Origin of the sequence: Polycladidibacter stylochi (assembly GCF_001562055.1) — a bacterium.
Taxonomy (GTDB): Bacteria; Pseudomonadota; Alphaproteobacteria; order Rhizobiales; family Stappiaceae; genus Pseudovibrio; species Pseudovibrio stylochi.
The window spans coordinates 115,344-173,014 of the sequence record NZ_LLWE01000014.1; the positions used below are offsets into that span (position 1 = coordinate 115,344).

Consider the following 57,671-nt stretch of genomic DNA (forward strand, 5'->3'; position numbering starts at 1 on the left):
CCTATGATTTTTCCTAGAATTTTATCACTTTTATCCAATTCTTAGCTTCAAAATTTTGTTGTGAGCATGTAGAACCACGCCATGACAGACCGCATTCTTATCATCGATTTTGGATCACAGGTCACCCAGCTCATTGCACGGCGCGTGCGCGAGTCTGGTGTGTATTCTGAGATTGTGCCGTTCCAATCCGCAGAAGCTGCTTTCAAGGAAATGAATCCGAAGGCGGTTATCCTGTCGGGCGGTCCGGCCTCAACGACTGAACTGGGGAGCCCACGCGCACCCCAGAGTATCTTTGAAGCAGGCATTCCCGTTCTTGGCATTTGTTATGGTCAACAGACCATGTGTGCGCAATTGGGTGGGCGCGTTGCTACTTCTGACCACCGCGAATTTGGCCGTGCCTTTGTTTCTGCCCAAAAGTCCTCGCCGTTATTCGACGGGATCTGGGCTCAGGGCGAGCAACACCAGGTTTGGATGAGCCACGGCGACCGCGTGGAAGCGCTACCTGAAGGTTTTGAAGTAATTGCCACCTCGGAAGGTGCGCCTTTTGCTGCTATTGCCGATGAAACACGCCAGTTTTACGGCGTTCAGTTCCACCCAGAAGTGGTGCATACTCCCGATGGGGCCAAGCTCATTTCAAACTTCACCCACAAAATTGCCGGGTGTGGTGGCGATTGGACCATGGCTGAATACCGCCAGCAGGCGATTGAGGCTATTTGCAAGCAAGTGGGCGATGGCAAAGTTATTTGCGGCCTTTCCGGCGGTGTTGACAGCTCGGTTGCAGCAGTTCTTATTCATGAAGCCATTGGCGATCAGCTCACTTGTATTTACGTGGACCATGGCTTGATGCGCCAAGGTGAAACGGAACAAGTGGTGTCCATGTTTAAGGACCACTACAATATTCCGTTGGTGCATGTGGATGCCTCCGACTTGTTTATTGGCCAGCTGGAAGGCGAAGCCGACCCCGAGAAGAAGCGCAAGACCATTGGCCGCTTATTTATCGAAGTGTTCGAGCAAGAGGCCAAGAAGCTGGGCGGTGCTGATTTCCTTGCACAAGGCACACTGTATCCGGATGTGATCGAGAGTGTTTCGTTCACCGGCGGTCCTTCGGTCACCATTAAATCGCACCACAACGTGGGTGGTTTGCCAGAGCGCATGAATATGCAGCTGGTGGAACCACTTCGCGAGTTGTTCAAGGATGAGGTCCGCGAACTTGGTAAAGAGCTTGGCTTGCCCGAGAGCTTTATTGGACGCCACCCCTTCCCTGGCCCTGGCCTTGCCATTCGTTGTCCAGGCGGTATAACCCGCGAGAAACTGGATATTTTGCGTCAAGCCGATGCGATTTATTTGGATGAAATTCGCAATGCCGGCCTGTACGATGCTATTTGGCAGGCTTTTGCCGTATTGCTGCCAGTGCAAACTGTGGGCGTTATGGGCGATGGCCGTACCTATGAGTTCGTTTGCGCCTTGCGTGCGGTGACCTCGGTGGATGGCATGACCGCTGATTTCTACCACTATGATATGGAGTTCCTCTCCAAGGCGGCGACCCGCATTATCAATGAGGTGAAAGGTATTAACCGCGTTGTTTACGATGTGACCTCAAAGCCCCCTGGAACTATTGAGTGGGAATAATCAAACCATTTCAGGCCGCCCGAAAGGGTGGCCTTTTTTTGTCGCCAAGTTCAACGAGATTGACCCAAAAGGCACTCGCGCCCCGAGCTAAAAGTAAACAAGCCTCTTCATTACACGCTTATTGCTCACGCTAATGTTTAAAAGTTTATAGTATTCAAGCCTCATGCAATTTTCGTGGGCTATCTCCTCTATCGACCATAATAACTCTTGGATATTTCAAGTGCTTATGCGGATAAGTTAATCGAACAACCCATAGCTTATATGAAACGCTTCATAAATTTGAATGGAGCGCTTCGTGTAATCACCAGATAACGTCATGCCACTTTGTGTAGGGCCTACCTTTATATAGTTTTTTTATGCCACAATCAATTTTCCCAATACTGGAAACCCTCGGCTTAACGACAAAACAAACCAGAGTTCTGTTTAATGATCGTACAAGAGATATCGATGGCTTGAAGGTATGGAAAGACACGGTTAGTGGCGTTATTTACATTGATGATTTTTACACTGGCGATGAAACATATATTGATGGTTCCTATAGAGACGCCCTAGCTAAGAATTTAGGAACGGGAAAACCTGAGTACGAAAGAACCATTGATACACAAAGGCGGCTTAAAACCTACCTTAAATATATAACTGGGAAAAAAGTGCTCGATTTTGGGTGCGGAAACGGTGATTTCTTAAAACTCGCAAAGCCATTTTGTGTTGATGTTTTGGGCGTTGAGCTTCAAGAAAACTATGTTGCTACACTCAATGGTAATGGCATTGAGTGTGTAAATAATTTAGAGGTTATTGAAGATCATTCTTTGGATATTGCTGTTTCTTTTCATGTATTAGAGCACCTGCCAAATCCTGTAGAAATCTTGACGAAACTCAAAAGCAAGCTTGCGTGCGATGGGCACGTCTTGATTGAAGTACCGCACGCAAATGATTTTCTATTGTCAACAATAGACTGTGATGCGTTTAAGCAATTTACTATATGGAGCCAGCACTTGGTGCTGCATACACGTGAATCCTTACGTAAAATGCTCGAATACGCTGGTTTCCAAGATATTATTATTGAAGGTGTGCAGCGCTATCCACTTTCAAATCATTTGAATTGGCTCGCAAACAGTAAAGCAGGTGGACATAAATCACCTTTATCCATGCTGGATTCTGATGCACTATTTGAGGCCTATCAAAGTTCACTTGCGCGCATTGACGCCACTGACACATTAGTTGCCTATGCTAGGGTTTCATAGTTTTTTTGTTCGGTAAGTATTGCAGCTGGATGGTTTTAGCTTTGAAAGGCCGATTAAATTATAACCATCATTTAAAATTATAAATTGTTCAAGCCTCATGCAACTTTACTTTCGTAAGTTCACCGTAACATTATATTTTTTAGGTTAATCGTAGAAGGTAACCCTTATGGCGTGTACGAGAGAGATTCAAGGACTTGATAAAAACCGTTCTTGGGATTACGAGAATGGTTTTTATTGGTTTTCTTCAAAGTCTCGCCTCAATAAAGCCCTTGCCCACTATGAATTATATAAGACGATCATTAATAAGCCAGGTGATATTTTAGAGTTTGGAGTGTTCAAAGCTGCCTCCTTAATTCGGTTTGCTAATTACCGCGATGCTTTAGAAAATGATTACTCTAGAAGAATTGTCGGCTTTGACACATTTGCTGATTTTCCCAAAACCAATTTAGATCTGAAAAGTGATCTGGAGTTTATCAAGTTTTTCGAGGAAGTTGGCGGCGACGGGCTTACTGTAGATGAGATAAGTGGTATTTTAGCTAACAAAGGCTTTGAAAACATTGAACTTGTAAAAGGCAATGTATTCGATACACTCACTACTTATTTGAAGCAGAAACCCGAAACGCGTATTGCGCTTTTACATCTTGATATGGACGTTAAAGAACCGACTGAACTTGCCCTTGAGTTATTGTATGAAAGGGTCGTTCCTGGTGGGCTTATAGTTCTGGATGATTATGGAATTGTTGCCGGTGCAACAGAAGCTGTCGATGCTCTCATCAAACACTACAGACTGCAACTCGAAAAGCTACCCTTTTACATGACGCCAACTTTTATTCGAAAACCTCTTTAATGGTATTGGTGCGTTAATCCCATTTTCCTACTATATACTTTTTGTAGCCTACATTGTTAAAGAGTTAAAGCGTGAGCACTTATGAACATTGGCGTGCTCACTTCGCTCCATCGTCATTCGCCTCCGCCCCCATAATAAACAGCAAAAATGCTATTCAGCGGTTTCTTTCATTTGAAACTTGAAGTAATCATCTGGCAACAGATAACAACAAATATAACTTCGCTAAACCCTGTTGATGCAACGGGGATTAAAGGAATAGCATGCGTGATGGCGGGCGGCTGGCAGCTGCGATAGAAATACTTACTGAAATCGAGAATAAACGTCGACCGGTACAAGAAGCCCTTAAAGAATGGGGTGCATCACATCGTTTTGCCGGCTCAGGAGACCGGGTTGCCATTGGCAATCTTGTGTTTGATGCTTTGCGCCATAAGCTCTCGTTCGCTGCCCGTATGAATGCTACAAGCCCTCGTGCCCTGACCCTTGCCACCTATTGCTGGGGGTGGGGCTATTCCGTTGATCACTTGGATCAAACCCTCAAGAGTGATAATTACGCACCAGAACAGCTCAGTGAAGAAGAGTTTAGCGCTCTTGCTGCCACTGAGAAGCCCGAGATGGCCAAGTATGAAGCTGCCGATATTCCTGAATGGCTGTTCGACTATTTCGAACAAGCCTATGGTGATGAAGCCGTTGCTATTGGCCAAGCACTGAGCGCCCGTGCACCAATAGATCTACGCTGTAACAGCTTAAAAATGTCCCGCGACAAATTACTTGGCAAACTCTCTCATTTAAAAGCCTCGCAAACAAATGTTACGCCAACTGCTGTGCGGCTGGACCCTGTTGTCGGGCCACGTAAGGCGCCCCATGTTCAGGCGGAAGAAGGCTTTCGCAAGGGGTGGTTCGAACTGCAAGACGAAGCCTCGCAAATTGCTGCCATACTTGTTGGAGCAAAGGCGGGAGAACAAGTGCTGGACCTATGCGCCGGTGGCGGCGGTAAAAGTTTGGCATTATCAGCGCAAATGCAAAACAAAGGGCAGATATACGCATATGATGCCAGCAAGTTGCGTCTTGCCCCTTTGTATGAGCGCATGGCACGCGCCGGGGCGCGCAATATTCAAATTATCGATCCACAAACTGGCGATCTCGACAGCTTGAAAGGCAAAATGGACCGCGTTCTGGTGGATGCCCCCTGCTCTGGCACCGGTGTGTGGCGGCGACGCCCAGACACCAAGTGGCGTGTTACCCCAAATGCTTTACAAGGACGGTTGGACGAACAACGCAAGGTTTTGGAAAGCGCCAAGTACTTTGTACGCGATGGCGGTATTTTGATTTATGCCACTTGTTCATTGATTGCAGATGAAAACCAGCAGCAAATTGATTGGTTCTTGAACGAAAACCCGAATTTCAAACAGCTGGACCTACTAGAGGACTACAAGAGTTGCTTTAGTTGCCGTCGTGAAGAGCTGCCTATGCATGACAAAAAGGGTAGCTTGACACTTTCACCATTGCATACAAAAACTGACGGCTTTTTCATTGCCAAGTTGCAAAAAGTAGCCAGTTAAAGCTGTTTGCTATTACTTAGAAGCATACAAATAAAAAACTGCTCCGAAACGTTTTGGCGCAGTTTTATTTGGCTTTCCATCATCAATTGCAAGGGTCTTATCACTAACGCGGACTATGTTTTATGAAAATCCAAAACCTCAAACATATTATTTTATTATAAATTGCAAAAATTAATAGACAGCTTTGTGAAATAACTAAAACCAACCCCAATTTTGCTTGGAATTATATAGTTGTAAGATAAGTACGATTTGTATGACATCGAACAATATTTTTTTTGACAACTTGGCAGCGATTATCACCAAGTCCGTAAGGGACTACAACGAAAAACGATCAGGTCAAAAAATAATCTGCACCAACTCATTCGCATCGTTGCTGTTTTTTCACAAGCTGTTACAATGGTATCAACTTGAATGAAATAGCAGGGTTTGCTCATGAATTGGCAACTCTGCTTCGCATAAGGCATTCTATTGAAAAAAAAGGCAGATCGTTCCTCTTCATCTGGAACGAATGCGCCCGGTGGCAAGTCGCGTCGTAAATCGCGGCGCAACCGTCGCCCTAGAAAAAGTGAAGTGCAGGCCGCCAGTGCAAATGGTAAGCCGGCAAGTCATTCGCGCACCCAAGCCACGGAAGGTGGCGATGGTGGCTCTACGCTGCCCGAAGGGGTGAAGAGGCAAAAGCGAACGGGTCGCAATAAGCCCAACCGGGCTGAGCGTCGGGCGCTTGCAATGCAGGCAAGGCAACTTCCGATCGTTAAGGTTGAGGAAGATGCCGTACGAATAGAAACTCTAGCGGAAAACACTCCGACAGAGAACGATAAGTCGCGTCCTGAGAAAGCGTTTAAACCGGCGCGTCGTGGATCTGCTACCAACACCGCGAATGAATCGCATCAACGCGAGTTTAACGGCCGCTATAAGTGTGAGCCGCGTGCTGCTTCATGGCGTAGTCGCACTGCAGACGACCATAAGGGACGTTTTGCACAAAAAGGCTATGCTTCTAGGCCGCCATATATTCACGAAGACGAAGAAAACCAAAAATTATATGCGGCATTGGATCTGGGAACAAACAATTGCCGCCTTCTTATCGCAAGGCCAGAAAATCGTGGTTTTCGTGTTATTGATGCCTACTCTAAAATAGTACGGCTTGGTGAAGGCTTGGGCAATACTGGCCGCTTGTCTGAAGAGGCCATGGAACGTGCTGTTGAAGCGTTAAAAGTATGCCACCATAAACTCATGGAACGCGGCGTAGAACGTATGCGCTTAATTGCAACAGAAGCATGCCGTGCAGCTGAAAATGGTGTAGAGTTCACCGAACGCGCCCAAAGAGAGGCCCACCTGCCACTTGAAATAGTCAGTCAGGAAACAGAGGCCCGTTTGGCGGTTGCCGGTTGTGTTTCACTGGTTGACCCTAAGGCTGATGGTGTACTTCTGTTTGATATTGGCGGCGGTTCTTCAGAAATCGTCTGGCTGGATTTACGAAACCGTCAAGGCGCAAGGGGCTTTGCTCTGACGCGATTTATCCGTACCTGGACGTCACTTCCCTTGGGAGTTGTCAATCTGGCCGAACGCCATGGCGGTGTTCAGGTAACCCCCCAATCCTTTGAGGCGATGGTTGCTGATGTCACAGAAAAGCTTCACGCATTTCCTATGGCCGAAAACCTCTCACGCGCAATCGCCAATGGTAATGTTCATATGCTTGGCACATCGGGTACTGTTACCACACTAGCTGGTGTACACTTGGGGTTGCGCCGATACGATCGTCGCCGCGTTGATGGCGCTTGGCTGGAAAAAACAGAAGTATCGGCAATGATACAACAGCTTTTGGCTATGAGTTATCATGAGCGGGTCGATAACCCTTGCATTGGCCAAGATAGAGCCGATCTTGTACTTGCTGGCTGTGCCATTTTAGAGGCCATACGCCGCCGGTGGCCATGTGCGCGCTTGCGTGTTGCGGACCGCGGGCTGCGCGAAGGTATCCTCATGGAAATGATGGCCAAAGATAAGGTTTGGCGCCACACACGCCGCCATTTCTCGCCGCCAAAGCATAATAACCCGTCACAAATGACTATGAAGAAAAGCTAGCACGCAATTCACTTGATGTTTTGAGTAATTGTGTGCATCTGTTTTGCATTGAATAATGCAAAAACAAGATTAAATACGACTAAACTGCTTTAATTTTACGCTAAAGTGCTTTAGTGCAATCACCAGCAAGAACATTGAATGCGAACAGCTTTTGGGATTTAGTCCCAACAATAGAAAAGGAATAATCAGCGATGAGCCAATCAAATAGTGGCCGCGGCCGCGGCGATCGCGGTATGTTTGAAAAAGTAAAAACGGCCCGCAAGCGCTCCAATGCATCCACGCTATGGTTGCAACGTCAATTGAATGACCCGTATGTCAGGCGCTCGAAAATTGATGGCTATCGTTCTCGTGCGGCCTATAAACTACTAGAAATTAACGAAAAGCATGACCTAATAAAGCCAGGTATGCGCGTTGTCGATTTAGGGGCAGCTCCGGGGGGGTGGTGTCAGGTAACTGTACCCATCGTCGGCTCATCGGATGAAAAGCCGCTCGTCGTAGGAATTGACTATCTCGAGGTGGAGCCAATCCCTGGTGTCGTAATGCTGCAAAAAGACTTCTTGGATGACGATGCACCCGAAGCCCTTATGAGTGCTTTAGGAGGCCATAAACCGGATATGGTGATGTCGGATATGGCCGCTCCGACAACAGGACACCGGCAAACAGATCACTTACGAACCACTTTCCTCTTTGAGGTTGCTATCGATTTTGCAAGGCAAAATCTAGCACCCGGTGGTGTGTTCCTTTCGAAAGTATTTGCCGGAGGTGCTGAAAATTCGCTACTCCAGCAACTAAAAAAAGAGTTTAAGTCGGTCGCCCATATCAAGCCGCCAGCAAGCCGTAAGGAAAGTCCGGAAATGTATATTCTTGCTAAGGGCTTTCGCGGTTAAGAGCTGTCAAAACGAGAATTAACAGCAAACTTATATCCATTTGCGAGACTGCCGCTCGCAATCATTCACAATGGACAGCATTGTATCAAAGGGTGCTCTGCAACTTGGTAAAAGTGCCCTTTGACGGTGCGGCAGAGAGGCTTTACTCTTTGTATTCAAATATCTTACAATGATTCGATATTGTCATAACGCAATTACGAATGCCATAAGAAACAGGACTGTGTTTGACCGCATGGAGCAGACCGTAGAATTAAAAACCGACCTTGAAAGAGCGGCCGAGCTCGAAAAGGAAGGCCGCTATGATGAGGCCCTTGCAGGACTTAAGCTCTTGGCAAGTCAATATCCTGAGGATATCGACGTCCTGCACCAGTTGGCAACGGCACTTCTACGTGCTGGCGAATTGCGTGAATCTATTATTCATCTCAGAAAAGTACTATTCATGCGGCCCGAGCACCTGATTGCCCGTACGAATATGGGTAATGCATTGCTTTTATTGGGCTACCTCGATCAAGCCAACGAAGCCTTTTCTGCTGTTCTGGAAGTCGAGGAAAGCAATAAAAACGCGCTTTATGGCATGGCGAGCCTGCTTTTGCAGTGGGAGCGCTACGACGAGGCCATGTCATTCGCCCGTAAACTGGTGGAATTACTGCCCAAAAGTGCAGCCACCCATTGTTTGATCGCCGACATTGCAATTAAAAAAGCCAATATGGATGTGGCCGTATTGCACTATAGAACTGCGTTGCGACATGACCCCGGTTATGTGCCAGCCCTGCAAGGGGCCGCACACCTGTTACTGTTGCGCAAGCACCCTGAAAAAGCTAGGGAATACTTGGAACAGGGTCTTAGTTTGCAGCCACGTAATGTCTCGCTCATGCAGGAAATAGGCAAATGCTACTTGATGGAAAATCAGGTGGAACTGGCTGTGCAAATTTTGCAAGAGGCAAATTCGCTCGTACCCGATGATTTTTCGACACTGATACAATTAAGTATTGCAGAGCGCCGCTACGACCATAGCTATGTGTCGGTTGTTCATGCTGCGCAAGCCCTGCGTTTGCAACCCCGCAATAAAGAGGCGGGTAACACGTTAGGGGCTGCGTTGGTTGCAGCCAACGAACCGGACGCCGCAAGAGCATTGCTGACAGGCGTTGCCAGCGGTGCGTCTATCAGTAATTATGTGAAGGATGTTATTGCTCGCATAGAAGCAAGAGCGTTAGAGGGTTTTGTTAGTCCAAAACACAGTGAGATCCGATCACCCATTGCTATTGAGGATGCAGTGACGGACATGGAGGCTGACCAAAATTTATTAATAAATGAGGACGCAGAAAATGAAAATAACAAAGAGATAAAAAGTTAATTTCTTTTTGAAACAGTTCTCACACACAACGAATACGTTATTTCTTTGAGCTCTACTTAAACACTCATCAAACTTGAGATATCCAATTTCTTTTTTGCAAGAAATTGGTTCAATGTGCTTTGCGCCTATTAAAGCACACGAACGAAAACCACTAACTAGTTATGTCTTACAAGAACGATAGGCCCTAATTGCTAGCGGAGACATTACGCTGTCCACAATTTATTAGTATCGGTATAATAATATTACAAAACAACCCATTATTGGGTAAAAATACCCATATGCAGCAAGGTCATAAAACAGGCTAGCTTCTTCAACCTCAGCTATGAAGGATGTATTTGCTGCACACAAAAAGTACCAATCTAGGCAGTTCGAAAAAGAAGATTGAATGCGTGCGCTGTGGGAAAAAGACCAAAAAGCTAATTCAACATGACTTTTTTCATATTGCTATTGACGCTCAATTATAGGGGATATATAGAGTTTTTTAGGCGGTTAAATGTATAACCTTTTGGGTTTATTTGTAAAACTCTCGCCTAACCTATTGGTTCTACTGGGGATTAGTTTAATGGTAGAACAGCGGACTCTGACTCCGTCAGTCCTGGTTCGAGTCCAGGATCCCCAGCCAATTTCCTAGTAGAAATCCCTATAATATTCACATGTAGTTATTACAATAATCCACCCAACCCCTTACTTATCGTCATGATTTTTTGCCCAATTATTTGCTTAGTAAGCAACAATACTCATTGATAACCCATTTCATGCAATCAATATTTGATATGTTGTTGTGGTTTATCTGAGTATTATTCAAGTAATTTTTTAGATAACAACAACTACAAAATTAACCAGCACTAAGAAAACAACAATCATTCTCTTACCTAGTGGAACTTGAGTTGGTATTTTTCTTAGAAAATATTTTTAAATATGGAGACACAATTGACTTCACCTAAATCACTAGTAATAATAACAGGTGCCAGCTCTGGCATTGGTGCAGCACTTGCACGTAAATTCAGCCAAGCTGGACATGCACTACTACTTGTTGCAAGACGGGTTGAAAAACTGGAAGCATTGCAGCTACCAAACACAATCTGCGTTAAACTGGATATTAATAATAGCGCAGCATTTAAAGAAGCGGTTAAAAAGGCCGAGGCCGTATACGGTCCTACCCAGTGCTTAATTAATAACGCCGGCGTGATGCTACTCGGTTCGATAGAAACACAAGCCCCTGAAGAGTGGGAGCAAATGTTTAACACCAATGTGCTGGCGGTACTAAATTGTACACAAGCCGTTGTTGGAGGCATGAAGCAACGCCAATCTGGCACAATTATTAATATTAGCTCTGTTGCTGGCCGTAAAGCACTGCCTAATCACGGCGCTTATTGCGGCAGTAAATTTGCTGTTTCGGCAATGAGTGAAAACCTGCGCGAAGAAATGGCACCACATAATGTGCGTGTTGTTAGCATTTGCCCAGGCGCTACCGAAAGCGAGCTAATCTCTCATACAACGAACCAACAGATCGTTGATGGTTATCAAAGCTGGAAAGATGATATTGGCGGCGCAATGAATGCAGAAGATATTGCCAATACCGCGCATTTTATATTCTCCCAACCCGAGAATGTGTGTATTCGTGAAGTTGTGATTGCACCAACAAAACAAGAACCTTAATTGAAAAAGCAGCTCGACTTTGTATTGATTTAGTCGAGCTGCGCTTATTCGCTGTATCCACCATAACGCCCTATTTGGCATTAAACGTTCTATTTTAGCTATATTTTTTAATCGTTTGAATTATGCAGTTTCGAGTTGCTGTTGCTTAGAGTTGCTCATGACTTGCGCTAAAATCCATCCATATGTTTCAATCAGCCCATCATACAGAGGCATTGCGGGTGACCAGCCGAGTTTTTGTTGAATAAGCCGGTTATCGGAATTTCGCCCACGAACCCCTAGTGGTCCATCAATATGATTAACCGAGAATTGCTTGTTAGAGATTTTTGCGACCATTGCAACCAGCTGATTGATCGAGACCATTTCATCTGAGCCTATATTAACCGGCCCTGCAAAGCTTGAAGAGCGCATCAGACGAATAGTCCCTTCCAAGCATTCATTGATATATAAAAATGAACGGGTTTGCGAGCCATCCCCCCAAATTTCGATGGCATCTCCTTCATTGACCATAGCAACTTTGCGGCAAATTGCAGCCGGCGCTTTTTCTTTCCCACCTGCCCACGTCCCTTCTGGGCCGAAAATATTGTGGTAACGGGCTACGCGGCAATGCATGTTATAGTTGCGGTTGAATGCTAAATAGAGCCGTTCTGAAAACAGCTTTTCCCAGCCATACTCGCTATCTGGTGCTGCGGGGTAAGCGCTATCTTCTGCACAGTTGGGGTTTTGCGGGTCTAACTGGTTGTGCTCGGGATACATGCATGCTGAGGATGAGTAGAAAACATGCTTTATGTTACGTTTCAGGCAGGCCTCTAACATATTGAGGTTTATCAATGCCGAGTTGTGCATAATATCGGCATCATGCTCACCGGTGAAAATATAGCCTGCACCGCCCATATCGGCTGCGAGCTGGTACACCTCGTCGAAATGACAGTCGACTATTGAGCGACAAAAGTCCTGGTCACGCAAGTCGCCCAGCGCGAAATCATCGGCATGAGTTTGGGCATGCTCGTGAAACTTCAAATCCACGCCACGCACCCAAAAGCCCTCACGCTTTAAGCGCTTCACCAAGTGGCCACCAATAAACCCGCCTGCCCCGCAAACCAATGCCCTTTTCATGATCTCAACCCCAATTATTGCATTCTCGTTTGTCGTCTTGGGTAACTCAGCGGTGCTGGAGCGACAATTCTGCAATTATGGATATGCGTTTTTAATCAGGTAGAATAGATAGGGTTCTTTTTGATGGGTCGTTCGCGGTTATGATTAGCTTTACGTCGGATTTTACTATTTACCAATCGCCCATTTGGAACCCAGTGCATCGATGGCAACGCAACTGGCAGCGTCTGCAGAGCCAAACAGGAAGCATTTAACCATAACGGCCGTATGCAATTGTTGGCGGAGTTTCATTTTTGTGTTAGCCGGATGCATAAGTGCTATTTGCGTTATTCCCGTGTTGCTATGTATGTTGAGCGTAGATTTGCTGACCACTTCCGCACGCCCTGAAATTTGCTCTAACTTCGGCATGGCCAATTCACTGGCTTTTAAACTCGTAAACGGGATTAGCAGACAAGTTACTAGAGCTAATTTTGATAATATTTGCATTGTCCTTCCTCATGTGTAAGAGGACAGCATAACACATTTTAGCGCAATTATTGCGCTTTATTACATTTTGATGACACTCACAATTATTTTGGCTAATAAATACCAGTGAATTACCATTGTATTCTAAATATATACTAGATAAAAAATGGCTTAACTTGATCTACTCTAGGTAAAACAAGTTAAGCCAAACGATAAAATAGTAGGAAACTTTCGCGACCTCAATTCGTTAGTCCCTCGGCTTCCTCATGATTATGTAATTACTTCGGCGCGGATAAGGGGGCCAACAACATATAAATAACCGGTGTTACAAACATGGTTGCCAATGTTGCAAAACCCAAACCACCCACAATAACCCAACCCAGCTGCTCGCGCGCTTCTGCTCCGGCACCAAAAGCCAAAACCAGCGGCACAGCACCAAGCACCGTTGAAATTACGGTCATAGCAACAGGGCGCAGCCGTATTAAACTGGCATTTAATATGGCCTCTTTTACTTCCATGCCCTGTGCCTTTAAAGCATTGGCAAACTCGACGATCAATATGCCATTTTTCGCCATAAGGCCGACAAGTAGTATGATGCCGATCTGACTATAAACATTCATGGAACCTGCGGTCAGGTGCATGGCAATAAACGCCGATGCAATTCCAAAGGGCACGGTTAGCAAGATAACAATTGCGCTCATAAAGCTTTCGAATTGCGCTGCAAGCACCAAAAACACAACAAGAATTGCGAAGGCAAATGTAAGTAAGACACTTGAATTGGTTTCTTGCAGAACTGCAGCATCACTTAAAAGAGTAACGTTCAAATCATGGGGCAGAACTTCTTTAGCAATTTGTTGAAGATCGGTAATTGCCTGTGCCAAGTGATAGTTATCTGACAAACTTACGGTCACCGGAACAGCCCTGGACTGCCCTTCGCGGGGCAATGAAGGGGCAACCGCTTCTTCTTCGATACTCATGAGCGTTGAGAGCGGTAGCATTTGGCCTTGGGGGGATTTAATAAACAAATTCTCCAAGTCACGCGTGGAGCGAAGGGGGGCACCACCCGCCTCAATGACAATTGGCAGGCCGTCATCGTTTACAAAGAGCTCAGCCACATCCGAGCCGTCCAATAGCATTCGCAGGCTAGAGGTTACCATATCTGCCGATAGGCCCAAATCGCTCGCGCGTTCGCGGTCCACATGCAGTAATAATTGCGGCTGTGTGGTTTCGAACGATATGCGAGCCGCACCGATTTTATCTCCCAAACGGTTTTTCATAGCAGCAACCAACTGCTCAGCACCATCTGCAATGTGCTTATAATTGCTGCCCGTCACCGCAAAGCTCAGCCCCTGCCCCGCTCCACGTATGCCCAGTGTATTGGTTTGGAAAATAAACACTTTCGTACCGACCAAGCCTTTGAGCTTGGCTCTAATATCGTTGGCTATTTCCTGCTGCGAACGTTCACGCTCTCCCCATGGGGATAATGGCATAATCATAAAGCCCGAGTTGAGAGAACCGCCCGTTCCGATGATTGTCAGCAGGCTTTGCGCTTCGCCGCTTTCAATTACGGGTGCTATGATGCTTTCTATTTGTGTGATTTTATCGCGCGTATAATCAAGTGATACCCCTTGCGGGGCTATTATGCGCATTAACAAGAGCGCCCTGTCTTCTTTCGGCGTTAACTCGCTCGGCAAGCGGTTGTATTCAAAGCCGCCCCACATGCAAAACAATAGTGAAACCAACAGGACCGTTTTGGGCCGCCCCAAACTGGTGCGCAACACTTTATGATATGCAGCTGCGAGAGCTTCCCCTAAACGCACCAAAAATGGCGTCGTTGATTGCGCCGCATTCTCAGCGGTGGTTTCATCCTCCGTTTTTGAAGCTTTTTCATTGCACAAAAAACGGGCGGCAAGCATGGGGGCCAATGTCAAGGCGACGAATGAAGAGAGAACCATACATATGGCCAGGACAAAGCCAAACTCTGAAAACAGCTTTCCCACACTACCCGGTAGAAATGAAATGGGCAGAAATACTGCAACCAGTGTGGCCGTTGTGGTTATGACCGCAAAAAACACCTCGCGCGTACCAACGATTGCAGCATGAAAGCCTTTATCTCCTCTTTGTACCCTCTTGCTAATGTTTTCCAAAACCACAATTGAATCATCCACCACCATGCCGGTGGCCAATAGCAAAGCCAGTAGTGTGAGAACGTTAATTGAAAAACCCATGAGCCAAAGGCCGGTAATGGAGCCAACAAGGGCCAACGGGACGGTTAAGGCCGGAATAAGTGTGAGCTTTAAGGACCTTAAGAAAAGCAGTATGATGGCAACAACAATTATTGTTGAAAGTATGATGCTTTTCACAACCTCGCTTAGCGCACCAGAAATAAACAATGCATCATCACTGGTAATTTGTAATTTCAAGTGCGCCGGCATTTGCCGGTTTAGCTGATCTATTGCCTTGCGAACGCCCTTTGATATATCGAGTGTGTTTGAGCCAGCACTGCGAATAACCCCTAAAGATATGGCCGTATTGCCATTTATAAACGCACCTGATGTTGCTCTTCTAGGTTCTTTGGTCACCAATGCAATATCTGCAATTTTGGTGTTTCTATCGAGTTGTACTGCCGCTATTTCGGTTGCTGTTTGCACGTCCGAGCGCGCACGAACATACAAATCCTGCGTTGATGTGGTGAGTGAACCGGCCGAAGTATCGGCTGTTAACTGAACGAGCGCCGCACGCAATTGTGGTAAAGTAATGCCGCGCGATGCCATAGCCTGCAAATCGACCGCAACTTTAAAAACCGGCTCGCGCTTACCGTATTCGGAAATCGAGGCCACACCGTCAACAGCTGTCAGGCGGTCTATGACCACATCGTCAACATAGTGAGATAGTTGCTCGATGGACCACTTGCTTGAGGTTATTACCGCCCGCAGCACCGGGTCGGCGTCAGCATCGGCTTTTACAACGGTTGGTGCCTCGACATCATCGGGCAATCGGCGCTCAACCGAGCTGACGGCATCGCGTACATCATTTGCGGCATCTGAAAGCAGTATATCTTCGCTAAATTCAACAGTTATGCGCGAGCGGCCATAGCGAGAAGAGGAAGAAATATTGCGAATACCGGAGATTCTGGCAATCGCCTTTTCTATTGTGCTGGTTACTTCTGCATCAATAACTTCTGGAGGTGCGCCCTTGTAAACCGTCGTTATCGAAATAACGGGTTTATCGACATTGGGCATTTCCCTCACCTCAACGCCCATTAAAGCAGCGATACCGGCCGTTAATACCAATAGGTTCAGCACAATTGTCAGGACCGGGCGGCGAATGCATATTTCCGAGAGGGAATGATTTTGATGATGGGAAGGCATCAGGTATTGCCTCCCCGCGCTTTAGAAGGCATTTCAGGGTTTAACTGAGCACTGTTTTGCACCTTAACCGCAATGCCTTTACGCAGTGTTCTTGAGGTTTCCGCAATCACTGTGTCGCCAACGGACAAGTCGCCTTTTACCAAGATGGCCTCGGGGCTGCGCTCAATTATCACAAGATCAACCCGCTTCACGCGATTATTATCTAAAACCCAAACGTAGGATCCCTTGCGGTCCCATTTTAAGGATACTGGCGGAATTGACGGATAGTCTTGGCCTTGCAGCTGCACCTTCACTTCAAACGCCATGCCGGATTTTAGTTTATCTTGAACATTTTCGGTTGTGGCCCGCATGGTGAGTGTACGCGTAAGCGGGTCCACCCGGTTTTCAATTGCGCTTACAACACCTATAAAATTCTCACCGGGCAAAACACGGGTTTGCAGGTGAACCTCATCGCCCAGTTTTACTTTACCGGCAAACCTTTCGGGAACAACAAACTCAACGCTGATTTGCGAGCGATCATCAAGGCCGACAATGCGCCGCTGCGTGGTAATGTAATCACCAATATCAACTTGATATATCCCCAAAATACCGGCAAATGGAGCCCGTATTTGACGCCGGTCCAACAGTAACTTTGCGTCTTTTAAATCAATACTTGAGGTTTTGAGCTGGTTTTGAGCTGTTTCCAGCTGAACTTCTGAAATGGTTTTGCTGGTTCGCAGTTTTTCAAAACGAGCCAGTTGGTTTTGGGCTTGCTCAAGATTTACTTGTGCCCGCTCAACAGCCAGTTGTTCGTCATCGGCATCCAGCGCTATTAAAACATCACCCGCCTTTACCCTGTCGCCCGCTTTAAAGGGCAGTTTGGTAATACGCCCTGTCGCTTCCGCATAGATATCAATGGTTTTTATCGCACGCCCTGTACCAATTGCACGTACAAACTTGTCCGTTACACCTTGCTTGACAAGCGCCGCCTTAACAAGAACAGCGGGCGCAGCCCTCTTTTGCGCTGAGCGCGCGCCAGCCATTTGATTTTTGGCGGTACTTGCCGTTGTTTCTACGGTGCTATTTCCTAGCCAGCCCCTGTTACTTCCATAAAGCACACCAAGTGCCAATACTATTGCGATGCCGAATGCCAGCCAGTACTTGCTGTTCTTCATTTGCATGCTCCCCCCATTTTCTTTGCTTATTATATTAGGAAGCCTAAGTTTGTTTTGTCGCCTTAACGATTACACGTGTGCCCGCAGGAACACGGTTGTAAAGATCGATGATATCCTGATTAAGCAACCTTATACAGCCGCTGGAAACGTTGCGACCGATCGACCACACTTCTTCGGTGCCATGTAAACGGTAGAGGGTGTCTTTGCCATTTGCAAATAAATAGAGCGCACGGGCCCCAAGCGGGTTCTCAAGACTTGGTGGCATACCATAGCGATATTGTTCCAACTCAGGCTGCCTTAATATCATCTCAGCAGGTGGCGTCCATGTGGGCCATGCGCGTTTATATTGCACAACAGCATCCCCGGACCAACCAAAGCCTGCACGGCCAACACCCACACCGTAACGTAACGCTGTGGCGTTTTCTCTCACGAGATAAAGAAAGCGTTGTGCCGGATCAACAACAACAGTTCCAGGCGCTTCACTGCCTTTATAGGGAACTACTTGCCTCAAGTACTTGGGGGACTGTATGTCGCGTAGATTGACCGCAGGTATGGGAAAGCGTTCATCCGGCAAACTGGCATAGAGCCCTTTGTAATAATCGGATGCTCTTTGATCTTGCGGCTCAGCGACAAAACTGGGGGTGATTGTTTTACAACCCGCCAACATCGCCGGAATGGTAAGGGCAAGGAACTTACGACGGTTTAAGCAATTTGTTTTTCTTTTTTTCAGCTCTTGATGCATCGTTTATCGTTTCTCTTTTATTTCTACTGCGCACAATATCTCTATGTCATCTCTTGAGATAAATTACAGTTTCAACGTTAAAATTAACTATAGGTTCTATTAGGTAAGGAATATGGTGTTAATTGGACGCATTTATCCCCATTAAATAAATGTATTCACCTTTTAACACTTACTTGTGAGCAATAGCTTATGTAAAGTGCTCATTCGTCTCAAATATTGCAACTCGGTCAATTTACAGGTTAACAATTTTCATCTATTAATATTTTTATTGTCAACCGCAATCAAATGAAATAAAATTGAGAAATATTAGTTTTTTTCAAAGTAAAGTAATTAATGCAGGCTTCAATATACATTTAAAATATTGTTTGCTTGCAAAATTTTATATTTTGCGCTTGAAATTTATTATTAACATCACATGTTGTGAAAGGTGAGTGTTGTTATGCCACACCTTACATAAACCAGTTGCGACTGACGGTGACTATATCTAATAGTAATAGCTTAACGCCCTACTCCGTTGTGAGGTTTAAGTTTATCAGCATTAGGTTTCATTCGTTATGTCAACGCGGAATTTTTGCCTTGCAATTTTATCAATTAAGGATGCAACGGGCTACGAAATACGAAGATTTGCCAAAGGTGACACTTTTAACAGCTTTGTTGGGGCCAATTTTGGTTCCATATATCCTTGTTTAAAAACGTTACATGCTGAGGAAAAAATAACAATGCGCGTAGAGATGCAAACCAATGCACCTCCTCGCAAGATTTACTCTCTCACCCCAAGCGGACGAGAAGAGTTTATCGAGATACTGAATAACAAAGACAAGGAGGACATATATCGTTCTCCTTTTATGCTCATGGCGATGTTTGCCCCCCTACTGGATCAACAAAGCCTCAAGCAACACCTTATAGAGCGTGAGCAATATATACTTGATAAATTGGCACGCCTAGAGAAGAAGCAAACTAGTTTTGATAGACCAGCGACACTTTGGACGCTCGGTTACGGGGTGGCAGTATGTAAAGCTGAACTTGCGTTCTTGAAAGAAAACGGCGCTACTCTTGTCGGTATGGGCCAAAAAAGCAAATAAAGCTGTATACTTGCCACTAGGTTGTCGGAGATTACTATGGGAATTCGTTTTTCACATTTATTGGCGATCGGGATCGCAGGTAGCATAGGCCTATGGATGGCGTCTGGCACTATTGTGCGTAGTGGTGAGGGCGATAACGAAAATTCCACGCCCCCGCCCGCTCAACGGCTGGAAAAAGCCAGCACTAAACTCTTTACCGTTCGCGTGAAAGAAGTGAGTGCACAACTGCGTCATCCCACACTGGAGATACGCGGCCGCACCGAGGCTGATGCCAAGGTTGAAGTTAAAGCCGAAACAAATGGACGCGTTGTTAAGCGTATTGTGCAAGAGGGCAGTAAAGTAAAGACAGGTGATTTACTTTGTGTTCTTGATCGTGGCGCACGAGAAGCAAGGGTATTGCAAGCTAACGCCAGACTTGCTCAGGCTGAAATAAATTACAAAGCGACCACACAGCTTCAGGGCAAAGGTTTCATCGCGGACAATAAAATTGCCGAGATGAAAGCAACGCTTGATGGCGCTAAAGCAAGTCTGCGCGAAGCCGAAGTGGAGCTGTCTAGGACAGAAATTCGTTCACCTATTGACGGTGTTATTGAAGCCCCGATTACTGAAGTCGGCTCGATGCTGGCAATGGGTGGCACCTGTGCAAAAGTTGTTAACCCAAACCCAATGCTAATGATTGGCGCTGTCTCTGAAAACAACGTGCAGAAAATTCACGTAGGTCAAGTTGCCAAGGTAAAACTCATAGGTGGTAAGGTTGTAACGGGTGCCGTACGTTATATCGCCCAGTCGTCGGACATGAATACACGAACTTTCAGAGTTGAAATCGAAATTCCCAATTCTGACCACAGTTTGCGTGATGGCCTCACCGCGACAGCATTTCTTGCGCTTGATACGCAAAATGTTCACTTCATTTCACCTGGAGTTTTGACATTAAGTGATGAGGGCAGCATTGGTGTTCGCGCGGTGGATGAAAACGATACTGTTGTATTTTATCCTGTTGAGATTGTAGGCGGTGATACCGATGGCGTCTGGCTTGACGGATTACCTGCAAAGTTCCGTCTTATTACTGTTGGCCAAGATTTTGTTAAGGCCGGCGAGGTGGTTGAACCAGTCTTAGAGCGCGTGGAGGCGAACTAATGACGAACGCTCTTGAGGGCATTCTAAATCGCCCGAAAACCATTTTTTCATTAATGATCGCAATATTGATTGCCGGTATTATTGCTTTTTTGACTATTCCCAAAGAAGCCGCGCCCAATATTGATATTCCGTTCTATTACATTTCAATTTCACAACAAGGTATATCCCCTGAAGACGGGGAGCGCTTAATTGCGCGGCCTATGGAAACAGAACTGCGTGGCCTTGAGGGGCTGAAAGAAATTACCACCATGTCAACCGAGGGGCATGTGGGTATATTACTTGAGTTCCACATTGATGTTTCCAAGGATAAAGCGCTTGCTGATGTGCGTGAGAAAGTGGACCTTGCCAAAAGCAAGATACCAGCTGATGCGGACGAGCCATCCGTGAACTCCTTTAATATGGCTTTGAACCCCACCATGTTCATTGCTGTATACGGTGATGTGAGTGAGCGCACACTCTATCATGAAGCACGAAAACTCAAGGATGTCATTGAGGCGGTCCCGACCGTTAAGTCTGCAGATTTATCTGGCCATCGTGAAGAACTGCTGGAAGTCACGATCGATACCATGAAAATGGAAAGTTACTCCATTACACAGGCAGAGCTTTTGCGCACTGTAACGCAAAACAACCAGTTGATTGCCGCGGGCTTTATCGATGGTGCCGGCGGGCGGTTCTCGATTAAAGTACCTGGGCTCGTTGAAACGGCTCGGGACGTCTATTCTATTCCCCTAAAACAAGCAGGGGAAGCGGTGGTCACACTGGGCGACATTGCAACTATTCGCCGGACATTCAAGGACCATTCCAGCTATTCTTTGGTGAACGGCAAAAAAGCGATCACTCTAGAAGTCGTTAAGCGACTTGGTCAAAATGTGATTGAAAATAACCAAGCGGTTATGGAGGCCGTTAATAAAGCAACAGCCAATACGCCGAGTACGATCAAGACGAGCTTTATGCTTGATGATTCTAAAAAAGTCGACGTTATGCTAGGTTCGTTGCAAACATCTATCATGACAGCAATTATGCTGGTTATGATTGTTGTGGTGGCATCGCTTGGCTTGAAATCCGCCTTGTTGGTCGGTTTGGCAATTCCCACCTCCTTTATGACCGGCTTCTTTATACTGTCAATGTCGGGTATGACCGTGAATAATATGGTTATGTTTGGCTTGGTTTTGACGGTAGGTATGCTTGTTGATGGTGCCATTGTTATGGTGGAGTATGCCGACCGCAAAGTAGCTGAAGGAATGAATGCAACCCAGGCATATATCCGCGCCTCGCGTTTAATGTTCTGGCCTATTGTTTCTTCAACAGCAACCACTATCGCCGCCTTCCTGCCAATGTTGATGTGGCCTGGAATCATGGGCAAGTTTATGAGTTACTTGCCATTAATGGTTATCATTGTGTTGATTTCGGCCCTAGCGACTGCATTGGTATTCCTACCGGTAACCGGTGGTATCATGTCTTCGGTATTCCGGTTTATCAGCCGTCATGGTGAGGCGTTTTTAGGGCTGCTTATAGGCACATGCGTTGGTATTGTACTGGTTGATCTGCCCTATCTAGCGATACCCGAGGAAGGCAAGGCACTTGTTATTATTGCACTGGCACTAATTTGCGGCTGGTTTTTACGCCCATTGTTTAAACCAGTCATGAATTACTCGCGGCGCAAAGCGGCCGAACGCCATGCGCAAGAGCTGGAAGATGGTAAAATTTTCCTTGGCAAGCGCTTTGATCCGAAGAAAGTAAAAGGTGCAACCGGCGTTTACGTGCGTGCCCTTGCCAAAATGGCAAGTACGCCAATTGGTAATATTGCCACTCTGGTCGGTATGGTATTACTTTGTTTTGGCATCATAAGCTACTTCATGCAAAACAGTAAGGGTGTTGAGAACTTTGTAGAAAGTGAACCATTACTTGCGCAGGCTTATGTGTCAGCTCGCGGTAATATGTCCGTTGAGGAGGCCTTTAAACTGGTGCAAGAGGTTGACAACATCATCATCAATGTTGATGGGATTAAAGATGTTGTAACAACAGCTTTTCCAAGTGGCTCCAAGACCAGTATGCAAGACATTCCTGCTGACTTGATTGGTCAGGTTTATTTCGAGTTTACCGATTTTTGCTGTCGGCGTAACAGTGAAGCGATTTTTAATGAAATTCGAGAGAAGACCAGTAAAATTGCAGGTATTAAAGTTGAGGTCCGCGCTGAAGAAGGTGGCCCCCCTCAAGGTAAGGACGTTCAAGTAGAAGTTAAATCAACGGATTATGCTTTACTTGATGGTGTTGTTGATCGTGTTCGCACGAAACTGGAAAGTATGGAGGGTCTTCGCGACTTTGAAGACGGGCGTCCCCTGCCCGGTATTGAATGGTTGCTCAGTATTGACCGGGCACAGGCCGCCAGGTATCAAGCGCAAATTGTGCCTGTCGGTGCCATGGTTCAGCTTGTCACGAACGGCATCAAGATTGGCAGTTATCGCCCCACGGATTCTGAGGATGAAGTCGATATCCGTGTGCGTTTGCCCGAACAGCAACGTACGCTTGAGCGCATTGACCAGTTACGCTTGCAAACGCAGCTTGGCCAAGTCCCGCTTTCCAACTTTATCAAGCAAAGCCCACAGCAAAAGGTTTCGACCATTATTCGCCGTGATGGCTATTACGTGATGGATGTGAAAGCGAACGTGGATAAAGCTGCCGGTTACTTGCCTGATAACAAGGTTCAAGAGCTCAAAACCTGGATTGATAGCGAGCAGTGGCCCGAAGGTGTTACTCTTGGCTTTAGAGGGAATGAAGAGAGCCAGCAAGAGTCTGCTGCATTCTTGCAAAAAGCAATGCTGGCCTCGTTATTCTTGATGTTTGCGATTTTGCTGACACAGTATAACAGCTTCTACCAAACGTTCCTGACACTCTCGACCGTAGTCATGAGTATGGTCGGCGTGATGTTGGGGATGGCTATCACCGGCCAGAAGTTCTCTGTGGTTATGACAGGTACGGGGGTTTTAGCCCTGGCAGGTATTGTGGTTAACAACTCGATTGTTTTGATCGATACCTATAACCGCTTCCGCCATGACGGCATGGTTCCCGTGGATGCAATTTTAAAAACATGTACCCAGCGGATTCGGCCTATCCTATTGACTACCATTACGACAATTGCCGGTTTGATACCGATGGCGACGCAAATCAGTTTTGATTTTGCCGGACGTGTCATCTCCATCAACCAGTTTGGTTCCGAGTGGTGGGTGTCATTGGCGACGGCTGTCATTTCCGGCCTCGCTTTTTCCACGCTGCTCACCTTGATCGTGATACCCACGCTGATTGCAATGCCTTCTGTGTGGTATCAGGCTTGGCGAAACCGGAAGAGAAAGAGCCAAAAGAAACTAAATGAACTCTTTTCAACCGATGGCTTTAGTCCCGCTGGAAATGACATGGGGGATATCAAAGAGGTTGAAACACCAGAGTTTATTGGGGTTAAGCCGCGAAAATCTACCGAGGCAGCCGAATAAGCAACGGTCTTTACCTATCTTACTATGACAAAAAACAAGGCCCTGCTGAATTGCAGGGCCTTGTTTTGTTTAGTTTTGGCTGAGTGCTATCTATTTATTGATATCACTTCATATTTCCAGAGCGCTTTTTGCTTTGTAGCTAGCTTAATCATTCTTATTTTTCTTTTCATGGCTCACAATAACTGTGTCGTCTTCATCATCAAATGAGATGCTGACGCTATCATCATCACACCACTGCGACGTACCATCCTTTTTGCAAAGTTTTTTATAGGAGCGCCAAGAAAATGGGATCGAGATAAGGTAGGCGATTGTGATGACAGTCAAAAACTGGAACGGGTAACTGATCAGTAAGCCGACAAGTGCAACCAAAACAACGATTATTGGCATTACAAGCTGGCGCTTTATTCGAGTTCCCATTTGCTTACCAGAATAGGTTGGCAATTGACTAACCATCAAAAGACCGGAAAACACCGTATAAATGGCAACCAGCGGGGCCGCATCATTGTAATGGGGCAAGCCAAGTTGTTCCATATATAATGGAAGCAGAACAATAATCGCGCCGGCTGGAGCGGGCACACCGGTAAAAAACCTATTCGCCCATGCCGGTTTGTTGGGATCATCTAACGCGACATTAAATCGTGCCAATCGCAATGCACCTGAAATTGCGTAGAGCATTGCAGCGAGCCAACCAAGAGATTCAAAGCCCTCTAAAATCCAAGCATAAATCAGGATCGCCGGTGCAACCCCAAAATTGACGAAGTCAGCCAGTGAATCCAGCTCTGCACCAAACTTGGATGTCCCGTTTAATAATCGTGCCACACGGCCGTCCAGACCATCAAGAATTGCGGCTAGGAAGATTGCGAGTAATGCAATACTCCAACGCTCTTCGATTGCCATGCGAATGGATGTTAGGCCAGCACAAAGGGCAAGTAACGTGACCATATTCGGTATTATCAGGCGTAGAGGAACCCGCTTAAAACGGGCTCCCCTTTTTTCAGTTACACTTTGATAACTCTCGGTTTGGTTATCTGGTGCAGGGCTTGATGTATTCACAGCCTATTCCTTGTGCATTCCAAATCATGAAACCCGTGAAATGGCATCGCTTTGGTTGGTCGCTTTGAGATCTGCCAGTATAGATTCACCTGAAACCATCGTTTGTCCTAGTGAAACAGATGGTTTGGTTCCCAGTGGCATGTATACATCCAGACGTGAGCCAAAACGGATCAAGCCAAAACGCTCGCCAGCACTGATGGTTTCGTCTTCCTTGACAAAACAAACAATTCGGCGTGCCACCAAGCCTGCAATTTGAACCACACCAATGCGGGTGTCATCGTTTTCAATCACAATACCATTGCGTTCGTTATGCTCGCTCGCTTTGTCCAGCTCTGCGTTCAAGAACTTGCCAGCCTTGTAGGCCACACGTTTGATGCGACCTTGCATCGGCGCTCGGTTCACATGACAGTTAAAAACATTCATGAAAATACAGACGCGCATCATGGGCTCTTCGCCCATATCCAGCTCTTTTGGTGGTACTGCAGGCCCCATAAGGCAAACGGTGCCATCTGCCGGGGAGACGATCAAACCATCGCGAACCGGGGTTACACGCGGTGGGTCGCGGAAGAAGTAACAAACCCAAACCGTTAGGATTAAACCAATCCAAAATAGCGGCGCGAAAAACCACCCCAAAATAATGGTGGAAATTGCTGCGATGGCAATAAAAGGATAGCCCTCGCGGTGAATAGGAACAAATGTCTTGCTAATTGTGTCAGCTAAGGACATACAAGCCGCCTTCTTTTAACTCAGGTCAAACAAGAATACACCCAATCTCTTTCAGCAATGGTAACATTTGTTAGCAAGCTTTTGTCAAAAAGAAAGGTGTATTCTCTTTGCTCCTGTATTACCCTTGTGGCGGCAAGGTTTCAATCTCGCTTTCTTCGGCTGTTTCTTTTCATGTGGTCAATCCTTCACCCTGTTTGCGGATTTCTTCCAATTTGGCGACAGCTTCATCTACTTCCCGTTGTCGATTCCACATGGAGGCATATAGTCCTCCTTGTGCCAAAAGCTGTGCATGTGTGCCTTGTTCCACGGCTTGACCATGATCGAGCACCAAAATGAGATCTGCGTTGACAACCGTAGAAAGCCGATGGGCAATCACCAAAGTTGTTCTGTCTTTGGAAACAATATCCAACGCTGATTGGATTTCTCTTTCCGTGTGCGTGTCCAACGCTGAAGTCGCTTCATCAAGGATGAGGATTGGTGGGCCTTTCAGCAGAGTTCTGGCGATTGCGACCCTTTGCTTCTCACCACCTGAGAGTTTGAGACCCCGTTCACCAACCTGGCTCTCATAGGCGTCCGGGAGATTTTGAATGAAAGTATCTATCTGGGCTAGATGTGCAGCCTCTTTAAGCTGTGCGTCTGTGGCTTCAGGGCGGCCATATCTCAAATTATAGGCAATCGTATCGTTAAAAAGCACAGTGTCTTGCGGTACCATACCTATGTTTTGGCGCAGTGATTTTTGTGGCACGTCTCTTACGTCAACACCGTCAATTGTAATTGCGCCTTCTGTGACATCGTAGAAACGAAACAACAAACGAGATATTGTGGATTTTCCTGCCCCTGAAGGACCGACAATAGCAATTGTGCTACCTGCAGGAACTTCGAAGCTGATTCCCTTCAAGATGGGCCGTGCGGCCTCATAGTGAAAATGAACATTATCAAAACGAATGGTGCCCTGCTCTACTGTCAATTCTTTCGCATTCGGCTTGTCAACAATCTCCGGCTTCACGGCAAGAACTGCGAACATTGCTTCCATGTCAGCGATGCCCTGACGGATTTCCCTATAGATGTAACCTATGAAGTTTAAAGGCATTGAGAGTTGAAGTAATAGTGCATTGATCATTACGAAATCACCAATGGACTGGGTGCCTTCTTGTATGGCTATTGCAGACATGACCATGCAAATAGCAGTACCAGTACCAAGAATCGCTGCCTGACCAATATTTAGCCATGCTAGGGAAGTCCAGGTTTTAATTGCCGCTCCTTCATAGCCTTCCATTGCGTGATCGAACCGGCTGTGCTCCAGCTTTTCGTTGCCAAAATATTTCACCGTTTCGAAGTTCAATAAACTATCGACCGATTTTGTATTGGCATCATTATCAGCTTCGTTCATAGCACGACGAATTTGTATGCGCTTATTGGATGCGCTGACAGTATAGTAAAAATAAGCCACCACGGTTGTTGCCACAACGACAACATACCAAAAGCCAAATTGGTACCATATAACTGCCGCCATTAAAGCAAATTCAATGATGGTTGGAATTCCATTAAGAATTGTAAAGCGCACAATCCCTTCGATACCCTTGATGGCCCTATCAATAACTCTTGTTAGGCCACCGGTACGCCGCGAAAGATGATAGCTTAGGGATAGCTGGTGCAGATGCTCAAAGGTTAAGCTGGCCAATTGGCGAACGGCATTCAGACCAACCCTTGCAAAGATGGCATCGCGCACTTGGTTCATGACGACGACGAGAAGCCTCGTCACATTATAGGCAATCACCAACATAACCGGAGCTACAAGTATGGGCGGTAACCCAGCTGGTAAAACATCTGCCCCTGTGAGCGCATCAGTTGCCCAAGCATACAAGTAGGGCGAGAGAACCGTTACAATTTTTGCCAGCATGAGCGCAGCTAGCGCCCAAACAACCCGGCGTTTTAAGTCTGGCCTGGCTGTGGGCCACATATAAATCCAGAGTATTTTAAGGGATCTAAAAATACTCGCATCATCAGCATTAAGCATTTCCCTCGTTTTTTGCGAGGGATCGCTGTGTTGTATATTCATTTAAGTTCTCTATCTGGCTTTAATAGCTTATATGCCTATTGTTGAGGCTATTGTTTTTTCTTCGTTCAGATTATCGTTCTAGTGTTAGCGGAACACATGGTGCTTCAGTGCGCTCGTCAAATAAATCACCAAAGAATACACGAAGGCTTTTTAGCGTATCTTCAGCTGCTAATGGACATAGGCTAATGCACGTCATACGGCCTTTGCTTTCCATGGTAATGAAACCAGCCTCACATAATACTTTCAGGTGCTGCGATATTGTTGACTGGGCAAGCGGAACATTTGACACAAGGTCAGCACAACATGCCGTGTCACAAGCAGCCAATATGCGCAGAATTTCCAACCTTACAGGGTGGCTCAGCGCTTTGGCTTTAGTTGCCAATGCAAGGTTTGCCTGTCGGTCTGCATCAAAACTGTATTGCTGCTTTGCTTGCTGTGCGGGCTGCTCCGACTTTGTCACCATGAACACTTCTCTTTTATCATCGTCAAATATCTATATAATCGTATAATAACGATAAATAAAGATACGATAGGAATTATTTATTCGAGCCTGAGATTCAGAACACGCTTTTGCGAGATCAGGCATTGTTTCATAAAAAATGCCCGCTTAAAGCGAGCATTTTATTATCTGAACCAAGAAGCTACGCCCTTAATCGCTATTGCCCTACTCGCTTTCAGGCCCTTTATTGTCTTTCCAGTTTTCGTCCCTACTCGGTATTAAAAATACCTGGCCTGGATAGATAAGGTCTGGGTCCCTGATTTGATTATCGTTGGCTTGGTAGATGGTCGTATACCTAAAACCCGAACCATAAAGGCGCTGCGAGATCGTCCATAGATTATCGCCACGGCGTATGATGACGGAAGGTAGAGCGCCGATATTCTCTGTTGCTGTATTACCTTTAGAACCGGATGCGCTGGCATTCGCCTCGACCGAAACAGGTTTCAATATCACTTGATCGTTTGATTTTTTGAAACTCACTTGTGCTCTTGCCACAACCTTTGCTTGGTCGTCTTTTGCCATTTGGTCGGCACGCACTTCAATAGAGCCGTTCCCCAGCTCTTTCGGTGCTTCGAGTAGCCAGCTGCCATCTTTTTTTGTTGTTGTTTGTCCAAGGTATTTGTCGCCAACATAAAGCCGCAGGTCGGTTCCCGGCTCGCCAACACCTGCAACATAAATTTTGCCATTTTCAGACTCAACAGCGCTCACTCTGAGTTCAGCGGTTTCCTTTTGCTGTTCAGGTTCCGTCGTTTGCTCTGTCTTTTTCTCAACTGATGCCAATGTTTCTTGTGGCTGCTGAGCAGGCGTTGACTGGTTTGAATTCTCAACCGGTTCTTGTTTAACGGGTGGTTGAACTTCAGGTTGCTTTTTATCTTCTTTTTGAGCGATCTGCTGTTTTGGCTCACTCTGTTGCCCCGGCAATTGCAGAACTTTGGAGGGAGCATCGGGTGCATTCATGACAACAAGAGCTTCGCTGCTCTCATCTTCTGGAATTGAGACAGCAATATGTTGCTTCGATGCAATCGGTTTGCTGTTTTTATCCCTTTGAGATTCTAGGGTAATGTCATAGTCGCCCGCGTCCAAAGGCTTTTCAAGCACGATGGTAAATTCACCGTTTGAGTTGGCTACCGTTTTTCCCAGTACTTCGCCATTCGCAACCAATGCAACAATAGCGCCGGCCTCTGTGCGACCGGCAACAACCGCATCACCCGAACGCTCGACACGCATGACATCGAAACTCGGTGGCTGAGGTGTTTTGACTGCCTGTTTTACTGGCTTAGCTGGTTGTTCCGTTTTTTGTTCTGGTTGCTTTGCCGCTTGTTTTATCTGTTTTTCAGGAGCACGACCGACACTTTGAGGCTTCGACTCTGTTTGATTTGGTTCTAGCGATGTTGGCATTTTGGCAACATCTGAATAATAATAGATACCAGCACCAGATGCAGACAGTACAACCAAAGTTGCAGCTGCTATTGCCAGTTTTTTCCCAGAGTTCGACATCTTTTACCTAAAGCTCCTCATGCTGCAATGTTTTACCAGCCTGCTGAAGTTATGAGGCCACCCCTGTTAAACATTGCAGATTGCCGGTCTTGATAGTTATAGCACGATACTTGGCCATCACATAAATACATCGGACCGAAATTCTTGTCGTAGTTTATGGCCTGCAACACAAATGGCAATGGTTGAATGCATTATTTGCCATTTGCTCCACATAGAGCCTTTAGAAAAACCCTTTAACGGTTTTGTTGAGATAGTTTCTAAGCTTTTGGGCTATAGCTGTGTTATCTCGCTGCTATTAGTATTTAGCGATGCAGCAAATATGTTTTACGTTATGAGAGTATCAAAATGGGATCACTTGGTAGTGTCTGTGTTTATTGTGGGTCGGCGAGTGGTTTCGATGGTATTTATGAAGAGGCAGCAAAGCGTTTGGGCCAAAACTTGGCAGCAAATGGCATAACCCTTGTTTACGGCGGTGGCTCTATTGGCATGATGGGCACAATTGCAAAATCATGCCTTGATAATGGTGGGCATGTTGTGGGGATCATACCCGAGTTTTTGCGGGAAAAAGAAGTGATGCTGCAAGATGTGCAGGAGCTCATTGTCACAAAAAACATGCACGAACGCAAAAAACTAATGTTCGAAAGAGCTGATGGGTTTATTGCCCTTCCCGGTGGCATTGGCACCCTGGAAGAGCTGGTGGAGCTGTTAACTTGGGCACAATTGGGCCGTCACAACAAACCTGTTATCTTGGCAAATATCGACGGGTTTTGGCAACCGCTAAAACAAATGCTCAGCCACATGCTGGAGCGCGGGTTTATTCGCCCCGGGTTTGAAGTGAACTTAAACATGTACGCCGATATTGATGCGCTTATACCAGCACTACAAAAGCATATTTCCCAGAACCAACAAGCCTAATCAGGCATTTTGTTGTGCTCTCATTTTCTTGCTTTGGCACTTCGATAGCTATCGATGCTGAAAATAATCAGTGATAGCCAAATCAGCGCGAAGCTCCAAAGCAATTGCTGGGATAATGGCTCCCTAAACAAGAATATGGCCACAAGGAATTGAATTGAGGGAGCCAAATACTGCATGAAACCAATATAGGAAAGCGGCATGCGGCGTGCTCCAAAAGCAAACAGCGCCAACGGTACGGCTGTCACAAGACCTGTTCCCAATAGTGCCAAAAGCATCCAAGGTTCTTGAAGGGGAATAGCGTTGGTCCCTACTTGATAAAAATAGGCAATTCCGAATAACGCAATTGGGCTTACCAGCAACACTTCAACCAACTGGCCATGAATGGCATTAACCGGCGTTTGTTTGCGTATCAATCCATAAATAGCAAAGCTAAAGGCGAGTACCAGCGAAACCCAAGGTAGCTTACCAAGCTCATAGGTTTGATAGGCAACCGCTACGATTGATATTGAGATTGCCAGTATTTGACCATAACGAAGGCGCTCTTTTAGCACAAGAACGCCAAGGGCAACTGTAACGAGTGGATTAATAAAATAGCCGAGGCTGGCATCCAATACGCGGTCGACCTCCACAGCCCAGATAAATACAGTCCAATTAAGTGTGACAATGGCGGATGAAAGGGAGAGCTGCAACATCAAGCGTTTATTTTTAAAAATGTCTATCAGTGCATTCAGTTGGCCTTTATAGGCCATATAAAAAGTTACAAATAGTACAGAGCCCAAAATGCGATAGCAAATAACCAGCATTGCCGGAAAATCTGCGGTTAACTTGTAGTAGATAGCGGCAAAACCCCAGATGATATAGGCAAGAAGCGCGGCTAAAACACCTGCCTTAAAATCCGCTTTTTCTTGCTGTTGGGCAGCAATCGTTTGCAATTGGGCAGCAGTGGTGTCGCTTCCGGATTTGGGCATTTCTATACTCAGCAATATGGGGGTCTGTATACGCTTGTGTGACGTATAATTGATAGCCAAACAGCACTAACTGTATTGGATGGCTTTGTCATGCGTGTTGATACACAGGCGAAGGGCCATATTTGCCCCTTCACCTAATTTTGCGCTTTGGATGATATCACAGCCGATTACTGATCGTAATCAATATTTAATGTGCTGTTTGCAGTCCTTTATCGTGCGCTGCACTTGCCTTCAAAATCATATAGCGTACAGAATCAACGAGTGCTTGAAAGGAAGCATCAACGATGTTTTCTGAAACACCTACTGTAAACCAGCGCTTACCAGTTGATTTTTGCTGACTTTCGATCAGTACCCGGGTAACCGCACTGGTACCCCCGTTTAGAATTCTTACCTTGTAGTCGATAAGCTCCAGATCGTTAATAATGGACTGGTATGTGCCGAGGTCTTTGCGCAATGCCAAATCGAGTGCGTTCACCGGCCCGTTACCCTCTGCCACGGACATGTGCATTTTGCCATCGACCACCACTTTCACGACCGCTTCTGACATGGTGACTTTATCGCCCAGCGCATTAAAGCGTTGCTCGACAATTGTGCGGTAGGATTGAACGTCAAAATAGTCGGGCACGGTATAGAGGCGGCGGCGGGCCAAAAGCTCAAAAGAGGCGTCCGCGGCTTCATAGGAAAAGCCTTTTGCTTCCAATTCTTTCACTTCTGTCAGTAGTGAATCCACGCGCGGATCATCTTTGCGCGCCTCTACCCCCAAACGTTTCAACTCACCCAAGAGGTTCGATTTTCCCGCCTGATCAGAGACCAACACACGGCGCTGATTGCCCACGGTTTCCGGTGGTATGTGCTCGTAGGTTTGCGGTTCTTTAAGCAAGGCGGAAGCGTGAATACCCGCCTTCGTGGCAAATGCACTTTGCCCCACGTATGGGGCATGAATATTTGAAGTGCGGTTAAGGATTTCATCGAACCCGCGGGAGATGGCGGTAAGGTCTTTAAGGGTCTCAACACCAATAGCCAGCTCAAGTTGTGATTTGAACGGCTCTTTTAAAAGCAATGTGGGGATCAATGTCATCATGTTGGCATTACCGCAGCGCTCGCCAATGCCGTTCAGCGTGCCTTGAATTTGACGCACCCCCGCTTGAACGGCCGCCAGTGTGTTGGCGACAGCATGGCCTGTATCATCATGCGCATGAATTCCCAGGTTTTGTGTGGGAACATGTGCACTCAGCTGCGTGATGATGTCCTTCACTTCCTCCGGCAAAGTGCCGCCATTGGTGTCGCACAAGACAACCCAACGCGCACCGGCATCATAGGCCGCTTTTGCGCAGGCGATGGCATAGTCTTTATTGGCTTTGAAACCATCAAAGAAATGCTCGCAATCGACCATGGGTTCTTTACCAGCTGCCACGGCCGCCTTGACAGTTTCCGATATGGATTCAAGGTTTTCGTCATTGGCACAGCCAAGGGCTACCTTGACATGGTAATCCCAGCTTTTGGCCACAAAACACAAGGCATCGGCGGTCGAGTTCAATAGCTGTTGCAGACCGGGGTCATTACTGACCGAACGCCCTGCCCTTTTGGTCATGCCGAATGCGGTGAATATGGCATTTTGCGTTCTTTTCTTTTCAAAGAACTGGGTATCCGTTGGGTTGGCACCGGGGTACCCCCCTTCCACATAATCTACACCTAACCGCTCTAGCAGGGCTGCAACCGCGATTTTCTCATCGACGGAAAAGTCCACGCCTGATGTTTGTGCGCCATCGCGTAATGTGGTGTCGAAAAGGTATAGCCTTTCCTTTGTCATTGCTCTTTGTCCTATAGGCCCTTGTTTTATTTTTGTTGGGCCCCTCTGAATGGCTTTTAATAAATATGTTCGCTTAGAGCTTACGCTTTGAGCTCCCAAGTGGTTTCAATTTCGCCGCTTTCGCTGTTTTTAAGGTCTTTTAAAAGAACCCCTTTTTGCAGCAATTCATCGCGAATGCGGTCAGAGGTGGCGAAATCTTTAGCTGCGCGGGCCTCCAACCGCTTGCTAATCATCTCTTCCACATAAGCCTGTAACTGGGTATCCGCCACTTGCTTTTTAGGGGCAAGCGCTTGTTTTTGCTGTGCGTAGATATCCAGATCGAAACCGAGGAACAGCAGAGAGTCGGCCAGTTCCTGCGCGGCTTGTTTATCTCCCTGACGTGCGGCACGGCTCAGCTTATGCAAGGCTGCAAATGCGCGCGGCGTGTTGAGATCATCCAACAGTCCTTGCAGAACATCCGCATCTGGCGCGGCGTTCTCCTTAGCATGCACACCGGCTTTGGAGATAATATCCTGCCAGCGCCCCAATTGCTTTTCAGCTTCCGCCAGATTTTTACTGGTGAAGTCGATCGGTTGACGGTACTGGGTTTGCAACAATGCATAGCGAATGCTCAGACCGGTCCACTTGCGCCCGGCCAGATTTTCGGTTTCCAACAATTCGTGTACGGTGAAGAAGTTGCCCAGCGATTTGGACATCTTTTCACCTTCGACCTGTAAAAAGCCGTTGTGCATCCAGTAATTCGCCATGTTTTTTGTGCCGTGGGCACAGCGGGACTGGGCAATTTCGTTTTCGTGGTGCGGGAATGTCAAATCAACCCCGCCGCCGTGAATATCGAAGGTCTCGCCCAAATGCTGCGCGGACATGGCAGAACATTCGATATGCCAACCCGGACGGCCCGGTGTGGAGATACCGCATGGGCTGTCCCACCCCGGTTCGCCTTGTTTGGAAGGCTTCCAGAGCACAAAATCCATCGGGCTTTTTTTATAGGTGGCCACTTCCACGCGGGCTCCGGCGATCATTTCATCGACGCTGCGGCGTGAGAGCTGGCCATAGTCTTCCATCGCCGGAACATGAAACAATACATGATCCTCTGCCGCATAAGCAAAGCCTTTGGCAACGAGCTTCTCGATGATGTCTTTCATCTGCTCGATATGCTCGGTGGCACGCGGTTCAATATCCGGCGGCATTGCGCCTAGCGCTGCCATATCCTCATGGTATTGCTGCGCTGTTTTATTGGTCAGCTCGCGTATAGAAATGCCTTCTTGTGCCGCACGTGCATTAATCTTATCGTCCACGTCGGTTATGTTGCGCACATAAGTAACGTTTTGTTTGCCATATAATTGTCGTAATACTCGGGCAAGCACATCAAAAACAACAACAGGACGTGCGTTACCAATGTGCGCATAATCGTATACTGTGGGACCACAGACATATAGTCGCACATTACTTGCATCTATTGGTACAAACTCATCCTTGGAGCGAGTTAGTGTATTGGTAAGCTTCAAGCCCTTTGAAATGCTCATAAACGCCTCTTCTTGGCCGGCTGGCCGAGGCGTTCTTCTCTCATGAGTTAAGGCAGGAGGGAACGGCCACAGCCAGCGGTGTCGCTAGCTGCAAATAATGATAATAGCGGATGCTGTTTCTATTGCCGTTTTCATGGGTTATGTTTTGCCGCATCATGCGTACGCCGTCAAGCTAGAAGCTGAGTGTATTTGCATTTGTTTTTAATTTATTTGCGATAGACTCAGTTGCTGTTGTGCCCAACATGAAGAGTAGGTGGAGTTGAGAATTGCTGAAGTATTTGCGTTTTATACTGTTTTTATCCACCTGCACACTGGCTGTAACAAGTGCACGCAGCTTTGCCGAACAGGTAACAAACCCACCATTATTTGACCCTTTTGACGTTGGTGCGAGCCAAGCAACAACGCCTGCCGCTGATCTAAACAGTAATTCACAAGAAAAAGTAAGTGATCAACGGGATCCCTCCGCAACAAGCGAGAATAGCAGTGCGATAGAATTGCTCAAATCAAATCGTCGCCAAGGTCTTCAACCACTAGAGAACCCAGCTGTCCGCCAGAAAAGCAATGATAGCCACAATGAAGTTATTGGACTTGAACCGGCAAGCGGGACGTTAACGCCTTTGGGGACAGCCCAACAACAGCGGATAAAAAACACTGAAAGCACGTTGACTAAAAAGCAGGGGTTACAAGAGGTCCATGCCCCTATAACCCCAAAGGAACAAGCGGTAATTTTTGAAGGAAGCGAGGCACAGAGCGGGCAGAATTTTCTTGATGCGCTCAAAGCTCAAAAAGAAAAACAAGCATTTCCCGTTAAGGCTTCCTCCAATGTGCCTGTGGAAGAAAAGCTTGATTATCCGGGAATGCGCAGTTCACTTTCGCAATCCGGTGCTTTGAAGACAAAAAAGGCACCTTCCCAAACCGAAGAGCAAGAAGTCATTGCGCACACTGACGCTGAGCGTTTTCGCCTTGCTCTTGCCAAAGCTTTGGCGGGGCAATACCGCGTTGCTGGCTCACGTAATCAACTGGCTGCAGAAGACGAGCTTCCCCAGCCTACAATTACCAGCGACATGCTATCCGGTTTGAGTTATATCGACCGAAAACTCCGTATTGATTTAGCCCGTTTTTATCGTGCATCAAATTATCAACCCATCTGGAAACTCGGTCATTCGCAAACGGCACTTCAGCATAATCCAAAGCAGCTCTTTAACGCTCTTGAAGCTGCTTACATGCACGGTCTTCCCGTGAATTATGGTGCTATCGCGCGGCTCAAACAGATAATTGCTGATGCTCAAAGCCCTGACAAACAGGTACGTGCCGAATTGCAGCTTACACAAGCCTATTTACAATACGCTCATGTTTTGAGCGCTGGCGCTGTTTCACCACAGCAATCGCAAATTGAGAACTATTTAAAACCCAAAGCCAGAGCAAATAATCAGCTTCTTTTGCTCCTATCGAGCGATACCAGTGTAGCTGCGTCCCTAAACTCGCTAACAGATCAGATATACGGCTATAGGGCGTTACAAGAGGCGCTTGCACATTATCAAAAACTTGAGAACGATGGCGGGTTCACCCCTGTAAAAGCCGGGGAAGCCTTAAAACCGGGTGAAAACAACCCCAGAGTAGCTCAACTGCGCCAACGGTTATCTGAGGAAGGTTATATTACTATTGCAGCTAAGCTCAAAACTGCTGGCGAGCGCTATCTAAACCATTTTGACCTTGAGCTTAAAAAGGCACTTATTAACTACCAGCGCCAGCATGGCCTCAATGCTGACGGGGTGGCTGGCACAGTAACACTTGAAAGCTTAAACACAACGGCTCATGAGCGCGTTGTTTCACTTAAGGCAAGCCTTGAACGGCTGCGCTGGGAAAACGGGGGCTTTGGCGAAAAATATGTGTATGTGAACATTGCAGCCCAGACCGCACAAATTTATGAGCAAGAGCAAATTATTTATGAAACCAGAGTTGTTGTGGGGCAACCCAAACACCCAACGCCCGTTTTTTCCGACAGAATCACTTATGCTGAAGTGAACCCTTATTGGAACGTCCCCTATTCTATCGCTGTAAATGAGTACCTGCCCAAACTCCAGCAGGATCCATTCGCCCTTGATGGTAGTGGGATTAGAATGTTTCAAGGTGAAATGGAAATCGAGCCTGCCTTTATTATTTGGGCAAGCGTAAACAAGAATGTATTTAACTACACCTTGAAACAAGACCCCGGTCCGCGCAATGCACTTGGTGCTGTTAAATTCATGTTCCCCAATAAGCACCACATCTACTTGCATGACACCCCAAGTAAACGCCTGTTCCACAAAGATATTCGTGCGTTTAGTCATGGGTGTATTCGCCTACAGGATCCTTTTGTTTTTGGCGAAGTCTTGTTTTCTGACGGGGTTATGACCGAAAGCCGCTTCAAAACACTACGGCATTTCGGTAAAAACGAGCGTATTGACCTCACAAAGCCTGTTAAAGTGCACTTACGCTATCAAACGGCATTCATTGACCCGTATGGTCAACTCGTATTTCGCAAGGATATTTATAAACTAGATAAAATGCTTGTTAAATATATTGAAGAGCACAACATAATGAATATTTAATAACTATTAAAAGGTGCGTTAATTAACCAAAAATAAACTTAAATTTAGTAGCAATATATAATTAAGGGATAATTTTTTTCATGCTTAGTCTGCTTGAGACAAGCCTGATGTGCATAACTAATACTTGGGTGCTACATCAAGTCTCATTGTAGGACTTGTTCTTTTCTGGTAATATATTTACGGAGATTGGGGAATTATCATGAAACGGCAAGTTGCAGACACACACACTGTATGTGCTATTGTATTGCTTGGCCTGTTTATTTCTAGTCCAGTTGTTGCACTTGGGCTGTTTAAACTGGCGCTTTTAACGCAATAGTTTACACGATTAATTTTATTGAATGTTAGCCCACAGACGTGGGCCAACATACTTATTGTGTCATTAGTCTTCTACATATTTTGCACAACTAGGCGCATCATCTTTACCCCAAGGCATAATTGGCACGGTTGAGGTTGAATTTTTGGGGCTGCCTTCGATCAGCTTATCAGAATAAACAATATAAACCAATACGTTACGCTTCTTATCACACCCACGAATAATACGCATTTTCTTAAAAAACACCGAACGGCTTTTGCGATACATTTCATCGCCCTGCTCAAATGTGTCCTTAAACTTAACCGGACCTACCTGACGGCATGCCAACGATATGTCGGAAACCTCTTCAGCAAGGCCAAGCATCCCAGAAAATCCGCCCTTTTCCGGTACCGTAAAGTGGCAGGAAACCCCCTCTACAATAGGGTCATCAATAGCGTAAGTTACCAGTTTGTGGTCAGGCCCCAGCATTTTCCAGACGGTTGATTTTTTGAAAATCATATCTGGCTTTTGCGCTTGTGCTACTTGTGTCGAGACCAACATAAGCACACTGGCAAAAATTGCATAAAAAAGTTTTTTCATCGGAATACCTCTACGAACACTTCTTTTGATATGGTATCGAACCATAAATATTCTAGCTGAGTTTGAAAATATTTATCGCTCTTTGCATCAATGTTATTCAAAGGCTACCTGTTTGCGCTTATTGAGCTGCTCGCGCTTTATTACTGGATGTACCGCATTTGATGCTAAGGCGATGAATAGAGCCATGGCACCTAACAGCATGAAAGAATAGATAAGCGATGATAACTGTGCGATCCATCCTATAATCACGGGTCCAATCAGCGTTCCGCCGTAACCGAATGTTGCGATGCTGGCAATACCGGCACCAGGCGAAATGGAAGGATCATTAGCAGCCCTTGCAAAGGCTTGCGGGATAACGATGGCATAGCCTGCCCCCATGAATGCAAAACCCAATAGTTGTAGTGGCAATGAGCTACCAACAATGACAAAAAACACGCCAATGGCCGAGGTTAAGCCCGATAGCTGTACCGTTTTTGCCGATCCCAAACGGGCGACTATATAATCCCCTAGAAGCCGCAGGGTGACCATTGCTATGGAGAAGTACACGTAGCCTAATGCTGCTGTAGATTTTGATAATTGTGATATTTCGACTAAAAAAACAGCTGACCAGTCGGCAACGGCTCCCTCTCCCATGGCCGAGCACAACGCAACCAAACCTGTGAGGATCAGGGCTTTATGCGGTAGTCCATACGCTTTCGCTTTTTGTGCGTCATGCGTAACGCGTGGTTTAACCGTTTCACTTCTGAATTTATAGGCCAAACTAATGGCCGGTGCAGCAAACAATATAGACACTGCAAGAAAGTGCATGGAAAGTGATAGTGAGAATTGCATTGCAAGATAGCTGGAGGCAGCTCCAAGGCCTGCTCCCATGCTAAACATAGCATGAAACGACGACATTATTGGCTTTGCCATTTGCTTTTCGAGCTCAGCACCCCATGCATTCATAGCAACATCCATAGCACCATGAGCGGCGCCAAAAACAAAAAGAGCAACAGCCAGGCATGGAAGGTTCGGCATTATCGCCAAAATAAAAAGCGTTGGCGCATAAATAAGGCTTATCCAGTAGGAAACATTTGCGGCCCCCTTGCTATCGAGCCATTTACCGGCGAAGGGAAATGATAGAATTGCGCCGACTGCGACCACTAAAAGTAACAGCCCAAGTGTGCCTTCATCAACTGCAAAGGTGCTTTTTATCTCCGGAATGCGCGTGGCCCATGCTCCCATAAGCGCGCCGTTAAAAAGGAAAATACTTGAGATGGTCATTCTTGCTTGGGCGTAACTAGACATTGGTTATTAGTAATCCTGCATTAGAAAAAATTTCGGTTTCAATTTGTGCTGCATCTGTGATGAGTAGGTGAGTTTCACTTAAAGGGTGTACTTGGTGGCGTGCACGCCTGTTCAATTTGCTTTTATCGGCAATAACAATTGTTTTTGTACTTGAATGAGCCATTTGCTGACGCAAGCTGGCCTCTTCCAAATCATCGGCGCTAAAGCCAAAATTCACGTCGATAGCGCAAGTGCCTTGTATGCATAAATCTGCAGCGCAAGATGCCAATTGCCTTTCAGCCAAAGCACCAACACTTACCGCCCCCAGAGGGCTTAGTTGTCCTCCGATGAGTAGTGTTTTTATATTGCGCTCCATTGCAACAAGGGCGACAGCAGGTGCCGGCGTAATAATGAGCAAGTTTTTTAGTACCGGTAGGGCGCGGGCGAGCTGCAATAGCGAGTGGCCGCCATCTAAAAGAAGTACCATATCATCATGTAGGTATGGGGCGAGCGCCGCTGTGGCGTTATGAATAAAGTCGGGCTTTTGAGGCTGGCGCTCCTTGTAAGGTAAAGCCGGTGCACTCAGGGGTACTGCGCCACCACGAACTCGCTTCACCAATCCTTGCGCTTCCAATGAGAGAAGGTCACGGCGTAATGTCGCCAAGGATACCCCCAGTTCCTTGCATAACTGGCTGGTGACCAAAGTTTGCCCACCTTGTAAACGGTCAGCCAACAAGCGTTGTCTGACTTCTGGATTGTTCAGGTCTAATAACTGATTGGAATACAAATTTCATAAACCTTCAATATGAATCATAATTGTTCAATTTCAATCATAATCACTCAGTCGTTATTTGGTCAAACTTTCAGTGCATTGAATAGAAAATGTCGCAGGTGATTCAAAATTGAGTTAAAGTCAAGAGCACGTATTCTTTGTTGCTGCGTACCTTTAACTCAAGAACCAACTTGGAAAGTTAATGCTACAGCTGTTTGAAAAATCTATAAAAACCGCAGGGTATAGCGACTATATCCCTGACACCCGAAAGGTTTTTTGTTTGCTCGCCCCGTCCCGTTTGAGTGCTGCTCTTATCCTATTCATTGCCTTCAATACTCAAGCAGAGGCACGTCCCAGGATGTGTGAGCGCCTACAGGTGGAAATAAACCAGCTACAACAAAAGCTTGGAAATTTTAATTTTAATGACCCATACCAAGCAGCAATAGAAGACCAAACCATAGCCATTAACCAAGTGGAATCGCAGCGGGCGCAACAAGGGTGTGGTTCTTTTAATGCCAATATGGGAGTTTGCGAAAATTACGGCACAACTCTTGCGCATATGCGTGAAAATCTAGCGTTGCTGAAGCTAGAACAAAAAAACATGTTTTCCGGAAATCCAACCACAAAACGCTACATTGAAGCCAAGCAAAAATATAATGCTTTAAACTGTGCCAACGAGTTTTTAGAACCAACTGCAGGCGTGCAAGCACCACTCCCCGGAGGACAGCCAGTTAACATACAAGGCACCGCCCATGGAAATACCTATGGATTGCCGCCTGGAGGGGTACCGGTTGATATTAATGCACCTTTACAGCAGGGAAGTGGTGGTGACCAATTTGGCGAACCAATTGCCAGTAAACCTCTAGCTCCGCTGCCCTCGACCAGTATACAGTCTTCGCAACCACAGAATACGAATTGGCAAAGCCCGAAAACACAAACCACAGGGCCAACTTCTGGCTATAAAACTATGTGTGTGCGTAGCTGTGATGGCTACTATTTCCCCATCAACAATAATGCGCAGCCAACCGAGTTTGCCGAGGATGAAGCCATTTGCCAATCCATGTGCCCAAGTGCACGCTCTGAATTATATGTGTATCGCACTCCGGGTGAACGCCTTGAGGATATGCGCAGCCTGACCGGTGTGCCCTATCGCAATCACCCAAATGCCTTTCGTTTTCAAAACGGTGCCGTAGCCGCATGTGGCTGTGAGGCAAACCCTGCGCAACAAGAAGGTATCGGCCAGGCTCATAAAAATCCTCAGCCCAGTTTTGTTGCGGGGCAACCAGGTACGACGTTGAGTAACGAAAACCCACTCGCAAACTCTACAGGCCCCTCAGAAGCGACCGGCTCAATTACCACAGCACAGCAAGATGGCTTTGGCAGCCTATCTGGTAGTGTTACCAAGAAAAACCCGACGACGGATTACCGTCGCTGGGTTGAGCCGAAAACAGGACCAATTAGGAGAGTCGGTCCAAAGTATTTTGATGACCAATAAGCGGTAGGAGCTTTTTCAGGTCTGGGCCATGATCCAGACCTGTTACCGCCTTGCGCAGTGGCATAAACAAGCCCTTGCCTTTACGGCCGGTAGCTTCTTTTACTGCCTTGGTCCAAGTACCCCATGAGGTTTCATCGAATGGTGCGGCAGGCAGTAGGCCTTTTGCTGTTTCAATGAACTCTTTGTCGTCTTCGCCGACGAGCGGTGTCACATTACCGCGCACCACCTGCTCCCAAACGGCAATATCGGCAAGGGTATTACAGTTTTCCTGAACAGCGGCCCACAACAGTGGCTCAATTGGCAAGCCCAGTGCATCTGCACGTTCTTTGGCTTCTTCAAAGCTTAAACCATGAACGATTTTAGCAGTGAGCTGGCCCACTTCTGCCGGGTCAAACTTGGCAGCTGATTTGGAAATACCGCCAAAATCGAGCATCTCGGCCAATGCCTGCATGTCTTTTGCCGGTTCAACAGCATGGCTTGTTCCGGTGAGCACAGCCAGCGAATTCACCGCCATTGGCTCGTAGCCTGCTTCACGCAATGACGCGATAGACAAAGCGCCTGAGCGCTTGGAGAGCCCTTCGCCATCGATGGTGGTTAGCAAGTTGTGGTGGCCGAATTCCGGCACTTTAGAACCCAATGCTTCAAAGATGGCAATCTGCACGCCAGTATTGGCCACATGGTCTTCACCGCGAATAACATGGGTGATGCCCATATCGGCATCATCAACAATCGATGGCAAGGTGTACAGGTAGCTACCATCGCCGCGAATAAGTACCGGATCGGACATAGAAGCCAGATCAACAGTCTGCTTGCCGCGAATGACATCGTCCCAATGCACTTCGGTACGCTGGAAAGTGAAAGGATCGCCTTCCGGGTGGTTCGGCAGCTTAAAGCGCCAGTGGGCAGTGCGGCCCTCTTCCTTGAACTTGGCGATCTGCTCTTCGGTGTATTTCAAACCGGCGCGATCATAAACCGGTGGCTTACCCAGCGCACGGGCGCGATTACGGCGGCGCTCCAACTCGTCAGCTGTTTCATAACAGGCATAAAGTAGCCCTTCGGCCTTCAGCTTATCGGCAGCGGCATCATAGAGCGCAAAGCGCTCGGACTGGCGCTCAATACGGTTGGGCTTGATGCCCAGCCAAGCCAGATCCTGCTCGATGCTATCGGCAAATTCTTTCGTAGAGCGGGCTTTGTCGGTATCATCAAAGCGCAGCACGTAGTTGCCGCCCTGCTTTTGCGCAAACAGGTAGTTAAACAGTGCCGGACGCACGTTACCAATATGAATACGCCCTGTGGGTGAAGGGGCAAAACGGACTGTCACACTCATAGTGATCGCCACTCCTTATTGTTGGCAGATACCTGCCGGATATATGAAATAATCGTTGCCCCTTCGCTAGCCCCTTCATGCGGGCGGGTCAACTCTTTATGGCTTGCTATTCGCTTCATTTTTTACTTAGTGGCGCTCTGGTCAGCCAAGGGCAAGTTCGTGCGTAGGTTAAATTGCACAAATAATGCCACAAAGACCAATGTGGATAGCAATGCAATAAACAAGCACATAGCTGCCATTGTTATGCCCGCATCAATCAACAATCCGGCAATGCCCGGTGAGGCTGCAGAGCAAAACACATAGAACGAGAAGAAAAGTCCGCGGATATCGCCCATATGTTTTGTCCCGTAAAACTGCGAGAGTACCGTGGAGCTTAAAGTTGATTCAGCGCCCAGAGCAACACCACTTAAGAAAATGGCAGCTGCTGCAGCCCATAGGGACGACGATAGGCCGAGTAGCAACATTGCTATGACAAACAAAAGGACAGTAAAAGAAAGAAGCTTACTGGGCAAAAAACGATCGCTTAAGCTCCCCAGCAATATTGAACCTAAAAAGCTGCCCAGCCCCAACACTGGCATGAGTGCCGGTATGGTTGTGAGTGCCCAGCCCTTTTCTTGCATAAAGACAATTTGGTGAAAGAACATCCCACCAAGCCCGAAGGGAATAATCAGCAGCCCCGAGATAATAAGATAAAAGTAAGGGTCCTTGATTACATCGCGCTTGGTTTTGTGCACGAGCTGTTGCGGCTCTAATTCCAAATCAAGTTTGCTGGGTACACGCCCTTTATAATAGCAAACGTAAATAGTTGGCGCAAAAACTATAAGTAGGAAAACAGCCGTGAAGAACCACAGCTCACGCCAACCGAATAATGATAGAGAGACGATGATAACTATTGGCAAGACGGCCTCGCCCAATAAGGCCCCTAAATTAACAAATCCCACCGCTTTACCGCGCTCTTTTGAAAACCATTTGGTAGTCGCTGTGAGCGGCAAATGGGTCAGCATCCCTTGACCAAAAAAACGGATAAGAAACAGTGCAAAAAGAAAAGTGTAGATATTGGCGGAGAAGCTCAAACATAATGCAGCAAGTGCCATGCCGCTAACACAGAATAACGCTGCATTTCTGGGCGCTAAGATATCGGCCAAGCGCCCGGTAAAATTGAGGGTGAAAGCACTGAGCAATGTTGCCGCCATATACAGCACACCGAATTCGCCATTCGATAGCGCAAAATCAGTACGCCAAACCAACGAAAATTGCGCCAGAACGGTTGAAAACCCAAGTCCGCCGAAAAACATGAGCAAGAGACCACCCAATAACCAACGTGTATTGGCAATTAAAAAAAACAAATAATCCATTTTAAATATCCTTTATCATTTACGATAATTGAGACAAAAAAAGTGATTGTATACTTAGGAAATATCAGCTTACACTTGAGTAATAATTTATAACTAACTCAAATGGATAATATGGACATTCATAGAAAGTCGCTTAGCCGCCTGTTATTCGGGCAAGTACCTGCAGATTTTGCGGACTGGGTGGATTTTGTTGCCATCACCAGTTTGCTGGCGTTTCATTGGCAGGTTGAGCTGGAGGTCTATGCTCTGTTAAGTTTGGCGCTTGGTCTGCCCTACTTAGTGGTGGGGCCAATGTTGGCGAAATATATCGACAAAGGGTCGGTCGGTAATGCGTTAATTTTCAGTAGCTTGGGACGCTAAGTTGCCACCTTGATGGCGGCATTTGCCGGCTCGGTAAATATGTTGCTGTTGGTGGTGTTTTTGCGCAGCTGCGCCGATTCACTGTTTGCTCCAGCCAAACAAACCGCCATTCAACGGCTTTGCGAAAAAGAGCAGTTACCGAAATATAACGGCTACAGTCATGCCATCAACCAGAGCTCTAAGGTGCTCGGGCCCGCCATTGGCGGGGCGCTGATGTTGGTGTTACCTATCCCGGGCATATTTATGGTCAATGCGCTGATATCGCTGATCTCAATTGTGTTTTTTGTAGGCTTGGTTATTCCCAACGCCCAAGAAGACCCAACGGATAAACCCGAGGTTGAACAGAATAGTCGGCTACAAGCTGTGCTTGCATTTTTGCGAACAAACCCGGTGGTTTTGGCCAGTCTCGCATTGATGATGTTCAGTTATCTTATCCTATTCATGTATGACCGCTTTATTCCTTTTATCATCGATGATTTTGGCTTTTCTTCGAGTTTCTATAGTATTGTGGTGAGCTTTGTTGGGGTTGGCGGCGTTATCGGCGCTTTACTGGCACCGAAGATGATACGGCTACTCGCCTTCTGGCCGCAAATTGCGCTCGGTTTTAGTATAAATGCGCTCTATCTCGCGCTTATCGGCTATTGGCTTAGGGCGGGTATGACACCACAAAGTGCCGCGCTACTCCTTGTATTTATGGTGGCTGGTTTCAGCTCTGCCTTAGTGATGGTGGTGCTTCGTTGCCTGTTACAAGAAAACACCGCACCCAAACAAATGGGGCAAGTATTTTCATATGCAGAAGCGGTCAGCACATTGGCGATGCTTGGGGGGCCATTCCTTGGCACCTATCTGAGCAGCTCTCTTGGCTATGACGGTCTTTTCACGGTTTGTATGAGTGCTTTCTTGTGCCTAGCACTGTTGGTAATGACAACAAGAATCTTTATTTCACTGCGTAATAGTAAACAGCTGGGCTAACGCCTACAAAGCCAATCGCCCCCGAGCTTTTTAGGCTCAGGGGCAATTATTATTCACGCGCAATTTGGATTACGAGTTTTGATGCACAGGTGCGCTCACATGATCGCGAAAGCGGTTTGTGATCGGATATCGGCGGTCGCGACCAAAATTTTTCTCGGTGATTTTAACACCGGGAGCGGCTTGGCGACGTTTGTACTCGGCAATATATAATAGGTGTTGAACCCGTTTCACGGTTGCCTCATCGTGCCCTTTGGCCACAATATCGCGCAATGTCATTTCCTTTTCCACCAAACAGGTGAGAATGTCATCGAGGATATCATATTCGGGCAAGCTATCCTGATCGGTCTGGTTCTCGCGTAGCTCGGCTGTTGGCGCTTTGGTAATGATGTTATTGGGAATAACTTCTCCCGCAGGGCCTTTTAGATCGGCCAGATGATGCTTATTGCGCCAATCGGACATGGCGTAGACCTTGGTTTTATACAGGTCCTTAATGGGGTTAAAGCCGCCGTTCATATCACCGTAGAGTGTGGCATAGCCCACCGACATCTCCGATTTATTACCCGTCGTGACGACCATGGCACCAAACTTGTTGGAGATGGCCATCAAAACAACACCGCGTGAGCGCGACTGTAGATTTTCCTCTGTAATGCCACTTTCGGTACCTGCAAAAATGGGCGCGAGAACCTCCTGAAAACCTTCAACAGGGTTGGAAATCGGCACTGTATCGTAGCGCACGCCCAGCGCATCCGCACAGGCTTTGGCATCGACAAGACTTTCGGTCGAGGTGTAATGGTAAGGTAGCATAACGCAGTGCACACGATCAGCCCCCAGTGCATCAACCGCCATGGCCGCGCATATGGCACTATCAATACCACCGGAGAGACCCAGCACCACACCGGGAAATCCGTTTTTATTAACGTAATCGCCGAGCCCCATGACGCAGGCGCGCCAATCGGCCTCCCATACATCAGGCAGGGCCACTATTTTCGCCGGTTTCATGCGCCAGCTGTCGTCATCCCGGCGTTGCCAGTCCACCACTTCCATTGCTTCTTGCAGCTGAGGCATTTGCAGAACCAACGTGCAATCACCATTAAGAGCAAAAGAAGCACCATCAAACACCAGTTCATCCTGCCCGCCCAGCTGATTGGCATAGACAAGCGGCAGGCCAGTTTCGACAACACGTTGCACCATGATTTGCATGCGCTGATCAAACTTACCGGTATTATATGGCGAACCGTTGGGTACCAGCAGCATTTCGGCACCAGTTTCCTCAAGGCATTCGCATACGTCGGTTTGCCATGTGTCCTCACAAATGGGCACACCAATACGCACACCGCGAAAATTCATTGGTCCTGGATTGGGACCGGCATCAAAAACGCGCTTCTCATCAAAAACGCCGTAATTGGGCAAATCAACCTTGAAACGGATATCCTGAAGCTTACCACCGTCCAGCAATGCCACAGCATTGTAGAGTTTACCCTCTTCATACCACGGTGTGCCTACGAGCATGGCGGGGCCATTATCGGCGGTTTCTGCAGCCAACTCGTTTATTGCTGCCATACAAGCACGTACGAATGCGCCTTTAAGCACGAGGTCTTCAGGTGGATAGCCGCAGATAAACAGCTCGGTAAACAGAACCAGATCAACGTTTTGGCTGGCAGCGTTTTTGCGGTACTGACGCACCAATGTCTTGTTGAACTCAATATCACCCATTTTCGGGTTGGCTTGCACAACAGCAAGGCGAAACTCATTGGCAATCATTGCGGCACTTTATCATTATCTGCGGCAACTAAAGCGTAGCTGTTCGTTACCAAGGGTTTTAAATGTCTTTACAGCACCCTATCCGATTACAGGCTCAATGCTATTCCATTGATCATGACCAGAGATAAACATGGCAGTGTAAACAGCGGGGGAACTGCTTTTGTTTCTTTTAGCCTGCCCACTGGGATGCTTGCAATTGCTTGATTTCATATTTTTGCACAATTTGAGCATAAGTCGCAGCCGCGCCATACAACCGGGCATTTCAAGCAATATCAATAGATATCGGATCGCTCCGAAATGATCGGATTCACAAGCCTATCCAGCATTTCTTTTTGATTGCTTCTGATACGACCAGAAGCTTTTGCCTGCTCCAGCTTTTTCAAATGATCCTCTAGGCGCGCTGAAATAGTTGATTTTTTTTGCTCATTTAGTTCTGGAAAGAAATTCGGGTGCGTAATCGTTGCCACCATCCGCTCATAGAGCGTTGCCGGAGAAAGGGGCTTGGTCAGAAAATGATTTACACCGGCATGAACAGCTTTTACAACAACAGACTGTCTTGCATCTGCACTAATGACAATAACAGGAATTGAAGCCACCTGCTTATCGCTATCACCTCTTAGTATTCTTAGGAAGTCAAAGCCGTCAACAGGATGCATTATCCAATCACACAAAATGATATCGGGACGCCTGTCAATTGCAATAGCAATGGCATCGGCACCATCTTGCGCCTCATAAATATTGCGCACACCAAAACCGGCCACCATCGTACGCAATAGCGAACGCATATAGTTATTATCTTCGGCAATCAGTACTGAAAATGGCCGAAAATCAAAACGCTCAATGGCCACAGTTGCTCACATTCTCTCTCGTTGATGAATTATTCAAATGCATCCTAACACGCATAGTTAAAGAGTTACTACAGGAGACTGCACACCATTTGAAAATTAATCAATAAAATTCACCCAAAAGAGTTTTGTGCAACAAAAAGGGCTCCCGAATGGAAGCCCTAATGTAACTTGATAGGAAGAAAAAATTATTTCTTCCCATCTGTTTCTTTGCGCAGGTTTTCGGCAATTGTGAAAGCCAGTTCAAGCGCTTGGTCCGCATTCAAGCGTGGATCACAATGGGTATGATAACGGTCACCCAGGTTTTCCGCGGAAATTTCCTTAGCGCCACCCATACACTCGGTTACGTTGCGACCTGTCATTTCCACATGCACACCACCTGCGTGAGTGCCTTCGGCTCGGTGGACAGCAAAGAAGCTTTCCACTTCACCCATAATGCGCTCAAACGGACGGGTTTTATAGCCATTAGCCGTGATTGTATTACCGTGCATAGGATCGCAAGACCAAACGACCTTACGGCCTTCGCGCTCAATCGCCTGGATCATTTTTGGCAAATGCTTTTCAACATTCTCGTGACCAAAGCGGGTAATCAACGTGAGACGGCCGGCTTCGTTGTTCGGATTCAAGATATCGATCAACTCTAACAGGCCATCTGGCGTTTGGGATGGACCACACTTCAAGCCAATCGGGTTTTGAACTCCACGGAAGAATTCAAGATGTGCGTGGTCAGCCTGGCGGGTTCGGTCCCCAATCCACAGCATATGGCCGGATGTGGCGTACCACTCGCCTGTTGTGGAATCGATACGTGTCAACGCTTGTTCGTAGCCAAGCAGCAAAGCTTCGTGGCTAGTAAAGAAATCGGTGGAGCGCAACTGAGGTGCGCTTTCCGGATCGATACCACAGGCACGCATGAAAGAGAGCGAGTCTGTTATGCGGTCAGCCATCAGCTGGTAACGGTGGCTTTGCGGGCTGTCTTTTACAAAGTCGAGCATCCACTGATGAACATGGTCAAGGTTAGCAAAACCACCTTGAGCAAAAGCACGCAGCAAGTTCAACGTTGCTGCAGACTGGCGGTAAGCCATCAACTGACGGTGAGGGTCAGGAATACGCGAATCGGCATTGAACTCAATGCCATTGACGATATCACCGCGGTAGCTTGGCAGCTCCACATCACCCTTTTTCTCGATGTCGGATGAGCGCGGCTTAGCAAACTGGCCGGCAATACGACCCACCTTAACAACGGGTTGTTGCGAACCGTAGGTGAGCGCCACAGCCATTTGCAAGAAAGCGCGGAAGAAATCGCGAATATGATCGGCATGATGCTCGGCAAAGCTTTCGGCGCAGTCACCACCTTGCAACAAGAAGCCACGGCCTTCTGCCACGTCTGCCAAATGCGATTTTAGCTTGCGTGCTTCACCTGCAAATACCAATGGCGGATAAGTTGCCAGGCGACTCTCGACGTCAGCCAATGCTTCCTTATCTGGATAAGCCGGTACCTGCACGATAGGTTTTGATCGCCAGGAATCCGGGGTCCAATTCTCCGCCATGTTATTAACTCCAATTATCGAGTGCTTTGAGCACATTTATCCATCAGGATTATTTAGATTTAAATACGGTAATTACGCCGCAAAGGAGCTTATACACGGGCAAACGAGCTGAGGGAAGCAGCGTTTTTCGTTGTGGGCGCTAGAATTATTGAAGTTTTCTCGGCTTCAACAAAGTTATGCTAATATATTTACCTCAGGACGCAAGTAAACGCGGTTTTAAAGATAAGAAACGTTGTACCTGTTTAAATAATCATCAATTAGTGCAATGAGCTGATCCGAGCATTTTTGGGCACGCACATACTTGGGGGCTTTCCTATCGTGCAATATGGGCACACTGTCCCAGCCACGTGTGGATTCCATAAAGTGGTCTATCCCCGCCTCACCCCAAAAATCAAAGAAGCCTTGTAGCACGCAATCAATATAACTTTGCAATATCGGATGCTGCGCTGTTCCCCACTGATTAAACATCGGCGTTGCACGATAGATATAGCTTGCGTTTTTAATCAGGTTTTGCGCTTCTACCGTCACCTGATTTTCAGGTAATTGCACTCTATCGTAATGGCTCTCTCGCTCATCCAAGCTTTGCAAGTTTTTATAGTCGTCTTGCACGTATAGCCCTTTAATATTGCTGTTCTTTTCTGGTCGCACTGTTAGGGCGCAAACGCCCGTATTTAACTCGTTATTCCATGTGGCGCATACGCGCCATTCGCGCACCCAGCCTTTCAATTCACAAGCAAAATAACGCGTTTGAGGCGGTATGGTTCTGGTATTGACCAAAGAGCCGTAACCAAAATAGCCAAAATCCATTATGTTCATTCCATTATTAATATGGGAGCCATTGCGTGCCTATAAAAAGGGGTTGGCGCAATCTGCACCAACCCTTGCACATTCGTAGTTCGAGTATCTAGTTGCGGATCGTTTGTGTTGGTGTGCGCATGGTCACCAGCTCTTCCGCTGCAGTGGGGTGAACAGCAATGGTGCGATCGTAATCTGCCTTAGTTGCTGCCATTGCCATGGTTACACCAATGATCTGAATGAGTTCTCCTGATTCTGGCCCCATGATGTGTACACCTAAAATCCGATCCGTATCTGCATCAACAATCATCTTAAGCAGCATTTTTTCCTCGCGTCCCGACAGAGTACTTTTCATCGGTCGGAAAGACGATTTATAGATATCCAGATTTTTATATTGCGCCTCAGCTTCTTCTTGTGTGAGGCCAACTGTGCCAATTTCTGGCTGCGAGAAAATAGCGGTTGGTATCAGGCTATGATCGACTGTCCAAGGCTTTTCACCATAAACGGTATCTGCAAATGCATGTCCTTCACGAATGGCAACAGGTGTCAGGTTGGCGCGGTTGGTTACATCACCCACTGCATAGATGCTGTCGATGTTGGTCTGCGAATCAGGGCTAACAACAATTGCCCCTCCTTTGTCGGTTTCAACACCGACAGTTTCCAGCCCCAGACCAGCCGTATTGGGTCGACGGCCAATAGCATACATGATCTGTTCGGCATTGATGCCTTTACCAGATTTGGTTGTTACACTTAGTCCGCCCGCCGTTTTTTCAATAGCAGTTATGGTGTCTTGGGTAATGACTTCAATGCCCTTTTGGACCATTTGCTCATGCAGAGTTTTGCGCAAATCCATATCAAAACCGCGCATTATTTCCTCGCCGCGGTAAATAAGGGTTGTTTTTGCGCCAAGCCCTGCAAAAATGCCGGCGAACTCCACCGCGATATACCCGCCTCCGACAACGACCACACTTTTAGGAAACTCTTCCAAATGAAAAGCTTCATTCGAAGTAATAACGTGTTCGCCACCGGTTAGATCGGCATCCACATTAGGGGTTGCGCCAACTGCAATGAGTATTTTTTTTGCGCTGACGGTTTGTCCTGTGGCTAACAAGCGAACTTGATTAGGCCCTTCCAGAACCGCACGGCTATCAAACAGCTCTACATTGGTGTTTTCCAAATTACGGCGGTATATACCTTCCAACCGGGCTATTTCGCGATCTTTCGCTTGTACCAATTTGGCAAAATTAAATGTTGGCTTTTGTGGAACATGCCAACCAAAACCTGTTGCATCTTCCATCTCTTTGCCAAACTTGGAAGCATAAACAAACAGTTTTTTAGGTACACAGCCACGAATAACGCAAGTACCGCCATATCGATACTCTTCTGCAATTGCGACTTTTGCGCCATATGTGGCAGCAATACGCGCTGCACGCACACCGCCCGAGCCTGCTCCAATGACAAATAGATCGTAATCATATGTGGTCATGAGTTGACATTGCCTTTTTCTAATAAAAAACCGCTACCCTTTTATTGGGTAACGGTTTTTATAAAACTACCCACACCAAATGTGGTTGAGAAACTGCTTAATATCAAGTTCCAGAATAGCGTGAGCCATATACAATACCGGAACAGTAAAAGCCCATCATTTACTTATTTGCGACTTCTTTGAGTTTTTTACGAACCTCGGTCACCATATCTGTGCTTAAAGCGTCGCTCCATTGCTTGGCCGCACCGATGGACAAGGCTGCAATTTGACCGTTTACGATTGCAAGTTTCTTGCCTGCTTCAGTGTTATAAAAGGTCGCGATTTGGTTTAGCTCATCTTCAGAAAATCTTCTTGCCCAAACCTCGTAGATTACGCGATCGAGCAGTGGGCGGCGCGCCACCATACTCATGGCCACTTCATTGACAATGCGGTCAATATCATCGCTCAGAGCCGGGTTAGAACGGATGAACAATGTGCGTGTACGTTCGGCAATATCAGGAAGAATATTATCAAAACCGTCGGTCGTATGCATGGCAATGACGACTTTTTTCGCAGCCTCAAGGTGGGAGATCTTAAATGTCTCTTGAGCAGCAAATGCCGAACTTAAGCTCACACTGCCCACAATAAGCGTAGCAGTAATCGCAGAAATAATTTTTGATTTGAATGGTGCGAGCATAATTAGCTCTCCTGCTAGTTTAATTCTTTGCGTTATCTTTAAAGCATTAGCGCTCAGCTTCAAGCTTCGAGGCGCTTTATTCCATCTTTTGCAGCAATAATGACGGTACTGGCAACATTGACAAACAATCCATGTTCAACAACCCCAGGTATATCATTCATGCCACTAGCCAGTTTTACTGGGTCATGAATCACATTTAGGTGTGCATCCAATATATAATTGCCATTGTCGGTTATGTAGGGAGTGCTGTTTTTTTGCCTTAACACCAACTCACCTGCCACACCTGAGTTGGCAAAGTGGTTCAATAGTGCGCCGCGGGTTGCAGCCAAGCCAAACTTTTGAACCTCTATGGGAAGCGGGAATGATCCCAAATGCGGAACCATTTTACTCTCGTCCACAATAACGCTCATTTTTTTAGAGGCCATTGCAACCATCTTCTCACGTAATAAAGCGCCGCCACCACCTTTAACCAGTGTGAGCTGCGAATCCACTTCGTCTGCACCATCAATGGTCAAATCCAGTTCGGGAGTTTCGTCTAATGTCGAAAGAGGCACACCTAATTCTTGACATAATTGCTCACTGGCCGTTGATGTTGGTACGCCAACTATATCCAGGCCATTTGCAACTTTTTCCGCGAGAATTTTAATCATTTCATTGGCCGTAGAGCCGGTACCAATGCCCAAACGCATACCACTTTGCACATCTTTTAAGGCTTCGGCAGCAGCTTTAGCTTTCAAGTTCTCAGACATATCCCCCCCTAACCTTGCTCAGCATTTTCAGATATTTAATCAACCGCGTTGGTTTGCTCGTTGCAAGAAAAATATTGTCGTCTCAACGACGTGCTTATCACAGCTCTACCGCCTCGCCAACTTTCTTTCCCCTGTGCTAATGTTTCGCAGCCTTTACAATTTGACAGATGAGGCGAAATCGATAGTGTGTGCCCGACTTTTAACATTAAACAGGCGAAAATATGACTGGACCAGTTCTGGTATTTGACCTTGACGGCACCCTTGTCGAAACAATGGGTGACTTAACTGCCTCGCTCAACCATGCTCTTGAACATGCTGGCTTTGAAGCAATTGAAGCTGACAGGGTTAGGAGAATGGTCGGCGCTGGCGTTAAGGTGCTGGTTGAAAGAGGCCTTGAGTATAATAAAGTTCAGCCTTCGGCTGAAGTAGTTGAACCCATGCTTGAGCGTTTCGTTAAGTACTATGAAGCGCATATTTGCGTTCATTCCCATACATTTGATGGTGCCGTTCAAGCGCTTGAAGCTTTAAAGGACAAGGGTTGGAAACTGGCAATTTGCACCAACAAACTTGAAGGTTTGGCAAAGCCACTTATTCGCGCTCTTGGTATTGAACAGTTATTTGATGCTGTTGTGGGTGGGGATACATTTTCCAAAAATAAGCCCGATGCCATGCCGGTATTTGGTGCCATAGATATGGCTGGCGGCACAAAACGCGGCTCTGTATTCATTGGGGATTCTCGTACGGATATTGAAGCGGCACGTAATGCTGGACTGCCTGTCATTGCTGTGGATTTTGGATATACCGACGTACCAGTTATTGAATTGAAACCGGATGTGGTGATTTCACACTTTAATGAACTGGAAAATGCTATCGATAGTTTTGCAAACGCAGAATAAGTTTCCAATTACAGTTTCTGTTGAATATGCGCCGGCAAATGCCGGCGCTTTTTTTTTATTTCCTCTACAGACTGCCTGCTCATAAAGTGATTCAAAACATACAGTTAACTATCTGTTTTAAATGCAGAATTTAGTCTTTCCTTTGTTTATTGCGGCATTTTATCTGATTGATAAATTGATTCAGCGCAGCGACTTAACTCGTTGTTTTTGCTGATTATTATTGTGTTGCCTGTGATTTGCGCTCAGAGGTTTTGGATAACTTTATTTAGCTCTTGCACGAGAAAGCTAAAACACCTAAATACCTCCTCACGCCAGACGGCGACCCCTTGGGGGCGATTAGCTCAGTTGGTAGAGCGCTTCGTTTACACCGAAGATGTCGGGAGTTCGAGTCTCTCATCGCCCACCATTTAACAGGGTCCCCGCACGGGGGCGATTAGCTCAGTTGGTAGAGCGCTTCGTTTACACCGAAGATGTCGGGAGTTCGAGTCTCTCATCGCCCACCATTCTCTTTTCATTTACATTATTTAAGAGAATTGCCAGAAGCGCCGAAGCGCCCCCGGCATTCAATTTCTACAAGTTCAAATCTTCCCCAAAACCAAAGTTATCTGCGACATAGTCCAAGTCTTTATCGCCACGTCCGGACAGATTAACCAGAATAGTTTCCCCAGGCTTTTGCGGTGCCATTTTCAAAGCATAGGCCACAGCATGCGAGCTTTCCAACGCCGGAATTATCCCCTCATAACGAGAAAGCGCCCAGAAGGCATTCAACGTTTCTTCATCGGTTACAGCCTGATAGTTCACCCGCTCGATCTCATGTAAATAAGAGTGCTCCGGACCAACACCTGGATAATCCAAACCCGAAGCTATGGAGTGCACGGGTGCAGGCTCGCCATTTTCATCGGTAAGAACCAAGCACTTGAAACCATGGATTTCACCAGGCTTGCCGTAGGTCATTGTTGCAGCATGCTGACCTAATTCAGGCCCCTTTCCAAGCGGTTCGACGCCATGGAGTGAAACAGCTTCATCTTCTATGAAGCCGGCAAACAAGCCCATTGCATTGGACCCACCGCCAACACAAGCTACCGCATGATCGGGAAGCTCCCCAGTCATTTCGATAAATTGCTCGCGCGCTTCCTCACCCACCACTTGCTGGAAAGCACGAACCATTTTCGGGAACGGGTGCGGTCCAACCACAGAGCCAATGGCATAGATTGCCTCATCCCCTTGATCCAAATAGGACATAAATGCGCTGTCGACCGCTTCTTTCAGGGTTTTGCCGCCAAAGCCAACCGGCACCACTTCAGCCCCCAACAGCTTCATACGCACCACATTGGGGTGTTCTTTGGCTATATCCACCTCACCCATGTGTATTTCGCATTGCATATCGAAGTAGGCTGCAGCAGTTGCAAGCGCCACGCCATGCTGTCCCGCCCCTGTTTCAGCAATAAGCTTCTTTTTACCCATGTGCTTGGCCAACAGCGCCTCACCCATGCAATGATTAAGCTTATGCGCACCGGAGTGATTTAAATCCTCACGCTTCAGGTAGATATTTGCTCCCCCCAAGCGTCTTGAAAGATTACGCAGGTGAGATACAGGCGTTGGCCGCCCTTGAAAGTGTTTACGGATGTAACGCAGCTCATTGATATAACTGGAGTCGCCAGCAATACGCTCATATGATTCAGCAATTTCCTTAAAGTGTGGCTCAAGCTGAGGCGGAATAAATGCACCGCCGAACTGCCCGAAATAGCCATTCGAGTCTGGAAATTGTTTCAGATAATTTTTCATTATTTCCCCTTGTTTAGATCACCCACCCTGCCCTAATCCACCCTTAATAGGCCATTAGTAATAAGACGCAGATTAACGCAAAAAACCCGGTGCAAGCACCGGGTTTTCGTAGGTCAATTTATTTTGGCTTATTTCAAGTCAACACCGTAGAAAATGTGACCCCCGAACGGGTCAATCTTGTAGTTTTCTACTTTGACAGAAATCGGCTCGGAAACCACAGAGTGTGCAATGGTCGCCCATGGAGCTTGCTCTTTAAAGACAACCTGAGCTTGCTCATAAAGCTTGGTACGCTCGGCAGGATCTGAGGTCACTTTAGCCTTTTGAAGCAACTCATCAAAATCTGCATGACAGAACTGGGCGCGATTTGACCCGCCAACGGCATCACAGCCCAACAGAACAGCGAGGAAGTTGTCAGGGTCACCATTATCACCTGTCCAACCAAGTAGAACTGCGCCATCACGATCTTTTTCTTTCGAACGCTTGAGGTATTCACCCCACTCGTAGGAAACGATTTCAACATCAACACCAATGTTTTTGTAGTCTGCCTGAATCAATTCAGCCATACGACGTGCATTCGGGTTGTAAGGACGCTGGACAGGCATTGCCCAGACCTTCATTTTAAGGTCTTTAACACCTTCTTCAGCGAGTATCTTTTTCGCAGCATCCGGGTCGAACGGATCGTCCTTGATGGCATCGTTATATGACCAGATTGTTGGTGGCAGCGGGTTTTTGGCGACTTTACCGGCACCTTGGAACACTGCATCAATAATTGCTTCCTTATTGATTGCCATGTTCAACGCTTTACGCACCTTCGGGTTATCGAATGGTGCCATCTGCGTGTTGTAAGCCAAATAGCCCACATTCAGACCCTCTTGCTGCATGAGGTTGATGTTTTCATCAGCCTTCATCGCTTTTAGGTCAGCAGGGTTCGGATACGGCATCACATGACACTCACCCGCTTTCAACTTTTGATAGCGAACTGCTGCATCCGGCGTGATTGCAAAAACCAGTTTATCGATTGATGCCTTACCCTTCCAGTAATCTGGGTTGGCTTTATAGCGAATAATCGCGTCTTTTTGATAGGCAACCAATTGGAAAGGACCAGTACCAACTGGCTTTTGGTCAAACATTTCTTTGTTGTCTGACATTTTATCCGCATATTCGGCGGAATGGATTGACGCAAACGCCATAGCCAAGTTGGCAATCATTGGCGCTTCAGGACGGGTCAATACAAACTTGACCGTATA

The 57,671-nt window shown here is 46.8% G+C and carries 44 protein-coding genes and 3 tRNA genes (1 of these 47 only partly in view); 20 read left to right on the forward strand and 27 right to left on the reverse strand.

What is annotated here, in order from left to right:
• Positions 1–81: 81 nt before the first annotated feature.
• From guaA to AYK67_RS02545, 9 genes are all read left to right on the forward strand, one after another.
• Positions 82–1,629, forward strand: coding sequence for a glutamine-hydrolyzing GMP synthase (gene guaA / locus AYK67_RS02505; protein WP_068081869.1), 1,548 nt, complete (start codon positions 82–84; stop codon positions 1,627–1,629).
• Positions 1,630–2,081: 452 nt separating this feature from the next.
• Positions 2,082–2,870, forward strand: coding sequence for a class I SAM-dependent methyltransferase (locus AYK67_RS02510; protein WP_208976196.1), 789 nt, complete (start codon positions 2,082–2,084; stop codon positions 2,868–2,870).
• Positions 2,871–3,036: 166 nt separating this feature from the next.
• Positions 3,037–3,717: a TylF/MycF/NovP-related O-methyltransferase gene (locus AYK67_RS02515; protein WP_068081876.1), complete on the forward strand. Its 681-nt coding sequence runs from the start codon at positions 3,037–3,039 to the stop codon at positions 3,715–3,717.
• Positions 3,718–3,977: 260 nt separating this feature from the next.
• Complete coding sequence (locus AYK67_RS02520) at positions 3,978–5,276, forward strand: RsmB/NOP family class I SAM-dependent RNA methyltransferase (RefSeq protein WP_068081877.1); 1,299 nt, start codon at positions 3,978–3,980, stop codon at positions 5,274–5,276.
• Positions 5,277–5,744: 468 nt separating this feature from the next.
• Positions 5,745–7,355, forward strand: a complete 1,611-nt coding sequence (locus AYK67_RS02525) for a Ppx/GppA phosphatase family protein (RefSeq protein ID WP_244266865.1) — start codon at positions 5,745–5,747, stop codon at positions 7,353–7,355.
• Positions 7,356–7,546: 191 nt separating this feature from the next.
• Positions 7,547–8,242, forward strand: a complete 696-nt coding sequence (locus tag AYK67_RS02530) for an RlmE family RNA methyltransferase (protein WP_068081878.1) — start codon at positions 7,547–7,549, stop codon at positions 8,240–8,242.
• A gap of 220 nt (positions 8,243–8,462) precedes the next feature.
• Positions 8,463–9,596: a tetratricopeptide repeat protein gene (locus AYK67_RS02535; protein WP_068081879.1), complete on the forward strand. Its 1,134-nt coding sequence runs from the start codon at positions 8,463–8,465 to the stop codon at positions 9,594–9,596.
• Positions 9,597–10,144: 548 nt separating this feature from the next.
• Positions 10,145–10,218: transfer RNA gene (locus AYK67_RS02540), tRNA-Gln, on the forward strand.
• A 308-nt stretch (positions 10,219–10,526) separates the two neighbouring features.
• Positions 10,527–11,255: an SDR family oxidoreductase gene (locus AYK67_RS02545; protein ID WP_244266866.1), complete on the forward strand. Its 729-nt coding sequence runs from the start codon at positions 10,527–10,529 to the stop codon at positions 11,253–11,255.
• 120 nt (positions 11,256–11,375) lie between these two features.
• On the opposite strand, the gene AYK67_RS02550 is transcribed toward AYK67_RS02545, so the two are convergent.
• The 5 genes from AYK67_RS02550 to AYK67_RS02570 all read right to left on the reverse strand — a co-directional run bounded on the left by AYK67_RS02550 (position 11,376) and on the right by AYK67_RS02570 (position 18,097).
• Positions 11,376–12,368, reverse strand: a complete 993-nt coding sequence (locus AYK67_RS02550) for an NAD-dependent epimerase/dehydratase family protein (protein ID WP_068081885.1) — start codon at positions 12,366–12,368, stop codon at positions 11,376–11,378.
• 165 nt (positions 12,369–12,533) lie between these two features.
• Positions 12,534–12,851 (reverse strand): hypothetical protein, encoded by a 318-nt coding sequence (locus AYK67_RS02555; protein ID WP_068081887.1) that lies wholly within the window; start codon positions 12,849–12,851, stop codon positions 12,534–12,536.
• Positions 12,852–13,108: 257 nt separating this feature from the next.
• A complete protein-coding gene (locus AYK67_RS02560; RefSeq protein WP_082735596.1) occupies positions 13,109–16,201 on the reverse strand; it encodes an efflux RND transporter permease subunit in 3,093 nt (1,030 codons plus the stop codon).
• The gene (locus AYK67_RS02565; protein ID WP_162265070.1) at positions 16,201–17,355 is read right to left on the reverse strand and encodes an efflux RND transporter periplasmic adaptor subunit; all 1,155 of its coding nucleotides are present in this window, start codon (positions 17,353–17,355) and stop codon (positions 16,201–16,203) included. The genes AYK67_RS02560 and AYK67_RS02565 overlap by 1 nt, the downstream gene beginning before the upstream one ends.
• A gap of 43 nt (positions 17,356–17,398) precedes the next feature.
• Positions 17,399–18,097, reverse strand: a complete 699-nt coding sequence (locus AYK67_RS02570; protein ID WP_068081892.1) for a L,D-transpeptidase — start codon at positions 18,095–18,097, stop codon at positions 17,399–17,401.
• Between the two features lie 554 nt (positions 18,098–18,651).
• Between AYK67_RS02570 and AYK67_RS02575 the strand changes: the two genes are divergently transcribed.
• Genes AYK67_RS02575 through AYK67_RS02585 form a run of 3 tightly spaced genes read left to right on the forward strand, consistent with a single transcriptional unit; the run spans position 18,652 to position 23,804 of the window.
• Complete coding sequence (locus AYK67_RS02575) at positions 18,652–19,179, forward strand: PadR family transcriptional regulator (RefSeq protein ID WP_068081895.1); 528 nt, start codon at positions 18,652–18,654, stop codon at positions 19,177–19,179.
• A 36-nt stretch (positions 19,180–19,215) separates the two neighbouring features.
• A complete protein-coding gene (locus AYK67_RS02580; RefSeq protein ID WP_068081898.1) occupies positions 19,216–20,316 on the forward strand; it encodes an efflux RND transporter periplasmic adaptor subunit in 1,101 nt (366 codons plus the stop codon).
• Positions 20,316–23,804, forward strand: coding sequence for an efflux RND transporter permease subunit (locus tag AYK67_RS02585; RefSeq protein ID WP_068081904.1), 3,489 nt, complete (start codon positions 20,316–20,318; stop codon positions 23,802–23,804). Before AYK67_RS02580 ends, AYK67_RS02585 begins: the two co-directional genes overlap by 1 nt.
• A gap of 144 nt (positions 23,805–23,948) precedes the next feature.
• Here AYK67_RS02585 and pssA read toward each other — a convergent pair whose 3' ends face one another.
• The 5 genes from pssA to AYK67_RS02610 all read right to left on the reverse strand — a co-directional run bounded on the left by pssA (position 23,949) and on the right by AYK67_RS02610 (position 29,638).
• Positions 23,949–24,857 (reverse strand): CDP-diacylglycerol--serine O-phosphatidyltransferase, encoded by a 909-nt coding sequence (gene pssA, locus AYK67_RS02590; protein WP_068081907.1) that lies wholly within the window; start codon positions 24,855–24,857, stop codon positions 23,949–23,951.
• A 24-nt stretch (positions 24,858–24,881) separates the two neighbouring features.
• Positions 24,882–25,583 (reverse strand): phosphatidylserine decarboxylase, encoded by a 702-nt coding sequence (locus tag AYK67_RS02595; RefSeq protein WP_068081910.1) that lies wholly within the window; start codon positions 25,581–25,583, stop codon positions 24,882–24,884.
• 169 nt (positions 25,584–25,752) lie between these two features.
• Positions 25,753–27,642: an ABCB family ABC transporter ATP-binding protein/permease gene (locus tag AYK67_RS02600; protein ID WP_068081911.1), complete on the reverse strand. Its 1,890-nt coding sequence runs from the start codon at positions 27,640–27,642 to the stop codon at positions 25,753–25,755.
• Positions 27,643–27,712: 70 nt separating this feature from the next.
• Complete coding sequence (locus tag AYK67_RS02605; RefSeq protein WP_082735597.1) at positions 27,713–28,105, reverse strand: ArsR/SmtB family transcription factor; 393 nt, start codon at positions 28,103–28,105, stop codon at positions 27,713–27,715.
• A 201-nt stretch (positions 28,106–28,306) separates the two neighbouring features.
• The gene (locus AYK67_RS02610; protein WP_068081913.1) at positions 28,307–29,638 is read right to left on the reverse strand and encodes an Ig-like domain-containing protein; all 1,332 of its coding nucleotides are present in this window, start codon (positions 29,636–29,638) and stop codon (positions 28,307–28,309) included.
• A gap of 345 nt (positions 29,639–29,983) precedes the next feature.
• Here AYK67_RS02610 and AYK67_RS02615 point away from each other — a divergent pair, with 345 nt between their 5' ends.
• Positions 29,984–30,553 carry an LOG family protein gene (locus AYK67_RS02615; RefSeq protein WP_068081914.1) on the forward strand — a complete coding sequence of 190 codons (570 nt, stop codon included), beginning with the start codon at positions 29,984–29,986 and terminating at the stop codon, positions 30,551–30,553.
• A 20-nt stretch (positions 30,554–30,573) separates the two neighbouring features.
• On the opposite strand, the gene rarD is transcribed toward AYK67_RS02615, so the two are convergent.
• From rarD to cysS, 3 genes are all read right to left on the reverse strand, one after another.
• Positions 30,574–31,521 carry an EamA family transporter RarD gene (gene rarD, locus AYK67_RS02620; protein ID WP_082735598.1) on the reverse strand — a complete coding sequence of 316 codons (948 nt, stop codon included), beginning with the start codon at positions 31,519–31,521 and terminating at the stop codon, positions 30,574–30,576.
• Between the two features lie 187 nt (positions 31,522–31,708).
• Positions 31,709–33,331, reverse strand: coding sequence for a citramalate synthase (gene cimA, locus AYK67_RS02625; protein ID WP_068081916.1), 1,623 nt, complete (start codon positions 33,329–33,331; stop codon positions 31,709–31,711).
• 80 nt (positions 33,332–33,411) lie between these two features.
• Entirely contained in the window at positions 33,412–34,854 is a 1,443-nt protein-coding gene (gene cysS / locus AYK67_RS02630; RefSeq protein WP_068081918.1) for a cysteine--tRNA ligase, read from the reverse strand.
• Positions 34,855–35,120: 266 nt separating this feature from the next.
• Here cysS and AYK67_RS02635 point away from each other — a divergent pair, with 266 nt between their 5' ends.
• A complete protein-coding gene (locus AYK67_RS02635; RefSeq protein WP_068081921.1) occupies positions 35,121–37,445 on the forward strand; it encodes a L,D-transpeptidase family protein in 2,325 nt (774 codons plus the stop codon).
• Positions 37,446–37,824: 379 nt separating this feature from the next.
• Here AYK67_RS02635 and AYK67_RS02640 read toward each other — a convergent pair whose 3' ends face one another.
• From AYK67_RS02640 to AYK67_RS02650, 3 genes are all read right to left on the reverse strand, one after another.
• Complete coding sequence (locus tag AYK67_RS02640) at positions 37,825–38,337, reverse strand: CreA family protein (protein WP_068081923.1); 513 nt, start codon at positions 38,335–38,337, stop codon at positions 37,825–37,827.
• Between the two features lie 93 nt (positions 38,338–38,430).
• Positions 38,431–39,624, reverse strand: coding sequence for an MFS transporter (locus AYK67_RS02645; RefSeq protein ID WP_082735599.1), 1,194 nt, complete (start codon positions 39,622–39,624; stop codon positions 38,431–38,433).
• Positions 39,617–40,390 carry a DeoR/GlpR family DNA-binding transcription regulator gene (locus tag AYK67_RS02650; protein WP_068081929.1) on the reverse strand — a complete coding sequence of 258 codons (774 nt, stop codon included), beginning with the start codon at positions 40,388–40,390 and terminating at the stop codon, positions 39,617–39,619. Before AYK67_RS02650 ends, AYK67_RS02645 begins: the two co-directional genes overlap by 8 nt.
• 187 nt (positions 40,391–40,577) lie before the next feature.
• Here AYK67_RS02650 and AYK67_RS02655 point away from each other — a divergent pair, with 187 nt between their 5' ends.
• On the forward strand, positions 40,578–41,870 hold the full coding sequence (locus AYK67_RS02655; RefSeq protein ID WP_068081932.1) for a DUF2865 domain-containing protein: 1,293 nt from the start codon (positions 40,578–40,580) through the stop codon (positions 41,868–41,870).
• On the opposite strand, the gene gltX is transcribed toward AYK67_RS02655, so the two are convergent.
• Positions 41,833–43,197, reverse strand: coding sequence for a glutamate--tRNA ligase (gene gltX, locus AYK67_RS02660; protein WP_068081937.1), 1,365 nt, complete (start codon positions 43,195–43,197; stop codon positions 41,833–41,835). The genes AYK67_RS02655 and gltX overlap by 38 nt on opposite strands.
• 122 nt (positions 43,198–43,319) lie before the next feature.
• Positions 43,320–44,552 carry an MFS transporter gene (locus AYK67_RS02665; protein ID WP_068081938.1) on the reverse strand — a complete coding sequence of 411 codons (1,233 nt, stop codon included), beginning with the start codon at positions 44,550–44,552 and terminating at the stop codon, positions 43,320–43,322.
• A gap of 111 nt (positions 44,553–44,663) precedes the next feature.
• On the opposite strand from AYK67_RS02665, the gene AYK67_RS02670 reads away from it, so the two are divergent.
• Both AYK67_RS02670 and AYK67_RS02675 read left to right on the forward strand, forming a co-directional pair.
• Complete coding sequence (locus AYK67_RS02670; RefSeq protein ID WP_162265071.1) at positions 44,664–44,912, forward strand: hypothetical protein; 249 nt, start codon at positions 44,664–44,666, stop codon at positions 44,910–44,912.
• Positions 44,913–44,924: 12 nt separating this feature from the next.
• A complete protein-coding gene (locus AYK67_RS02675) occupies positions 44,925–45,884 on the forward strand; it encodes an MFS transporter (protein ID WP_068081942.1) in 960 nt (319 codons plus the stop codon).
• Between the two features lie 69 nt (positions 45,885–45,953).
• Here AYK67_RS02675 and AYK67_RS02680 read toward each other — a convergent pair whose 3' ends face one another.
• The 7 genes from AYK67_RS02680 to rpiA form a co-directional block, all read right to left on the reverse strand.
• Entirely contained in the window at positions 45,954–47,645 is a 1,692-nt protein-coding gene (locus AYK67_RS02680; protein ID WP_068081945.1) for an NAD+ synthase, read from the reverse strand.
• A gap of 272 nt (positions 47,646–47,917) precedes the next feature.
• Complete coding sequence (locus tag AYK67_RS02685; RefSeq protein WP_208976197.1) at positions 47,918–48,493, reverse strand: response regulator; 576 nt, start codon at positions 48,491–48,493, stop codon at positions 47,918–47,920.
• 185 nt (positions 48,494–48,678) lie between these two features.
• The gene (locus tag AYK67_RS02690) at positions 48,679–50,037 is read right to left on the reverse strand and encodes a class II 3-deoxy-7-phosphoheptulonate synthase (RefSeq protein WP_068081948.1); all 1,359 of its coding nucleotides are present in this window, start codon (positions 50,035–50,037) and stop codon (positions 48,679–48,681) included.
• Positions 50,038–50,253: 216 nt separating this feature from the next.
• The gene (locus AYK67_RS02695) at positions 50,254–50,844 is read right to left on the reverse strand and encodes a gamma-glutamylcyclotransferase family protein (protein ID WP_082735600.1); all 591 of its coding nucleotides are present in this window, start codon (positions 50,842–50,844) and stop codon (positions 50,254–50,256) included.
• A gap of 97 nt (positions 50,845–50,941) precedes the next feature.
• A complete protein-coding gene (gor, locus tag AYK67_RS02700) occupies positions 50,942–52,318 on the reverse strand; it encodes a glutathione-disulfide reductase (RefSeq protein ID WP_068081954.1) in 1,377 nt (458 codons plus the stop codon).
• 160 nt (positions 52,319–52,478) lie between these two features.
• Entirely contained in the window at positions 52,479–52,994 is a 516-nt protein-coding gene (locus tag AYK67_RS02705; RefSeq protein ID WP_068081957.1) for a DUF2059 domain-containing protein, read from the reverse strand.
• Between the two features lie 59 nt (positions 52,995–53,053).
• Entirely contained in the window at positions 53,054–53,743 is a 690-nt protein-coding gene (gene rpiA / locus AYK67_RS02710) for a ribose-5-phosphate isomerase RpiA (RefSeq protein WP_068081960.1), read from the reverse strand.
• A gap of 221 nt (positions 53,744–53,964) precedes the next feature.
• Between rpiA and gph the strand changes: the two genes are divergently transcribed.
• From gph to AYK67_RS02725, 3 genes are all read left to right on the forward strand, one after another.
• Positions 53,965–54,639, forward strand: coding sequence for a phosphoglycolate phosphatase (gph, locus tag AYK67_RS02715; protein ID WP_068081962.1), 675 nt, complete (start codon positions 53,965–53,967; stop codon positions 54,637–54,639).
• A gap of 330 nt (positions 54,640–54,969) precedes the next feature.
• Positions 54,970–55,045 (forward strand) — tRNA-Val (locus tag AYK67_RS02720).
• Positions 55,046–55,066: 21 nt separating this feature from the next.
• Positions 55,067–55,142 (forward strand) — tRNA-Val (locus AYK67_RS02725).
• A 67-nt stretch (positions 55,143–55,209) separates the two neighbouring features.
• Here AYK67_RS02725 and trpB read toward each other — a convergent pair.
• Positions 55,210–56,424 (reverse strand): tryptophan synthase subunit beta, encoded by a 1,215-nt coding sequence (gene trpB / locus AYK67_RS02730; protein WP_068081966.1) that lies wholly within the window; start codon positions 56,422–56,424, stop codon positions 55,210–55,212.
• A 128-nt stretch (positions 56,425–56,552) separates the two neighbouring features.
• Positions 56,553–57,671 carry the 3' portion of an ABC transporter substrate-binding protein gene (locus AYK67_RS02735; protein ID WP_068081967.1) on the reverse strand. It continues 465 nt past the right edge of the window, so only the last 1,119 of its 1,584 coding nucleotides appear in the window; the start codon falls outside the window, past its right edge; it ends in the stop codon at positions 56,553–56,555.

Excerpts from the sequence above, each read along its gene's own strand:
- AYK67_RS02655 (WP_068081932.1), top strand. The coding sequence starts at position 40,578 with ATGCTACAGCTGTTTGAAAAATCTATAAAAACCGCAGGGTATAGCGAC.
- AYK67_RS02575 (WP_068081895.1), top strand. The coding sequence starts at position 18,652 with ATGTCAACGCGGAATTTTTGCCTTGCAATTTTATCAATTAAGGATGCA.
- AYK67_RS02615 (WP_068081914.1), top strand. The coding sequence starts at position 29,984 with ATGGGATCACTTGGTAGTGTCTGTGTTTATTGTGGGTCGGCGAGTGGT.
- AYK67_RS02640 (WP_068081923.1), bottom strand. The coding sequence starts at position 38,337 with ATGAAAAAACTTTTTTATGCAATTTTTGCCAGTGTGCTTATGTTGGTC.
- rarD (WP_082735598.1), bottom strand. The coding sequence starts at position 31,521 with ATGCCCAAATCCGGAAGCGACACCACTGCTGCCCAATTGCAAACGATT.
- guaA (WP_068081869.1), top strand. The coding sequence starts at position 82 with ATGACAGACCGCATTCTTATCATCGATTTTGGATCACAGGTCACCCAG.
- AYK67_RS02690 (WP_068081948.1), bottom strand. The coding sequence starts at position 50,037 with ATGGCGGAGAATTGGACCCCGGATTCCTGGCGATCAAAACCTATCGTG.
- AYK67_RS02665 (WP_068081938.1), bottom strand. The coding sequence starts at position 44,552 with ATGGATTATTTGTTTTTTTTAATTGCCAATACACGTTGGTTATTGGGT.
- AYK67_RS02670 (WP_162265071.1), top strand. The coding sequence starts at position 44,664 with ATGGACATTCATAGAAAGTCGCTTAGCCGCCTGTTATTCGGGCAAGTA.
- AYK67_RS02555 (WP_068081887.1), bottom strand. The coding sequence starts at position 12,851 with ATGCAAATATTATCAAAATTAGCTCTAGTAACTTGTCTGCTAATCCCG.
- AYK67_RS02585 (WP_068081904.1), top strand. The coding sequence starts at position 20,316 with ATGACGAACGCTCTTGAGGGCATTCTAAATCGCCCGAAAACCATTTTT.
- AYK67_RS02695 (WP_082735600.1), bottom strand. The coding sequence starts at position 50,844 with ATGGATTTTGGCTATTTTGGTTACGGCTCTTTGGTCAATACCAGAACC.
- AYK67_RS02680 (WP_068081945.1), bottom strand. The coding sequence starts at position 47,645 with ATGATTGCCAATGAGTTTCGCCTTGCTGTTGTGCAAGCCAACCCGAAA.
- AYK67_RS02530 (WP_068081878.1), top strand. The coding sequence starts at position 7,547 with ATGAGCCAATCAAATAGTGGCCGCGGCCGCGGCGATCGCGGTATGTTT.
- AYK67_RS02580 (WP_068081898.1), top strand. The coding sequence starts at position 19,216 with ATGGGAATTCGTTTTTCACATTTATTGGCGATCGGGATCGCAGGTAGC.
- rpiA (WP_068081960.1), bottom strand. The coding sequence starts at position 53,743 with ATGTCTGAGAACTTGAAAGCTAAAGCTGCTGCCGAAGCCTTAAAAGAT.
- AYK67_RS02610 (WP_068081913.1), bottom strand. The coding sequence starts at position 29,638 with ATGTCGAACTCTGGGAAAAAACTGGCAATAGCAGCTGCAACTTTGGTT.
- AYK67_RS02560 (WP_082735596.1), bottom strand. The coding sequence starts at position 16,201 with ATGCCTTCCCATCATCAAAATCATTCCCTCTCGGAAATATGCATTCGC.
- trpB (WP_068081966.1), bottom strand. The coding sequence starts at position 56,424 with ATGAAAAATTATCTGAAACAATTTCCAGACTCGAATGGCTATTTCGGG.
- AYK67_RS02550 (WP_068081885.1), bottom strand. The coding sequence starts at position 12,368 with ATGAAAAGGGCATTGGTTTGCGGGGCAGGCGGGTTTATTGGTGGCCAC.
- AYK67_RS02595 (WP_068081910.1), bottom strand. The coding sequence starts at position 25,583 with ATGTCCTTAGCTGACACAATTAGCAAGACATTTGTTCCTATTCACCGC.
- AYK67_RS02605 (WP_082735597.1), bottom strand. The coding sequence starts at position 28,105 with ATGGTGACAAAGTCGGAGCAGCCCGCACAGCAAGCAAAGCAGCAATAC.
- AYK67_RS02600 (WP_068081911.1), bottom strand. The coding sequence starts at position 27,642 with ATGAATATACAACACAGCGATCCCTCGCAAAAAACGAGGGAAATGCTT.
- AYK67_RS02645 (WP_082735599.1), bottom strand. The coding sequence starts at position 39,624 with ATGTCTAGTTACGCCCAAGCAAGAATGACCATCTCAAGTATTTTCCTT.
- AYK67_RS02565 (WP_162265070.1), bottom strand. The coding sequence starts at position 17,355 with ATGAAGAACAGCAAGTACTGGCTGGCATTCGGCATCGCAATAGTATTG.
- cysS (WP_068081918.1), bottom strand. The coding sequence starts at position 34,854 with ATGAGCATTTCAAAGGGCTTGAAGCTTACCAATACACTAACTCGCTCC.
- gltX (WP_068081937.1), bottom strand. The coding sequence starts at position 43,197 with ATGAGTGTGACAGTCCGTTTTGCCCCTTCACCCACAGGGCGTATTCAT.
- cimA (WP_068081916.1), bottom strand. The coding sequence starts at position 33,331 with ATGACAAAGGAAAGGCTATACCTTTTCGACACCACATTACGCGATGGC.
- AYK67_RS02705 (WP_068081957.1), bottom strand. The coding sequence starts at position 52,994 with ATGCTCGCACCATTCAAATCAAAAATTATTTCTGCGATTACTGCTACG.
- AYK67_RS02675 (WP_068081942.1), top strand. The coding sequence starts at position 44,925 with ATGGCGGCATTTGCCGGCTCGGTAAATATGTTGCTGTTGGTGGTGTTT.
- gor (WP_068081954.1), bottom strand. The coding sequence starts at position 52,318 with ATGACCACATATGATTACGATCTATTTGTCATTGGAGCAGGCTCGGGC.
- AYK67_RS02570 (WP_068081892.1), bottom strand. The coding sequence starts at position 18,097 with ATGCATCAAGAGCTGAAAAAAAGAAAAACAAATTGCTTAAACCGTCGT.
- AYK67_RS02515 (WP_068081876.1), top strand. The coding sequence starts at position 3,037 with ATGGCGTGTACGAGAGAGATTCAAGGACTTGATAAAAACCGTTCTTGG.
- gph (WP_068081962.1), top strand. The coding sequence starts at position 53,965 with ATGACTGGACCAGTTCTGGTATTTGACCTTGACGGCACCCTTGTCGAA.
- AYK67_RS02520 (WP_068081877.1), top strand. The coding sequence starts at position 3,978 with ATGCGTGATGGCGGGCGGCTGGCAGCTGCGATAGAAATACTTACTGAA.